The following is a 57671-nucleotide window of genomic DNA, read 5'->3' on the forward strand; positions in this document are numbered from 1 at the left end:
GAGGCATATTTGATAAGAGAAAAGGAGAATTCGCTATGATCAATCTTCAAAATATTACGAAAAATTACAAAACCGCGAATGGCGAATTAACAGCAGTCAAAGATGTCAGCCTTACGATCAATCAAGGTGAAATTTTTGGCATCATCGGCTATAGTGGCGCTGGTAAGAGTACAATGATTCGCTTATTAAACGGTTTAGAAAAGCCTACATCTGGTACGGTGACGGTTAACAATCAAGAATTTTCATCCATAAAGGGGAAGAAGCTCCGGGATGCTAGACAAAAGGTCAGTATGATTTTCCAACATTTCAATTTACTTTGGTCTAGAACGGTTGCAGAAAACATCGCATTCCCGTTAGAAATCGCAGGCGTTCCAAAGGCAAAACGTGAGGCACGTGTGAAAGAATTGATTACACTCGTTGGCTTAGAAGGGCGCGAGAATGCCTATCCATCACAACTATCAGGGGGACAAAAGCAACGTGTAGGTATTGCTCGTGCGCTTGCTAATAATCCAGAGGTATTGCTTTGTGATGAGGCAACATCCGCACTCGATCCGGAGACAACCGATGCTATTCTTGATCTACTTGTCGATATTAACGAACGATTAGGTTTAACGATTGTGTTAATCACACATGAAATGCACGTTATTCGTAAAATTTGTCATCGTGTAGCGGTTATGGAAGCTGGAGAAATTGTAGAGCGTGGTGAGGTCTTACAGGTATTCCAAGCTCCACAAGCTGCTATTACGAAAAAATTCGTTTCACAAATTACAGATACAAAGGAAACACAGGAAACGGTGGCACAAATTAAAGCTAATTACCCTAGTGGACAACTTGTTAAGCTAATCTTTGTAGGAGAAAAAACAGAGCAGCCAGTCATTTCACATCTTGTGAAACAATTTGATGTAGAAGTAAGTATTGTGCATGGGAATATTTCACAAACCAAAAATGGCGCGTACGGTACACTTATTGTGCAAATAGATGGCTCAGAGGCGAATGTTGCTGCTGCACTTAGTTACTTAAATACAGACGAAGTACAAACGGAGGTGATTGCAAATGCTAACTAGTGTCTTTCCAAATGTCGACTGGGACAAAATGTGGCAAGCTACGTATGAAACTTTGTATATGACAACAATCGCTACGGTGATCACATTTATACTTGGATTAGTAATTGGAATCTTATTATTTTTATCAAGTCCGAATCAACTATGGGCCAATAAATTGGTGAACTTTTTAACAGGATCAATCGTTAACATTTTCCGCTCGATTCCATTTATTGTACTGATTATCTTATTAATTCCATTTACCAAATTTTTACTCGGTACAATTCGTGGTGCAAATGCAGCGTTACCAGCCCTAATTATTGGAGCTGCACCATTCTATGCGAGAATGGTATTAATTTCTTTACGCGAGATTGATAAGGGTGTTATTGAGGCGGCTCGTTCAATGGGTGCAAAAACGTCGACAATTATTTGGAAAGTATTAATTCCAGAATCTTTACCCGCGCTTATTTCAGGTATTACTGTAACGGCTGTGGCACTTGTTGGCTATACTGCGATGGCAGGTATTATTGGTGCAGGCGGTCTAGGAAACTTAGCATTCTTAGATGGGTTCCAACGTAATCGCGAGGATGTAACATTAATGGCGACTATATTAATCTTAATAGTAGTGTTTGTTATTCAATGGATTGGCGACTTCATTACAGTCAAAACAGATAAACGCTAAATCTGAGGTTATCTCGGTTTTATACCGTTAACATATTTTATATAAAAAAGGGAGAGTCATAAAATGAAGAAGTTATTAACAGGATTATTTTTATCAGTATTAGTACTAGCTTTAGCTGCTTGTGGTGCTGGTAAAAAAGAAGATACAAACTCAAACGCATCATCTGGTGATAAATCAGACAGTAAAGAAAATGTAACATTAACAATAGGTGCTTCTAATACACCACATGCAGTTATTCTGGAAAAAGCAAAGCCAATTTTAGCAAAAGAAGGTATCGATCTTAAAATTGAAACGTATCAAGACTATGTAACACCAAACCAACATTTAGAATCTGGCGAACTTGATGCAAACTACTTCCAACACGTACCATACTTAGAGCTTAGCATAAAAGAGAATGGTTATGACTTTGTCAATGCTGGTGCTATTCACATTGAACCAATCGGAATTTACTCTAAAAAATATAAATCTCTTGAGGAGCTACCAAAAGGTGCAACAATTTTACTTTCTAGCTCAGTTGCAGATCACGGTCGTATGCTTTCATTGTTAGAAGCTAAGGGCTTAATTAAATTAAAAGATGGTGTTAATAAAACAGCAGCAGAAATTAAAGATATCGTAGACAACCCTAAAAACTTCAAATTCGATGCAAATACCGCGCCTGAAATGCTTGTACAAATGTATGAAAATAATGAAGGTGATGCAGTTCTTATCAATTCAAATTACGCAATCGACAACGGACTAAATCCACTGAAAGATGCAATTTCTCTTGAAGATAAAGAATCTCCTTATGTAAATATTATCGCTGTACGTGCAGGAGATGAAACAAAAAAAGAAATTAAAAAATTAGTAGAAGTATTAAAATCTAAAGAAATCCAAGACTTCATCATTGAAGAATGGAAAGGCTCAGTTGTACCAGTTAAATAATACATCCGCTAAAAGACGTTAAAAGTTATCTAAAAGGGTATGTAAGTGAACAGCTTACATACCCTTTTAAATTTGCAAGTATAAATGCCCCATCGATCTGGGGCTTTCGGTGCAAGCGGATGTTAATTCTCTGCGGTGTCTGTCGATAAAATGACCAGACAGTTTTAAAATGGTTTGAAAGGGTATATAAGCATAACTTATCTGAAAAATATAATTTTTTTAATTAAAGTGGTCTTCTTGTGTTTTATAGCAAAAATATAATATATTTTAAAAGTGATTGTTTTACCAAAAATTTTGTATAGAAATTGATTAGGCATTTTTATTACTATAGTTGTTGGGTTAATAGATCAAAAAAATGCTATAAAATATAAAAGAAGATCAAATATTTCTTATACCAACTGGAGTGAACACCCATGAATAAATTATTCATTGCAGAAGACATCATGCAGGAGCATGAGGTGAAGGGTTATTTTGAAATATTGCGAGAAAGTGTTATTCGCTCACGTTTCACAATGACTGCAGTCTTTTTTAAATTAGCTAATTCCTCACAAGGAACTGATATAGAACGTCATCAAGTGAATCATCAAATTTCTGCTTTTCTAAAATCAAAAATACGAAAAACAGATTTACTTTTCCAATTAGCAGATGGCATGCATTGGGGAGTTTTTTTTCTACAAAGTAGTGAAGTGGAGGTAAAGGCATTTTTAACAAGGATTTTTGCCATTCTGAAGCAAGAAAGGGAATTTCAACAAATACCGTTAAAGGCCTCCATTACTGAAATAAGAAATAATAGTGTTAACTTTGAAGCTTTATTAGAAAAAAATAAGCAAAAACTAGCAGATGATGAACAACCGAGTTGGTCAATTGAACAGGTTACAGATTATAATGTGCAACCAACGGAGCTAGTAAAAGTCAGCATTATTGAACAAAATGCAATCTTTAGAAAAGTGCTAGAAACTACCATCAGTCATTTAGACATTCCACATTTTACTTTAGAAGTGGCTAGCTATGAAGATGGCTATAGTTTTTTAAAGTCCGATAGCTATAAATCTGGCCATATGCATTTAGTTATTATGAACGATATTTTACCACGTAAAAATGGATTAGAAATTTTGCACATTTTACGAGAAATGCCGAATGAGAAAAAGTTCATCATTTATATGATGTCAGAACGAAACTCAGAGGGAGCGTCACTTAATGCTTATGAAGGCGGCGTCGATGAATTTATCGTAAAACCGTTTAATTTGCGTGTGTTAGAAGCAAAAATCAGGAGAACGTTTGCGAGGTTTTGGCTATGATCGGGCTATCGGTTTCGTTTCTTTTAAAAGTCATCGTTGTTTTATTGGTGATTTTATTTTTATTTACAGTATATTTACTATTTCAGCGCCGACGGGAGATCCGTTTTGCAGAAACGCGTGATACATTTTTACAAAATTATTCACTGCCCTGGTACAACTATTTAATCAATGATGAAAATTTCTCTATTGTGCTTGTACCTCGCGGAAAAGCTCAAGTAGCAGCTGTAGAAATAATCTTTTCATCTTACTTAAAAAATATATTGGATGAAAAAGTTGAACAAAAAATAAAAGAGTTTTCAAATCTCTATTTAAAAGAGTTTTATGAAAAGGATTTATCAAGTAGACGATGGAGCATTAGGATGAATGCTCTATATCGAATTGCTGATTTCAAGATAGATGAATTATTAAATGCTTGTCAACAATTTGAGAAATCCAAAATTTCGGAGGAAGAAAATTTTCAGCTGTTAAAAATATACTCTCTCTTCCAACCAGAATTGTTTATCGAAAAAATTAAAGAATTGACTGTTCATTATTCAGAAAGCGAATATAGAAGATTATTTGTATTGTTAGAGGATGACATATTCATTCGCTTATTTGAAGACTTTGATAGCTGGACAAAAAATATTCAATTTGCTGCAATTGATACTGCAGCTGTAAAAAGAAATATGCAATATATTGATCAGTTAAAACAGCTATTAACGCATGAGGTTCCAGAAATACAAATTAGAGCGTTAAAGGGACTTTATGAAATTGGTGTCATTGATGAAATCGATCCTTATGTCCCATTTGTGACATCAGATATGTGGGAAGTAAGATTAATGGTTGCGAAAATCTTTAAACATGTGCCACTAAACTATTCCTATACTTATTTAGAACAGCTTCTTGAAGATGAAAATTGGTGGGTTCGTTCACAGGCAGCGAAAACAATTGCTGAAAATAAAGAAGGAATTGCAAAATTACAGCAATTTATGGAGTCCTCAAATGACCAATATGCAATTGAAATGGCACAGGAATCGGTAGTCAGAAAGCAGGGGAACAAATGAAAGTGTTTTTAGATTTTTGTATGTGGTTCTTTGGTGGAGCTATTCTGTTTTATATGTTATTTGTTATTGTTTCATATTGCACAATGTTTGTAATTGCTATGCTTGTTATGCGAAAACGCTATAAATTAGATCCGTCAGAGTATGATGACGCACATATAGATGCTTTCTACTCAAAACCAGTATCCTTATTAGTCCCTGCTTACAATGAAGAGGTTGGAGTTGTAGATACAGTCTATTCATTGTTAAATTTACGCTATCCGCAAACGGAAATTATCATTATTAACGATGGTTCTACTGACACTACACTGCAAACTGTCATTGAGCATTTCCGGATGAAGCCTGTTGATAAAATTGTTCGTACAAATATCCCTACAAAAGAAGTTAGACAAATCTATGAATCTGAAATTTATCAAAATTGTATTTTAGTAGATAAAGAAAATGGCGGTAAGGCGGATGCCTTAAATGTAGGTATTAATGTTTCTCAGTATCCTTATTTTTGTTCAATTGATGGGGATTCAATCTTAGATGAAAAATCATTACTTCGTGTGATGAAACCAATTATTTTATCTGATGGTGAAGTGATTGCGGCAGGGGGAAATATTCGAATTGCCAATGGAGCAAAAATGCAGCTTGGTTCCGTTACTGAATCACGCCTATCAAATAATTATTTAGTCATTATGCAAGTAATAGAATATGTAAGAGCCTTTTTAATGGGGCGAATCGCTTTAAGTAAATTCAATCTTGTGCTTATCATTTCGGGTGCATTTAGTGTCTTTTCGAAAGAATGGGCTGTGGAAGCAGGCGGTTATTCCACGAATATTATTGGAGAAGACATGGAGCTTGTCGTAAATATTCACCGTTTGATAAGAAAGAAGAAAGAAAAGAAACGTATTGAATTCGTTCCAGATCCTGTGTGTTGGACTGAAGCACCTCAAACATTGGGGGTCTTACGAAATCAACGTAGACGTTGGCACCAAGGGTTATTTGAAAGCCTTTGGAAACACAAAACGATGACGTTTAACCCCAAATATGGCTTGATAGGTTTTATTGCATTTCCTTATTTTTGGCTAGTGGAATGTCTGGGGCCAATTGTTGAGCTAGCTGGTTATATTTATATAGTTGTAGCATTTTTCTTAGGGAAAATTTATTATGAGGTAGCTTTCATGCTGTTACTGCTTTTCGTTATTTATGGTGTTATTTTTTCAATTGCTTCTATATTATTCGAGGCATGGACCTTGAATAATTATCCGAAGAAAAGAGAGCTACTAAGAATGGTTCTTTTATCATTTACGGAAATCTTTTGGTATCGACCACTCACTCTTTTCTGGCGCTGTGAGGGATTAATTCGATTTGTGCTAGGAAAAAGCGATTGGGGCAATATGAAGCGTGCCGGCATCGCTGAAAAGGAGGAGAGTGTATGAAGCGAATATATATAGGGATTATAGTCGTTCTAATTCTATTTATCACACCTGTAGCATGGTGGTATTTAAGCGATGAAAAACCGTTGAACGTTGCCATTCTAGATAAAACAGTTCCGAATGAAACATATCGAGAGCATTTAGGTGTGAACTGGTTTTTAAACCATTATAAATATACGATCGATAATCGTCCGTATGATGTACAAAAGAATTACTACGGTACGATTCCAAATGATAAAACGAAAAAAGTATCAGAAAAAAAGTTTCCGACTGACTATAGTAATTATGATGTTATTTATTTGGCAGATACGTATGGTGTTTATAAGGATGATTTAAATGGAGGAAAGCGTCTAGGTAAACGCTCAGAAAAGATTGTCGGCGGCTTGGAAATGAACGAATGGCAGTCTATAGTAGCACGTTTAGCAAGCAACAAAAAAAGTATGCTAATCGCTGAATACAATACATTTGCATCACCAACTTCAGAGGCTGTTAGAAAAGAGCTACAAGATTATTTAGGGATTTCATGGTCAGGATGGATTGGGCGTTATTTTGATGAACTTGATTATCATAAAAATTCAGAAATTCCACAATGGGTTGTAGATGAACATGGTGATAATTGGCCATATAAAGGCGGTGGCTTTCTTCTATTTAATGAAATTACAGAAAAGCTGATTGTGCTAGAAATGGACAAGCATGTTAAAACAGAAGGCATTCAGGTGCAATTTACTGAAGAAGGGGAAAAGTTCTTTAATACCTCTGCTCGTTCGAAATATGACTATTGGTTTGATATTATCACGCCTAAATATGCGGAGGATGCGCTCGCTAATTATGAATGGGACCTAACAAAAGATGGGGAAAAACTATTAAAGGACAATGATATTCCACAGCAATTCGCTGCGATCGTTTCACAGGATAAACGCTACACGACAAGCTATTATTTTGCGGGAGATTTCAACGATATATCACGTGTTCCGAACCTTTACAAAATAAAGGGATTACCGACCATTTATAAATACGCTGAGAAGTATGCCGATAGCTCATTTTACTGGTCGATTTATATACCAGTTATGCATAAAATCTTTGAAACGTTTGAGCAAAAAGAGGTTAAAGAAACTGTTAATCATGAAAAATTAAATTATAATGCACGGATTAAAGGCGAATCATTTGAAGTTTTACGAGATGGAAAATGGGAGCCATTAGTCTTTAAGGGCGTTAATATCGGTATGGGGAAACCGGGAGCATTCCCTGGCGAGGCCGCTATTACGGAAGAAGAGTACTATCGATGGTTCCGTCAAATTGCTGAGATGAATGCCAATACGATTCGCGTTTACACCTTACATCCACCAGGTTTTTATCGGGCACTTGCTAAATACAATGAGGAAAACCCAGATAAACCGTTGTATGTATTGCATGGTGTGTGGATTAATGAGGAAGGCTTGGCGGAATCACTAGATGCTTACGATGATGCTACCTTAAAGGACTTTCAAGCTGAAATGAAGCGCATGGTAGACGTTATCCATGGTAATACTTATGTCAAGCCTGTAACAGGACATGCCTCAGGATTATATGATGTCGATGTGTCAAAATATATTATTGGCTGGGTGTTAGGCATCGAATGGTATCCACATATGGTTGTCGGTACAAATGAAAAACACGCTAATATAGGCGAATACAATGGGACGTATTTTGAAACGAAAAATGCTGCACCATTTGAGCATTGGTTAGCAGAGCAAATGGATCTAATTACTAAATATGAGAAGGACAAATATAACTGGCTCCGTCCAATGAGTTTCACAAACTGGGTAACAACCGACTTACTAGACCATCCATCTGAGCCTTCTCAGGATGAAGATTTAGTAGGCGTTAATCCAAATGTTATTTATACAAAGGGTGAGATGAAGACACCGGGACAATTTGCTTCCTATCATGTGTATCCATATTACCCTGACTTCTTTAACTTTGATCAAAAATATTTAAATTATAAAGATTTCCGGGGCAATAAAAATAGTTATGCTGGATATTTAAAAGACTTACATGAAGCTCATCATATGCCTGTTCTTATTGCGGAATTTGGAATCCCAGCAGCCCGTGGTATGACACATGAAAATGTTTACGGCTGGAATCAGGGACATATGTCAGAACAGCAGCAGGGTGAAACACTTCAACATTTGTATGAAGATATTATGCATGAGGGCTTGCTAGGAGGTCTTGTCTTTACATGGCAAGACGAGTGGTTTAAGCGAACATGGAATACGATGGATTATGATGATCCAAATCGTCGACCATTTTGGTCCAATGCCCAAACGAATGAACAGCAATTTGGCGTACTAAGCTTTGATCGATTTAAAGTAAAGGTAGATGGCGATACAAAGGAATGGAAAGGTACACAAATGTACAATACCTCACCTTCTGACGCAACAGATTTTGCTGTCGATTATGATGAAAGATATTTGTATTTCAAATTAAAAAGTGATGTTTTAAAAACAGCTTCACCTCGTATTTTACTTGATGTAGTACCAAATCAAGGAAATACTTCGGCAACATCCATAAAAGATATGACGTTTTCAAATGGTGTAGATTTCATGGTGGAATTAAATAAAAATGGGGACTCTCGCGTTGTCATAGATGAATACTATGATTTCTATGATTATTTTTACGGTCATAATTTAAAGATGATTCCTCCTCGAATGGCAGCTATCACAAAAAATAGTGGTAAATTTGCACCGATTAATTATGTATTAAATAAACAGCTATACTTACCAGAGCAAAAGATTACTACCGATTTTAGTTATTATGAAACAGGAAAGCTCCTTCAAGGGAATGCCAATCCAAAAGCAAAAGATTATAATTCATTAGTAGACTATACGTGGACGGATGATAATGTGATTGAGCTACGGATTCCTTGGCTACTGATTCAAGCAAAAGATCCAAGCCAGCGTGAGTTTATGGGCGATTTATATAAAGATGGAGAGACCGCTTCTACGAAAGTCGATAATATTTATCTTGGTGCTGTCTTTGTAGACAAGGATGGTAAGGTAGTGAAATCTTTACCAGAGACAAAAGATCATGTCTTGCCAGCACTCTCGGCTTATTCTTGGGACAAATGGCAAGCGCCTAAGTATGAAGAGCGTTTAAAACAATCATATTATATTTTACAAAAATTATTTAAAGAGTATTAATGGAAGCTTAGGATAGACGAATTTGTCTATTCTAAGTTTTTTTATTACTTGATAGAAAATAAAGAAGAGTTTTGCAATTCCGACTATTAATAGAACTGTATATTCTCTCGATTGTTTATGGTAAATTACTAATAATACATTCGAGAAAGACACTTGTTTTTTTAAGGAGGACAATATCGTGAAGTTTAAATTTGGTTTATTGGCAAAAATTATTGTCGCAATTTTGCTAGCGGTAATACTTGGAAGCTTTATGCCAGAGCCATTTGTGCGTATATTTGCAACATTTAATGGCTTATTCGGTAATTTTTTAAATTTTGTTGTACCACTTATTATTATTGCATTTATTGCTCCGGGCATTGCCCAGCTTGGGAAAGGCTCCGGGAAATTATTAGGCTTGGCAACATTCTTTGCCTACTTCTCCACAATCATTGCAGGAATATTCGCTTTTTTGGTAGCACGAAATGTGTTGCCCAATTTCATATCAAATGGTGCTATGGAAAGCATGAAAAACCCAGAGGAATTTTTAGCACAGGCATTCTTTAAAGTTGAAATGCCTCCATTAATGGGTGTTATGTCAGCATTAATTTTTGCATTTATCGTAGGGATTGGTATGACAGCCATTCAAAGCGATGTTATGAAACGCGGTTTTGAAGAATTTAATGTAATTATTGAAAAGTTAATTTCATTTGTGATTATTCCACTTTTACCATTTCATATTTTCGGGATTTTCTTGAATATGACATATGGAGGACAAGTAGCAAAAATATTATCTGTCTTCGCAATTGTCTTCGCACTTATAATTGTGATGCACTGGGTAATTTTGCTAGTTCAATACACTACTGCGGGAACTTTAAATAAGAAAAATCCACTTATGTTACTTCGAACTATGCTACCTGCGTATTTTACAGCATTAGGCACACAATCTTCAGCTGCAGCTATTCCAGTTACATTGCGACAATCGCAAAAAACGGGTGCTTCAGAAAAAGTAACGAATTTTACAATCCCTCTGTTTGCAACTATTCATTTATCAGGTAGTACGATTACAATCGTAACTTGTTCTTTAGGTGTTATGTTGATGAACGGTATGGATATAAGTTTTGCACAATATATCGGCTTTATATTTATGCTAGGTATTACGATGGTTGCTGCACCAGGTGTCCCAGGAGGAGGAGTTATGGCAGCATTAGGTTTACTGCAAACAATGCTCGGCTTCGATGAAACAATGGTTGCACTAATGATCGCACTCTACTTAGCACAAGATAGCTTTGGTACAGCTACAAATGTAACAGGTGATGGTGCATTAGCCATGATTGTCGATCGTTTCAATAAGAAAGATTAATGAATAAAAGCAGAGTCGTGGATAGAGCAGTCAAAATCGTGGATAGAAGCGTCAAAATGACGGATAGAACTGCCAGAGCGACGGATAGGATTATCAAAACGACGGATAAAATCGTCAGTGACGGATAGAAATATCAAAGTGACGGAAAGAACCGCCAGAGCGATGGATAGGATCATCAAAGTGACGGAAAGAACCGCCAGAGTGACGGATAGGATTATCAAAAACGACGGATAAAATCGTCAGTGACAGATAGAAATATCAAAGCGACGGAAAGAACCGCCAGAACGATGGATAGGTCATCAAAGCGACGGAAAGAACTGCCAGAGTGACGGATAGGATTATCAAAAACGACGGATAAAATCGTCAGTGACGGATAGAAATATCAAAGTGACGGAAAGAACTGCCAGAACGACGGAAAGTATGACTCAAGGCGGAAAGAACTGCCAATCCGACTGATATAACCACCTTAATACAAAAAAATCGCCTGCTACGGCGATTTTTTTTGTTTAGGAGATAGTTAATTTTATTTGCTGAAATTTAATAAAAAATAACATTTATCTAGTTGTTTATCGAAAATGTATAGTTCTAAAGAAGTGGATTGTGTATTTTTTATAACTTATTTGTGTCGAGATGGTTATTTTTTCTCTTTATTATGGAATTGTTTAGAAAAAGTTTAGTTTTATTTAGTATGATATACATATTGAGGAAGTTTATGTTTTCGAATCTTAGGATTTGATGACTAAGAATGGGTGTGATATGAGGGGATTTTATGTACAAAGGTATGAATTGTTAAAGCTTTGAATTACGTTTTCACAATAACTTAGACAAAGGAGTAATTTGTTTATGGGAATAAAGATTGAGACAAAGGGATTAGCTTTATCAGAAAAAATCAAAACAAGAAGTGCCACAATTGGGGTTGTTGGACTAGGATATGTGGGGCTCCCTCTAGCCTTAGAAATCGTCAATAAAGGCTTTGGAGTAATTGGTTTCGATAAAGATAATAAAAAAATTACCAAATTAAAAAGTGGTGATAGTTATATTGCTGATATGTCTAACGCAATCATCGAGAAAGCGGTTAAAGAAGAGAAATTTGAGCCGACAAATGATTTTTCTAAACTCGTAAATGTAGATATCATTATTATTTGTGTACCGACGCCTACAAATGCAGATGGAACACCTAATATCTCGTATATTGTAGATGCAGCTAATGCAATTGAACAAAATATGTCCCCTAATACTTTAATTATTCTTGAAAGTACAACTTACCCTGGAACAACAGAAGAAGTAGTTCAACCGATCTTAGAAAGAGGTAACTTCATTATTGGACAGGATATATTTTTAGCTTATTCTCCTGAACGTGTGGATCCTGGAAATATAAATTTTTCAGTTTCGAATACGCCTAAAGTAGTTGGTGGTATTTCAGCAGCTTGTTTAGAAGTAACCAAGCTTTTTTATGAAACAGTGATCAATACAAATGTGTTTGCTGTAACAGGTCCAAAGATTGCTGAAATGGAAAAGTTATTAGAAAATACGTTTCGACAAATTAATATTGCCCTTGTCAATGAATTAAGTCAGGTTTGCCATAAAATGAATATCGATGTGTGGGAAGTGATTGAAGCGGCTTCGACAAAGCCTTACGGTTTTATGCCATTTACACCTGGCCCTGGGGTAGGTGGTCATTGTATACCAGTAGACCCTAAATATTTATTGTGGGCAAGCCAGCAGCATGGTGTTTCAGCGACATTAATTGAGACGGCAGATAAAATTAATGATTCTATGCCAAGCTTTGTAATTGAAAGATTAGAAAATTATTTAAATGCACATGGAAAAGAGATAGATGATGCAGAAATTGTAGTTATTGGAGTTTCTTATAAGCCGAATATTAATGATTTTCGGGAATCACCAGCATTACATGTTATTGACAAATTAATGGAAAAACGGTGTGGTCTAAAAGTTGTTGATCCATTTATAGAAACATTTACAGTTGGTAATAACATGTTTAACACAGTTTTACTTACAAAAGAGTTAATTCAAAAAGCAGATGCTGTAGTCATTTTAACGAATCATGCAGCTATTGATTATGCATTGATTGATCAACATGCTGCTTTAATTTTTGATACACGCAATACCCATTATTTGTTTAAAAATGAAAAATACCACAAATTATAGGGGGGATTCTGTGATCACGGGGCGGTTAAAATTATGTAGTCTATTAGTCATTTTATTTCTAGCTGGATGTCAATCGTCCGCTCAAACTAATCAGGTTCAACCGGTCGATTCAACAATTGAAATAAAGGAACCGGATGGAACGATGAGTGAAATTTATAGTCACGCGAGCATTCTTAGTCCAAAGGTAGCTTTAACCTTTAATGGACTTGCAGACAATGAAATAATGCAAAAATTATTAAAGGCTTTGGATCAAGCTAACATGAAGGCAACATTTTTTGTAGAAGGTACACGAGTTGCACAAGATCCTGAGTTAGTGAAGGCTATTTTAGCAAAAGGTCATGAAGTAGAAAATGGAACATTGACGTTTCCCGAAATGACTGATTTGAGTTATGAAGAAACATATAAAGAAATTTATTTAGCGAATGAGGTTTTTAAAGATAAATTAGGTTATACACCTAAATACGTTCGCAGTCGTTCCGGTGATTCAACGGACAATATGCGATTAGCAACTAAAACCTTAAATATGAAGGGAGTTGTAGGATCTTCCATTAATCCAAAAGATCGAAATATGCAAAGTGCTGAAGAAATAATGGATTATATTCATCGATTTATCAATAGTGGATCTATCATTCATTTAAATACGTACATTAACCCTGCAATTATTGATGTTATTCCATTATTGTCTCAATTTGGCGAAGAAAAAGGGTACGTTTTCTCTACATTAACGGACGTTTTAGATAAACAATATTTAGTAAAATCCTTAGAGGAAATTGAAGGCTATGATGCTATTAAAGTAAATCCGGATTATGAAAATGTAAAACCGAATTTGTACTATCGTAAAAATACTTCCAAAAAAGAAATTGCTTTAACCTTTGATGATTGGGCGAGTGAGGAGAGACTTAAAGAAATTTTAGATGTTCTTGATAAGTATCATGTTCAATCTACGTTCTTTTTAATTGGCAAAGGTGTGGAAAAGGATCCGCAATTAGCAAAATTAATTGTTGAGAGAGGCCATGAGGTTGCAAGTCACTCCTATAATCATCTTGATGTAACGACAATGACACCTGAAGAGCTCCAAGAGGATGTTGTAATGGCACATCAGGCCCTAACATATGCCTTGCAAGAAGAGCCTTTGTTGTATTTCAGGCCTAATAAAGGTGCTATTAATGAAGAATCAGCGAAAATTATTGCCGCAACAGGTGTCCAATCGATTGCGATGTACGATATAGCATCATTCGATTGGAATTTAGAATATACATCTCGAGATATTTATAATCGTGTGATGACTAGAATTGCTCCAGGAAAAGTGATTGTTATGCACATTTTAGACGGTACAAAAACAGTTGAAGCATTGCCATTAATCATTGAAAAGCTGCAAAAAGATGGGTATAGTTTTGCGAAAATGTCGACTTGGATTGAAGAAGATTCAAATAAGAAAGTGAATTGATAATCATGAATAAGAAAAAAGAGATTTTAACGATACCACGCGCTGATCGACGGATTTTATCGAATATTCCTGACCCAGAAAATGTACGAAGTCTCGTTGACCGACGGGGTGCTTCGTATCAAAAGGAAGAAATCGATCCTACAGATGTCAATGAAATATATCGTTTACAGCTGTTAAGTTTACGCTATGAAACTAATTTTGAAGTACAAATTAAAAGAGCAAAGCACAAGGTTAGTAACAAACATTATGCGGAGGATATTTCGGTTACAGGTATCCTTATATTTTCAAATAATCCTGATAATTTTGTAATAGACGAAATTATTACGATGAAATTTACTATACCTGGTGGTGCGATGCCTGAGGGCTATGAATCTAAGGTAAAGGTAAAAGCGAAAGTTGTTCGTCATTTTACGAAAGAAGTAGATGGTGAAACTAGATGCTATTATGCATGTGAATTTTTACAGCCTCTAAATGACTATATGACTAAAAAACGATGGGGACTATCAATCTTTATGGCAAGTATATTTTTATTAGTAGTTTCTCTAATCGTTATGTTAATGAGGGCTGAAAGTGTTATTTACTTCAGATTCAATAAATTCCTATATCTATATAGTATTATTGCTGCAACATTTCTTTTAAGTCGATATATATTCGGCATTTTCTATAGGAATGTACCTATAAATCCTAAATTTGAACCGGGCGTTTCTATTATTATTCCGGTGTTTAACGAAGAAGAATGGATTCATAGAACAATTTTAAGCTGTATTAATCAGTATTATCCTGTAGACAAATTAGAAGTTATTGTTGTAGATGATTATTCAACAGATAGAACTGAGGAAAAAGCTAATGAAATGATTGAACTTATTCATAGCGAGGGTGAGCGATTTAAAACAAAGAATCGCTTAAGTTTCCATAAGCTACCTCAAAATGGTGGGAAGCGTGAGGCTTTAGTGGCAGGGGTGCATCTTGCTAAACATGATTTAGTTGTTTTCGTAGATTCTGATAGTTTTTTAGAACCTCATGCCATTCGAAATTTAGTACAGCCTTTCCAAGATCCTAAAATGGGTGGTGTGGCTGGAAGAACAGAAGTTGAAAATAAATTTACAAATGCTCTGACAAAATTGCAAACCGTTCGCTATTATATAGCCTTTCGGATCATGAAAGCTGCTGAGTCTTGGTTTGATACAGTCACTTGCTTATCTGGTCCATTAGCATGTTATCGAAAAGAGCTTATTTTAAAGAACGAGACAGCATGGTTAAACCAAAAATTCCTTGGACAACCCGCAACATTTGGGGATGACCGTAGTATGACAAACTATATTTTGAAAACACATCGAACGGGATATCAGGACAATGCTGTATGTTCTACAATTGTTCCATCAGATACAAAAGTCTTTTTATCTCAACAAATGAGATGGAAACGATCATGGCTACGCGAATCGTTACGAGCATTTTTATTTATGTGGAAGAAGGAACCTTTTATGTTTCTTTTCTTCATCATCGGTTTAATCGTACCAATAGCAGCCCCTATTGTTGTTGTTTACAATTTACTTTATGTGCCAATTATGCATGGCGTTTTTCCAACTACGTTTTTAGTGGGCTTGTTATTGATGGCAATGCTAATGAGCTTAGCCCATCTTTTCTTTAGAAAAAGTAAATTGTGGACGTTTGGCTTTATCTTTGTACTTTTCTATGAATTTATTTTGCTGTGGCAAATGCCTGTTGCATGGGTTACATTTTGGAAATCAACTTGGGGAACGAGAGAAACACCTCAAGATGTCATCGCCAAAGAAAAGAAATTAGAAAAACAAAAATTACGAAAATCTCGATTTTCGATTCTAAAAATTAGCAAAATGGGTGAGAAGGAATGAGTGAAAAAAAAGTTGTATTAAATCCGGCTAAAAAGAATCGAAGGAAAATAATACGATCAATTGTTCAAACGATCATCGTTGTATTTTTAGCTGTTATTTTAATACGTGTTGTATTTTTAACTGATAAAAGGGTAGAGGAAACGGTTCCTTTAGTGAATAAAGATGGTTTCATCGCATTATCATATTTTGGTGTGAGCAGGGGTGAATCTCCTAAATATGTATCTAAAGAGAATTTGAGAAAACAACTTGCACTGCTTGAAAGTCAAGGCTATACAACTGTTACTCAGCAGGATATCTTAGATTTTTATCAGAAAAACAAACCATTGCCAGAAAAGGCGTTGTATTTATCATTTGAAGATGGACGTACAGATTCTAGTATATTCGCTCAAAACATCATGGAGGATCTAAATTATAAAGCTACCATGTTTACGTACGCCAATAAAATGGATACACGGGATAACAAATTTTTAAAGCCGAAAGACTTATTGCTCATGGAGAAAAGTGGCTATTGGGAGTTGGGCTCTAATGGATACCGTCTGACATATATTAATATGTATAACGATAAAGGACAGTCGTTAGGTGTAATAGATGAAAATAAAGTGCCAAATAAAACGACTATCGAATATTATAATCATTATTTAATGGACTTTATTCGCAATCAATATATGATTCCAAGTGAAACGCGACAAGAAATGGAGAAGCGTATTCAAAAAGATTACAAGCTAATGCATGATATTTATAAGGAGGAATTAGGAGAAGTTCCTAAGGCCTATGCTATCATGCATGCCAACTCACTTTATAATAATATGGATTCGTTAGTTGAGAGTGCGAATAATAAAGAAATTAAGGATAGATTTAAAATGCATTTCAATTTGGAGCTAGGGGCATATAATGATGCGGATGCTGATCTCTACAATTTAAGTAGATTACAAGTATCCCCCTATTGGTCTACGAATCATGTGATGATGAAAATCCGCCAAGCTAGTAAGCAAAATGTAGAGTTTGAAGTCGGAGATCCTCAACGGGCAAAAGAATGGTCAGTATTGAGCGGTGCAGCAGAGTTTGAAAATAATGCGATTACGCTAACATCAGCACCTTCTAGTGAAGGTCGGGTAATATTGAAGGAAACACTTCCAGAGAAATATAATATAAACTTTGCCTTTAAAGGGAATGTCGTAGGACAACAATCTATTTATTTAAACTATGATGAAAAATATAATAGCTATATTCGGGTGGCATTAATAGATAATGAGATTGTTGTTTCTGAAAAATCACCAGAATCGAGCGTTGTTGAGAAGGAACGATTTCCGTTAAATGAAATAAAGTGGAATAAAGAAGAGTATGCATTCAATAAGGCTACTGTATACGATTATCTGGATACGCAAAAAGGTTCTAGAATTGACGAGGAAGAGTATCCACGAAACTTAACAAAAACGAGAATATTTAACATTTATGTAGAAAATGGTAAAATAAAGATAGATGTAGATAAGGTATTATCCAAGACAATTCAAGTAAATCCTGACATACAAGGATCTAAAATTGGATTTGGTGCGTTGTTCAGCAAAAAAGAAACGTCGCATGAACAGTATGCAGATGATATTTATGATACATTCATCGAGGATATTTTGATTACAGATGTTAACGATCATACGCTTTTTACTAACCAATATACGAATTTCGATAAAGTAAAGCACAAAACAATAACGTTATTTAATAATGTTGTTGATTTCTTTATTGAAACCTTCTAAAACGGGGGGAACTAAATTCAAGTGAAAAAAATTTTTCTGTTTATCTGTATAGCACTACTAGTTATCACAGCTTGTAGTAATAGCCAAGAAGCACCTGTTAAGGCAAAGGAGGGGTTTAAGCTCAAAAACAAGCTTCAATTATCTATTTGGTTACCAGAATGGCAAAATAAAGCTGCCATCGAGGATGTGAAAAATTCACAACAGGGCTTACAAGACATTCACGTTTTTGGTGCTTATTTTAATGAGAATGACCAATTATTATTAACTGAAGATGCGACAGAAACGTTGAAGCAAACACAGCAACAATTTAATGAATCACACCATGTTATTCTCACGTTAATTAACGATTATGTTAAAGATAACGCCCCATTAGTTCAGAAGGATAGTGCGTTATTGCATCGATTGTTTCAAGATAAATCATCAATGCAGCGACATATTGATAATATTATGCAAGTTGTTGAACAATACAATGTGAATGGTATCGAAATTGATTATGAAAAGGTTGCTAAAGAGGATCTCTCTAAGTACGTCCGTTTCATAGAGCAACTTTATGAACAGCTATTAAAAAAGGATGTTTCATTACATGTCGTATTAGAGCCTGGATTCCCATTTAATGTTAAATTACCGAATGGGCCTAAATATACAGTGATGGCTTATAATGTGCACGGATATCATAGTGGTCCAGGTGCAAAGGCAACCTATTCGTTTTTAAATGACTTAGTAAAAAAAATTAGGAAGTCTAATCAAAAATTAGCGATTGCATTTGCAACAGGCGGATTCGAATGGGTAAAACAAGGCAAGACGGTTGCTTTAACGGAGGTAGAAGCTGAGGAATTACTAAACAAAACGCAAGCTGTTAAAAATCGCGATCAAGCAAGTGGTGCGGCTTATTTCACTTTTTTAGATGAACAAAATGTTAAGCATGAAGTTTGGTACGCCGATCAGGAAACACTAAAAAAATGGACAGCGCATGTGCAAAAGAGAAGCTACAATGAGGTTGTTTTATGGCGTGCCGGAGGTCTAGGCTCAAAAACGTTACAATGGATTAATGAACAATCAGGGAAATGAATTGATAGAATTTCCGGAGTGACGGATAGAAAAGCCAAAGCGACGGATAGAACAGCCATAGTAGTGGTAAAACCGCCAATCTGTAGGATAGAATCACTTAAGCCAAAAAAAATCGCCTGCTACGGCGATTTTTTTTATTGGAATTGAGAAAGACGTGAAAAGAAATTGGTCACGAAGTCTAAAAATATTTTTTCAGACGGGGCAATCTCGCGGTTTACAGGTGAAATAATGCCGACTGTTCTTGGAATCGTAGGTGATTGAATCGGTACTTTTACTGTGAAACGGGCAGCTGAATCATACAGTGAGCTTTCTGGTAATAAGCTGACCCCGATGCCTGCAGCGACAAGACCCTTTAGTGCATCTAAGTCTTCACCTTCAGAGATGACGTTTGGCAAGAAGCCAGCTGCTCGACAGGCATCCATAGCTAGTTTATGTAAAATGTATCCATCTGGGAATAACACAAATAAATCGTTACGTAAATCAGCAAGCTGAATACTTTTCCTTTTAGCTAATGGATGTTTTGCTGGTAGTAATGCGGCGATATTTTCAGTAAATAAAATTGTTGAATGGATCGATTCGTCCTTTGGTGGAAGCGGGCCTAAAAAAGCTAAATTTAACTCGCGATTTTTGACTGCATCTATTAAAAAACGATAGGAGCCTTGACGGAGCTGGAATTGCAAATCTGGATATTCACGCTTAAAGGCAGAAATAACAGTTGGTAATACATAGCTAGCCAAACTCGTTGGAAAACCAATTTTTATGGTACCTTTAGCAGGATCTAAATATTCTTCAACTTGCTTTGCGGCAAAATCAATGGCTTTTAAAGCTGTAATTGTGTGCTCCAGAAATGTTTTTCCAACCGGTGTCAATTTAACATTTCGTCCTACACGTTCAAAGAGTGGTGTGCCTAATTCATCTTCTAAATTAGCAATTTGTCGGCTTATGGCTGATTGAGCAACATGAAGATGTTCGGCAGCTTCTGAAATGTGTTCCCGCTCAGCGACTTCCACAAAATAACGTAATTGACGTAACTCCACTAGAATTCACCCCTATTAATCGAAAAATACGATTGATTATACATTAATTATATACTATTTGAGATGAAAAATGATTGTAAATAAACATCTAAACTAGATCTCTATTGTGTAAATGCATTATCTTCTACAATAGACGCCTTCAGGAAGCTCTACTCTGCGCGAAAGCGAAGCGTCAGGCGGCAATGTTTAATCTGTAGCGAAAGCGAAGCGGCAGCTACAAAGCGCCCACCTGGAACGGAAATCAACCGTACGTTATGATGGTAAGTCTTAATTTTACGAACTAGTACTCTAAAGATTTCTTTTCTTTATTTGATTCCATTCTAATAAAAAAGGTTATAGTATTGATAGTGTTCTTTATGCATTTCTGTCACAAAACCGCTACAATTAGCGATTCCTAAGAGGTTTCCACTATGAGCTAGATGAAATCCGTTCTCAATTAGAATTATTTCATTGAAAATAAGGGGAGTCGATTCTCATTGTCAATAATGATTAGTAATAATCTGAAAATGCTTACAAACTCTTTGTTTTTAAGGATTGTTTTAAAGAAAATTGAAAGTGATTGAAATGGTTTGCATAGAGAACGATTTTCAGTTAAGATTAGAATGATGATAATTAAGGAATGGTTCACCATTCACTGAACACACTATGGAGGTATTTTCATGTCAACTTTAGTTATTAAAGATCTTCACGTTGAAATCGACGGGAAAGAGATTTTAAAAGGCGTAAACCTTACAATTAATACAAATGAAATTCACGCAATCATGGGACCGAACGGAACTGGTAAATCAACACTAGCTTCTGCAATCATGGGTCACCCTAAATATGAAGTAACTTCTGGTACAGTTGAACTTGATGGCGAAAATGTACTTGAAATGGAAGTGGACGAGCGTGCTCAAGCTGGTTTATTCCTAGCTATGCAATATCCTTCTGAAATCGCTGGTGTAACAAATGCTGACTTCTTACGTTCAGCTATTAATGCACGCCGTGAAGAGGGCGATGAAATTTCTCTAATGAAATTTATCCGTGAATTAGATAAAAACATGGAATTCCTTGAAATGAACGAAGATATGGCTCAACGCTATTTAAATGAAGGTTTCTCTGGCGGTGAGAAAAAACGTAACGAAATTCTTCAATTAATGATGATTAAACCAACATTCGCAATTTTAGATGAAATTGACTCTGGTCTTGATATCGATGCGCTTAAAGTTGTTTCAAAAGGAATCAATGCAATGCGTGGAGAAGGATTCGGCTGCTTAATGATCACTCACTACCAACGCTTACTTAACTACATTACACCAGACCATGTACACGTAATGATGCAAGGTCGCGTTGTGAAATCAGGTGGCGAAGAATTAGCACAACGTTTAGAAGCTGAAGGCTATGACTGGATTAAAAAAGAATTAGGTATCGAAGAAGAAACTGAAGAACAAGAAGCATAAGAGGGAGGACGAACTAGCATGACAGTGGAACTTAACTTGCCTGTAACAGTACAGGACGTGCGCTCGTTCTCAGAAGCAAAAGGTGAACCGGCTTGGTTTACAGAGCTTCGCGCGGCAGCACTAGACAAAGTAACTGGTTTAGATTTGCCAAAACCAGACAGAACAAATATTACAAAATGGGATTTCATGAATTTCCCAACTCATACTGTTGACAGTGAAGGATTTTCTTCACTTGATGCATTACCTGAAGAAGCAAAAGGTTTAATCGATCTTGAAGCACAAGAAAATCTTTATGTTCAACGCAATAACACGCCAGCTTTCATTAAAACATCACAAGAACTAGCTGATAAAGGTGTTATTTTTACAGATATTTTAACAGCGGTTCGTGAACATGGTGACCTTGTTAAAAAGTACTTTATGACAGAAGCTGTAAAAGTTGATGAGCATAAATTAACAGCTCTTCATGCGGCACTTGTTAATGGTGGTGTGTTCGTATACGTACCTAAAAATGTCATTATTGAACAGCCGCTTCAAGTAGTATTCTTAAACGATAATGCGGAAGCTTCATTATATAACCACGTGTTAGTTGTAGCTGAAGCAAATTCGGCTGTAACGTATGTTGAAACTTATATTTCAACAGTTGAAGAAGCACAAGGTCAAGCAAACATTATTGCGGAAGTAGTAGTTCAAGACAATGCACAAGTTACTTATGGTGCGGTTGATGTGCTTGCGAAAGGATATACTACTTATGTAAATCGTCGTGCACGACTAGCTCGTGATGCGAAAGTAGACTGGGCTCTTGGCTTAATGAATGACTCAGATACTATTTCTGAAAACATTACACATCTAATCGGTGACGGTTCTCATGCTGATACAAAAACAGTGGTTGTTGGTCGCGGTGAACAAAAACTTAACTTTACTACTGAAGTTCGTCACTGGGGTAAGAACTCAAATGGTCATATCTTAAAGCATGGTGTAATGAAAGACGCAGCACAATCAATCTTTAACGGTATTGGCTACATCGAACACGGTGCAACAAAAGCCGATGCACAGCAAGAATCACGTGTATTAATGCTTTCTGAAAAAGCTCGTGGCGATGCTAACCCAATTCTATTGATTGATGAAGATGATGTAACAGCAGGACACGCAGCATCTGTTGGTCGAGTGGATCCACTACAACTTTATTACTTAATGAGTCGTGGTATCTCGAAAGCAGAAGCAGAGCGCCTTGTTATCCATGGATTCCTTGCGCCAGTTGTTACGCAATTACCAATCGAGGGCGTACAAAAGCAACTGACGGAGGTTATTGAAAGGAAAGTTCGCTAATGATGAATAAAGACATTAAAAGCTATTTCCCAATTTTAAATCAGGAAGTAAACGGTCATAAGCTTGTTTACCTTGATAGCGCAGCAACTTCTCAAAAACCTATTCAAGTGATTGAAGCAATGAAACAATATTATGAATTTGATAATTCTAATGTTCACCGTGGTGTGCATACATTAGGTAATCGTGCAACTGACAAATATGAGGGTGCACGTGAAAAGGTTCGTAATTTTATTAATGCTACATCAACACAAGAAATTATTTTTACACGTGGTACTACAACTGCTTTAAATACAGTAGCATTAAGTTATGGTCGTGCTAATGTGGCTGAAGGTGATGAAATTGTCATTACCCACATGGAGCACCATTCTAATATTATTCCTTGGCAACAGCTAGCGAAGGAAAAAAATGCAACGTTGAAATATATTGAGCTTGAAGCAGATGGCACACTTAACCTAGAAAAGGTTCGTGCGACAATTACACCTAAAACAAAAATTGTGTCGGTGTCAATGGCGTCAAACGTCCTTGGAACGATTAACCCAATTAAAGAAATCGCTCAAATCGCACATGCTAACGGTGCTGTAATGGTAGCGGATGGTGCACAAGCAGCACCACATATGAAAATTGATGTACAGGATTTAGATGTAGATTTCTTAGGGTTCTCAGGGCATAAAATGTGCGGACCAACTGGAATAGGTGTACTATATGGTAAAAAAGAACACCTTGAAAAGATGGAGCCAATTGAATTTGGTGGCGAAATGATTGACTTTGTTGGACTTTATGATTCGACGTGGAAGGAATTACCGTGGAAATTTGAAGGTGGAACTCCTATTATTGCAGGTGCAGTAGGTTTAGGAGCTGCTATTGATTTCTTAACTGAAATTGGGCTAGATAACATTGCGGAACATGAGCATAAGCTTGCAGGCTACGCGATGGATCAGCTTGAAACAATTGACGGACTTAAAATTTTCGGCCCACGTGACCCAATGAAGCGTTGTGGTCTTGTAACGTTTAACCTAGACGATGTACATCCACACGATGTAGCGACGGTTCTTGATATGAACGGTATTGCAGTTCGTGCAGGACATCATTGCGCTCAGCCACTAATGAAATGTCTCCAACAAGTAGCGACAGCGCGTGCAAGCTTCTATCTGTATAACACGGAGGAAGATATTGACCGCCTAGTTTCAGGATTACGTTCTGCGAAGGAGTATTTTGGCGATGTCTTTTAATAATTTAGATCAACTATATCGTTCAGTCATTATGGATCATTATAAAAATCCTCGTAATAAAGGATCTATTGAAGATGATGCTGTAACGATCGATATGAACAATCCGACTTGTGGAGACCGTATTCACTTAACGCTAAAAGTGACTGACGGTATTGTAGAGGATGCGAAATTTGACGGCGAGGGCTGTTCGATTTCGATGTCTTCTGCATCTATGATGACACAGCTCATTAAAGGGAAAAAAGTTGAGGAAGCACTAGAGCTTGCTGATATTTTCTCTAAAATGATGATGGGTGAGGATTATAGCGATAAATACGACCTTGAGGATGTTGAAGCACTACAAGGTGTTTCTCAATTCCCTGCACGTATTAAATGTGCTACATTAGCTTGGAAAGCGATGGAAAAAGGTGTAAATCTTTAATAAATTCTAATTTTGAGTGAAAGTCACAATATGTGCTTTCACTCGAAGTAAGATATCTGTGCTTTAAACAAAATAACAATAATACATGAACGGAGGAGAAAAAATGGCTAAAAAAATGCCTGATATTGGCGATTACAAATACGGATTCCATGACAAGGACGTATCAATTTTCCGTTCAAAACGTGGTTTAACTGAAGAAATCGTCCGTGAAATTTCTACTATGAAACAAGAGCCAGAGTGGATGCTTGAATACCGCTTAAAAGCACTTGAAACTTTCTATACAAAACCAATGCCGCAATGGGGTGGCGACCTAGGAGATTTAGATTTTGATGAAATTACGTATTACGTAAAACCATCAGAAGCTACTCAAAAATCTTGGGATGAAGTACCTGATGAAATTAAAGCTACTTTTGATAAATTAGGTATTCCAGAAGCAGAGCAAAAATACCTTGCAGGTGTATCTGCTCAGTACGAATCTGAGGTTGTTTATCACAATATGAAACAAGACCTTGAAGATCTTGGTATTGTGTTCAAAGATACTGATTCAGCTTTACGTGAAAACGAAGATATTTTCAAACAATACTGGGGCAAAGTGATTCCTTACACTGACAACAAATTCGCTGCACTAAACTCAGCTGTTTGGTCAGGTGGATCATTCATCTATGTACCACCAGGTGTAAAAGTGGAAACGCCATTACAAGCTTACTTCCGTATTAACTCTGAAAACATGGGTCAATTCGAACGTACGTTAATTATTGTAGATGAAGGCGCTCATGTACACTACGTTGAAGGTTGTACAGCTCCTGTTTACACAACAAACTCTTTACACTCAGCAGTAGTAGAAATTGTTGTACGTAAAGATGCATACTGCCGTTATACAACGATTCAAAACTGGGCAAACAACGTTTACAACCTAGTAACAAAACGTACAGTTGTTGAAGAAAACGGTACAATGGAATGGATCGACGGTAACATCGGTTCTAAGTTAACAATGAAATACCCAGCTTGTATCCTTAAAGGTGAAGGCGCTCGTGGTATGACATTATCAATCGCATTAGCAGGTAAGGGACAACACCAACACGCAGGTGCGAAAATGATTCATATGGCGCCAAACACATCTTCAACAATCGTTTCTAAATCGATTGCAAAACAAGGTGGTAAGGTAACATATATGGGTCAAGTTCGTTTCGGCCCTAAAGCAAGTGGTGCACGTGCTAACATCGAATGTGATACGTTAATCATGGACAACCAATCTACTTCAGATACAATTCCATACAACGAAATCTTAAATGATAATGTTTCTTTAGAGCATGAAGCGAAAGTTTCAAAAGTATCAGAGGAACAATTATTCTACTTAATGTCTCGTGGTATTTCTGAAGAAGAAGCGACAGAAATGATCGTAATGGGCTTCATCGAGCCATTCACAAAAGAATTACCAATGGAATACGCAGTAGAAATGAACCGTCTGATCAAGTTTGAGATGGAAGGTTCAATCGGTTAATACGCCGATATTCTTTGGTAAATTAGGATTTTAGCGCTAAGGCTAAAACCCATATTGCCCAACATATTAAAATCGAGTGCATTGCGCTCGATTTTTTTTATGTAGATGTTGTTTACATAGCTTAACGACTTATATGACGTGGAATAAAAACTTATGAAGCAGATCATGAATCGACAAACTTTAATTTGAATATTTTATGAACACTTTATCAAAATATATAGTTCTTTTAAGTGAAAAGGTACTTAATTATAAAATGTTTATTATATTTAGAGCTATTTATATATATATTTTGCGACAAAACATAACAATGTAATGTAACTTTTAGCATATTCATACATAGTTTGCTTAATTTTCAATCCGTAGCTATCATACGAGTAGAAATACATTTTTCATGAGAAGGAGACTACTATATGAACTTTACAAAATTAAGTAAACGTAAAAAGGGATTAAGTGCTGCCGTATTAGCGGCTGGAATTATGGGGATTGCAATGGCACCAAATGCATCTGCACATGGGTTTGTAGAAAAACCAGCTAGCCGTGCTGCATTATGTAGCCATAGTTATGGTGCGCTTAATTTGAGTTGTGGAAGGGTTATGTACGAGCCACAGAGCTTAGAGGCTAAAAAAGGATTTCCGCAAGGTGGACCAGTTGATGGTAAAATAGCATCTGCAGGAGGTCAGTTTGATGGCATCCTCGATCAACAATCTGTAAATCGCTGGTTTAAGAATACGATTACAGGGGGATCGAATACCTTTACATGGAAGTACACTGCATCACATTTAACAAGCAAATGGCACTATTATATTACGAAAAAGGGATGGGATCCTAATAAACCATTAACTCGTGCTGATCTTGAGCCAATTGGAACTATTGAACATAATGGTACCGAAGCATCAACTAATTTAACTCATACAATTAACGTACCAACTGATCGTAGTGGCTACCACATTATTTTAGCAGTTTGGGATGTAGCGAATACTGCAAATGCTTTCTATAATGTAATTGATGTTAATTTAGTGAATAATGTGGATGTGGATAAGGAAGCTCCAACTCAGCCAAATGGATTACAGGCTACGAAAGTCACTGCTAACAGTGTCGAGCTAAAATGGAATTCTTCTACAGACAATGTGGGTGTAAAAGAATATCAAGTATTCCGTGATGGTAAAGCAATTGGATCTGTACCGGGAACAACATTCACAGATAAAAATTTAAAAGCGAATACAAAATATACATATACAGTAAAGGCAGTGGACGCAGCTGGAAATGTTTCTAAAGAAAGTGAGTCTATAGCTGTAGAGACAATGAATGCAGTTCCAGACACGGAAGCACCAACGCAACCAACTTCACTTCACACGATGGGCGTAACAGCCTCAAGTGTAGATTTAATGTGGAGTGCATCAGAGGATAATGTAGCAGTTGACCATTATGTTATATATAGAGGGACACAAGCAGGACAAATGACTGTAGTTGGAACATCGAAAACTACATCTTTTAAAGACATGAATCTACAATCAAATACAACATATAACTATGCAGTCACTGCGGTTGATACAGCTGGAAATGAATCTAATAAAAGTTCCGTTTTCACTGTGACTACAAAAGAGCAAGGGTCGTCTTATGAGCAATGGAGCCCAATTAAGGCATACACAAAAGGTGATAAAGTAGAGCATCAAGGTAAAATGTATGAAGCTGTACAAAGCTATCAAGGATATGGAGATCCAAATTGGATATTCGCATTGTCTTTATGGAAAGAAATTAAATAATCTGCATAGACTCTTGAGGAAAAAGCAAGAGTACGGAGCGTTTAGATGGAAGGAGACGAACTTTTGAAGTTCGTCTCTGTTCTTTTTGATCTTCAAGGTAAGTACCTAATGTTGTTTTGGTGGTTCAAAGAGTCGTTATAAAGTTGAGAAAAAAGGGTTGGAAAATTATCAGTTGGAATATTTAATACCATAAACGATTCATACATAGAAATATTGTCTTTTTCCCTACGACTTCTAGTCGCATAGGCTATTTTATTGTTTTCTGAGTTTGTTACGACTAACTGCGATTCATCATTAGAAAACGGTACCCAATTATGCCCAAAAAACGGTAATAAAGCATTTATATGCCCGAATGTATGATTAATTAAGTTAAAGTTTCCTAGAAAATTATCAAAAATTGATTGAGTTAAGTTTTCACCCAACATTTGAGGGGGTGTCAATGCAGGTAATAGTTCAGGATGACTGTAATTTTGAGTTTGCTTATGTGTTATGTCCGGGCTTTTTGAAAAAAAAACAAAAACCATACAGCGTGATTTTGCTCGTCCGCTGCTGCACGTCGAAATCTTTCTTTAATCATTGGATCATTTGCTTTGTCTGCTATATCTAAATAAAAATCAACGGTTTCTTGTTCATCTTTAAAAGCAAACTCTATTCCGGCTCTATAGTTGTCCGGGCATTCCTCGATTATTTGATAAGAAGGATTTCTTCCTGTTAAATTCGTATAAATTTTGCTAAATTCCTCGAGATGGCGTATTTCATCTTTTTGTATCTCAAGTATTCTATTCTTTTCATCTTCAGTAGGTGCCATCTTAGCTAATTTCTCATAACAAACAACAGCACTATATTCACCGTTAATTGCTTTCTGAATATCATTTGCAAGTGGAGCATCATTTAGCATAGGAAAAGTACTATTATGCTGTGGAGCATAATGATAATAGTATTGATTTGGATACATCATTGTCCTCCTTTTATTTCAGCTGATTCGAGACGCAATTATGCCGAGGCATAATTGATCCATCACCTTATCTTATGCTTTGTGTATAGGTAATTGTGAAAAGTCATTTCAGAACAATACAGTACCCCTTTGCCTTTTTCTAAACTCGATATTTAAGCTTAAACTGTTGAGGTTTCTTTTTATTATATAAAATCGTCACCCATTGGCCCTCCTCAAAAAAAGAGCGATTTTTTGTATATGTCCACACTTTGCCTGTGACCGTGATTGGTTTATTTTGTAAAGAGGTAAATTGTACTGTTAACTTCACTCTACGCTGAGATTCTCCTTTTGCATATGTAATCTCATGGCCGACTGTTCGGTGTGAAAAATCACTTTCGATAATTTGTGCGTTCATTTCAATCCATTCAATTTTTTGATATTTCAATGGTAGTAGCCATAGTATGAGAATGATTAGGATGAAGATAACCAAACCAATAAGAATAAACATATGCGTCCCCATTTCTTTATTATTAGAATGTTAGAATATTAAAGCTTCAGGAAGATTACATTAAGGTTTTAAACAAATAGATCAACTTAAGTAAGGCAAGAAGGGATTTTATTAGAGAATGGCCTATATTATAGAAATTATAACGTTATATAGGTAGTATTTGTAGTCTTATTATAATGAAAGGAGGTCAACAAACTGCAGATCACTTTTTGTGATGTCATTTCTTTTTTTTTAATAATTGACTTCTTTCTGTGTTGTAACTATAATGGTTACAGGTAAGGGCGATGAAGATTAAAATTAGCAGTCGTTTTACAATCGCCGTTCCTACATTAATTATTGGTGATGAAATGATCCAAGAATTCGCTAGTAAAGAAGGTAAATTTAGATTGAAACAGTAGCGTGTAAAATGAAGCTACATGTAAAAGTCTATATATAAATTTAATTAAATTCGGAGGAAATACAAATGTCAGTAACAACAAATTTAAAAGAAGCAATTATTAATCGTCGTTCAATCCGTAAGGTGAAAAAGAATGATGCGATTACGAAAGAAAAAATTGAAGAATTATTAAAAATCAGTGTACATGCACCATCTTCGTTTAATATGCAAAGTGGCCGTGTCGTTGTGTTAATGGATCATGAACATGAAAAGTTTTGGGATATTGTGAAAGAAACATTACGTGCGCGTGTACCGGCTGAAAATTTTGCAGCGACTGAAGAGCGTTTACAAGGGTTTAAAGATGGTGTAGGAACCATCTTGTTCTTTGAAAACCAAGCAACAATCAAACAAATGCAAGAAAACGCACCATCTTATAAAGAACAATTCCCATTCTGGTCACATCAAGGAAATGCCATGCTACAATACGCAACATGGATGTCTTTAACGACAGAAGGAATTGGCGCATCTCTTCAGCACTATAATCCAATTATTGACGAGGAAGTTAAAGAAACTTGGAATATCCCTGCAGAATGGAGCTTAGTAGCACAAATGCCATTTGGTGAACCAAATGAACAACCAGGAGAAAAAACTTCTTTACCTTTTGAAGATGTAGTGAAGTTTTATTAATTAAATTAAGTGACGCAAATAAACCCGGTTAAGTGGACGTGATACACTTAGCCGGGTTTTTAACATATTAGTCAAATGAAAACTCGTATCCTACATAGTTAAAAACATTAGTAAATCCTATATTTTCTGCTACAGCTATGGAAGGCTTGTTTGAATCCATACAATCCCAATATGGAATCGATCCTGTTGCCCCGACGCCCCCAGGAAGCTCTGCTCTGCGCGAAAGCGAAGCGACAGCAACAAATGTTTTCTGTAGCGAAAGCGCAGCGACAGCAACAAATGTTTACTGTAGCGAAAGCGCAGCGTCAGCAACAAAGCGCCCAGCTGGAACGGAAATCAACCCCACGTTTTGATAATAATCCTAAATTTTATTATAAAGGTAAATAATAGTAATATGCGAATTTGCCTTGTTTATGAGATATGTTTTTTACGATACGTTCATATTTCGTTAGAAAGTGTGTGCTATGATATTGTACATAGAGGAGGGAGTCACATGATTATAGTTGGATTAACTGGTTGGGGTGATCACCCTTCACTTTATAGTGGAGTGACTGCCTCGAAAGACAAATTATTCGATTATACAGGCCATTTTTTAACGGTTGAAGTTGATACTTCGTTTTATGCAATACCTTCTATAGAGAATGTTCGAAAATGGTGTGAGGACACACCCGAAAATTTTCGTTTTGTTGTGAAGGCCTATCAAGGAATGACTGGGCATTTACGTGGTGATATACCGTTTGACTCGAAGAATGACATGTTTAATGCCTTTATCGAATGTGCAAATGAATTTAAACGCCATGGGAAGCTAGCGATGGTACTAGCGCAATTTCCACCATGGTTTGATTGTCAGACTAAAAATGTACAGTATCTATTGTATATTAGACAGCAGCTTAAAAGCTTTGACGTAGCGATTGAGTTTCGTAATCGAACATGGTATGCGGACAATGTCGTGCAACAAACGATGGATTTTTTACGAGAGCATCAATTCATTCATACAATTTGTGATGAACCGCAGGCTGGTGTTGGTTCTGTACCATTTTATCCTACCGTAACTGCGACGAAGTCACTTATACGTATTCATGGACGTAATATTCATGGTTGGCGCAATACTGGCAATGCCGAAAATTGGCGGAAGGTTCGTTTTTTATATGATTATAATAATGAAGAATTGCAGCAGATCGGGGAGCACATAAAAGAACTCCAGTCAGAAGTACAGGATCTATATGTATTATTTAATAATAATTCAGGACTACATGCCGCGAAAAACGCCAAGGAATTACAAGGAATTTTAGCGATTAGGGATGAAGGGTTAGCGCCTAAACAATTAAACATGTTTGAAGGGGAACTTTAATGGAATTTATTCTTTTAGTTATCATTGCATTATTATCTGGGGTAATTGGCTCGTTGGTTGGGCTTGGCGGCGGAGTTATTTTAGTTCCAGCAACATTATTTGTGGGGCTAAATCTAGGGATGATTCCAGATATCACTCCTCAAAAAGTGGTTGGTTTATCTGTTGTCATGATGATTTTCACGGGGCTTGCCTCTACGTTAAGCTATATGAAATCTAAAACAGTTGATTATAAAAGTGGTTTCATATTTTTTATAGGGAGTATTCCTGGAACAATGCTGGGCGCATGGGTAAATAAGGGGCTCGATTTACCATCATTTAATTTGTATTTTGGTATTTTACTCATTATTTTAGCGACGATATTACTTGTGCGTGATCGATTGAAACCTGTAGAATGGTTTGTAAAAAATGGTATGCAACAGGAATTTGAAGACAAAGAAGGAAATACTTTTGTATATGGGTATCCAATTTGGTTTGCCATTACATTAACATTTGCGATTGGCTTTGCCTCTGGATTATTTGGTATCGGTGGGGGTTCGATGATCGTGCCTGCTATGATTATTTTATTTTTATTCCCACCACACGTTGCCGTAGCAACATCGATGTTCATGGTATTTTTATCGTCTCTTGTTAATTCAGCGAGTCATATTTATTTAGGACATGTACCATGGCTTTATACGATTCCTGTTATTCCAGGCGCATATATTGGAGCAAAGCTTGGGGCAGCATTAAATAAAAGAATTAAATCAGATACGCTTGTAGTAGCACTTCGAGTTATTTTATTATTATTAGGAATTCGCTCTATTATTGAGGGATTATTGTAATATTGAGGATACGCATCAAAACGTGTGGTTGATTTCCAACTGGGGGCGCCGAGCCTCCTTATATACAAGATATACTCAAATGTCATCCATAATTTTTGGTGATGACTTTATACTGACGAAGGTCTGATAGAAAAGGAAGCTATTTTAAAGAAGAGGTGGCTTAATTGCTGGAAAAAATTCATATTTTTCACACGAATGATTTGCACAGTCATTTTAAGTATTGGCCACGAATGGTAAGCTATGTGAAAGAAACGCGTACTAAGCTTACAATTATGGGGGAAACAAGCTATTTATTTGATGTTGGTGATCATTTGGATCGTTCAGATATTTATACAGAAGCAACGGTCGGTAAGGGCAATGTGAGGTTATTGAATGAAGCAGGCTACGACGTAGTGACAATTGGTAATAATGAAGGTATTACATTGTCCCATGAAGAGCTGTACCATTTGTATGATGAAGCAACTTTTGACGTAGTAGTTGCCAATGTCAATGCTTCACATGAAATAAATCCTGCGTGGATGAAGCCATATGTTATACTAACAACTGATTATGGCACAAAGATTGCAGTGATCGCAGCGACTGCTATGTTTGAAGTATATTATAAGGAATTAAACTGGGAGATAGATGAAGCACGAAGCACACTCATTCGCTTAGCACATCAGCTTCGTGAAGAAGTAGATATTATAGTTTGTTTGTCTCATTTAGGGATAACAGAGGACGAGCTTTTAGCTGAGGAATGCCCTGAAATAGATGTTATATTCGGCTCCCATACACATCATGTTCTCCCTAATGGAAAGCTCATTAATGGCGTTTTGTTGACAGGTGGAGGGAAATTTGGGCAATATACTGGCCATCTTATGTTAGAATATGATACAAAATCTAGAGGAATTGTTGAAAAAAAGGATACTTTAATTCATAATAAAGATTTGCCTACGATTAAAAATGAAAATGAAATCGTTGAATCATTAGAAAAAGAAGGCAATCGATTACTTGATATTCCAGTATTTACAACAGAAAAATCGTACAATAAGGAATGGTTCCATTATTCACAGTTATCCGATTTATTCGCGCGTGCCATTTTAGAGAAAAGTGGAGCGGATTGTGCGTTGTTTAATGCGGGTATTTTTTTAGATGGTTTACCAAAGGGAACAGTGACTGCATTAGATTTACATCGAATTTTCCCACATCCTATCAATTTATGTACGATTGAATTGACAGTTGCTGAAATGAAAGAAATTTTTCTGCAATCTAAAAACGAAGAATGGCCGTATATTGAGCTAAAAGGATTAGGGTTTAGAGGCGTTATTTTTGGGAAGATGTTAACTTATGGCTTTTCAATGAATGAAGATCGCCAATTACTTATCAATGGGAAGCTTGCAGATAATGATCTAAGCTATAAATTAGTAACCCTTGATTTGTTTACATTCGGTTATTTTTATCCAAGTTTTAAATATGCTAAGAAAAAATATATTCTACCAGAATTTTTGCGAAACATTATGATAGATTATGGGCAAAAATTTCTTTAAGTAATAGTCGTTAAAACGCTTTTAGAATGGATTGGGGAAAAGGTCATGCGGTTAATTTCAATCGATGTATTAAAAGAAGGAATGGTATTAGCAAGAACCATTTGGAATGAAGCGGGACACCCTCTTTTAAAGAAAGATGTTGTCATTAATGAACGGATCATTCAGAGACTTCAACAATTAAATATGCATTATTTATATATTGACGATAAAATTTCTGAGGGAATTGAGGTACAGGAAACAGTTCCAACCGTTATTCGAAATAAAGCAATTTCAACCATTAAAGCTTCTTTCCAATCAATCAATGGTTTAAATCCATTAAATGCCTCTTATGTGCTTGACCAACAATCAAAAGCAATTGTTACAATTGTCGATGAGTTACTATTGGCGGTAAGAGGTAATGATGAAATTCTAACAATATTAACAGATGCGTATTTATTTGATGAATATTTATATCAACATTCTTTTCAAGTTACGTTATATTCGATAGCGATTGCTAAAGAGCTTGGCTATTCAGCGGAGGATTTACGTTTAATTGGAATTGGTGCTTTGTTACATGATATAGGTAAGATTATGGTGCCGAAAGAAATTTTGACAAAACCTGGCCGCCTTACGTGTGAGGAATTTGAAACTATGAAGCAGCATACTCGATATGGGTTTGATTTGTTACGTAATTTACATTCTATATCATTGATTGTTGCACATTGTGCCTTCCAACATCATGAACGGATTGATGGGAGTGGCTATCCCCGAGGCTTAGTTGATTTTGAAATCCATCCATTTGCCAAAATTATTGGGGTAGCAGACGTTTTTGATGCAGTGACTACAAGTCGTGTATATCGTGAAAAAATGCTACCTTCTCAGGGCCTGGCAATTCTAGAAGCAGGCGCTGGAACTATATACGATGCACGTATTGTGCAAGCGTTGAAAAAATCAGTTGTCCATTATCCTAACGGTGTTATTTTGAAATTATCGGATGGACGTCGAGGTATTGTATCAAGACAAAATACATTGAATGCTGCATTACCGTGGATTCGTATTTTTGAAGAGCAAAATCAACTATTGACAGCTACATACGAAATTAATTTAGTGGACTACCCAACCGTATTCATTGAAAGCGTTGAATCGGATTATGTTGGACCATCGAAAATCGAATAAAAATCTTCTCCTGTTCATATTTTATGGAACAGGAGGAGATTTTTTTGTTTTTCCCTCGAAAAAGGATGAAATTACGATCATATAGTAATTATGGTAACTATAGAAAAAAGGGCAGTCGGTTGAATAAATTAACCCTAGTAGTTGTGTTTATGATTATCGGTGTTTTTTTATTTATTTATTATTTAAATGAGAAGCTTATGCCGACATACTTAGATTATGCAGAAATACAAACGGCTAAGATTGCATCTTCCGTTGTGAGTAAAGCGATTGATTCGCGTACATCAAGTGTTATGGATGTTAATGATATTCTTGTAGAAGTATCTCCTGGCAATCATGATGATTTGAAAATTAATACAGAAACGATTAATCGAGTTCGAACAGAAACGGTCAATCAAGTAAAATTGTATTTAGAGCAAGCAGAGCAAGGGGAACTGTCGCATTTACCAAATCTTGATAATGTTGATTATGACTATAACAAGATTAATGAAGGGAATGGGGTAGTTTTTTATATGCCGTTGAGTCAGGCAGCTAATATCCCTTTAATTGGGAACTTAGGACCTAAAATTCCGATACGCTTTCATGTCATTGGGAATGTGCATAGTGAAGTTACTTCCTCAATAAAAGAATATGGTATTAATAGCGTATACATGGAGATAGGGGTTCATATAGAGGTAAATGTGCAAATTATTGTCCCTTTTGCTAGTAAAACTACAACAGTTACTCAGGATATTCCGGTGGCGATAGGCTTTGTAAGGGGGAAAGTTCCAGACGTTTATTCAAATGGTAGTAAAGAGGTACCTTCAATTCAAGTACCTATCTCTCCTAAAAAGTAGAAATGTTTGCCTTCTTTCAGCGAATGTTCTTTATCCTGAAAGCGACAGATACACGTTTCCAAACACCCACTGAAATATAGGAACTCAGTCTAAGAACGCCACGTCCTGTGGCAACGACTGAGTGACCAACATCACGTTGGCTCAAAGCCTCCGACCGATTCTGGACGCAATTTTGCCGAGGCAAAATTAATTATGATAGTTGTTGGAGTTCATTTATTATGTTACATTGACAACAGTGAAGATAGTAATATTAAAACAGCACATATTTGATAGGGGCGATATCCGTATGACATCTTGTAAACCTACAAGCAAGGAAAAAGAAGAATATTTAAGAAAACCAGATTGGTTAAAAATTAAATTAAACACAAATGATGAATATAAAGGGCTAAAGAAGCTCATGCGTGAAAAAAATCTGCATACAGTATGTGAGGAAGCACGCTGTCCTAATATTCATGAATGTTGGGGTGAACGACGTACAGCAACAATGATGATCCTTGGATCTGTTTGTACGCGTGCTTGCCGTTTCTGTGCTGTTAAAACAGGCTTACCAAATGAATTAGACCTAGCTGAGCCAGAACGAGTAGCAGATTCTGTAGCAATTATGAATTTGAAGCACGTTGTTATTACAATGGTAGCGCGTGATGATTTAAAGGATGGCGGGGCACAAGTATTAGCTGAAACAGTGCGTGCGATTCGTCGTAAAAGTCCGTTTACATCGATTGAAGTTTTACCGTCCGATTTAGGTGGTTTGCAAGAGAATCTTCAAATTTTAATGGATGCGAAACCAGATATTTTAAATCATAATATTGAAACAGTGCGCCGCTTAACGCCAAGAGTTCGAGCTCGTGCAAAGTATGAGCGTTCATTAGAATTTCTTCGTTTGGCAAAAGAAATGCAGCCAGACATCCCTACGAAGTCATCTTTAATGATTGGTTTAGGTGAAACAGAAGAAGAAATTATAGAAGTAATGGACGATTTACGAGCTAACGACGTAGATATTATGACAATTGGTCAATATTTACAGCCGACGAAAAAGCATTTGCCTGTTAAAAAGTATTATTCTCCAATAGAGTTTGGTAAATTGCGCAAAATCGCAATGGAAAAAGGATTTAAACATTGTGAAGCAGGCCCACTTGTACGTAGTAGTTATCATGCTGATGAACAAGTTAACGAAGCAACAAAAGAACGTCAACTACAAGCAGAACAGTAAGAACGAATGTTGAAATAGAAGGCGGTGCCACTTTGATCAATATTGAAGGATATGAATACGAGCTTATTGAAGATTATAAAGAAGCTTTTCAAGAGGAAGTATTCCAGGAACGATACTCAGATATTTTAGCCAGATATGATTATATTGTCGGCGATTGGGGCTATAGTCAATTACGCTTAAAAGGTTTTTTTGACGATAAAAATCAGAAAGCCTCTTTCGATACGAAGATTAGTACACTACAAGATTACTTATATGAGTATTGTAATTTTGGCTGTGCATATTTCGTCTTGCGAAAATCCGGTAAATCTACTCAACAGCCAGAAGCTGTAGTAAGTGAAGATAATGAAGTGACAAAGCTTGTTGAGAATGAACAAATAGCAGAATAAACATTAAAAACCTGGTGCGATTTGCATCAGGTTTTTACTTTGTAGTGATAGGTTTTTTAAATTTGGTAATAATAAAAGTGTAGCTCTTTAACATAGCGTGAGGTTGATTTCCGTTCCGGCTGGGCGCTTTCCTGGGGGCGTCCGATGAGCCGCTTCACTCGCGTTGCTCGCTCCAGGGTCTCATCTGTGACGCTGATCCCCAAGGAGTCGCCCAGCCTCCACTCCAATCAACTATTTACATGGTATACGTTTTATAACATTCCCAACTTTCGGTGATGAATCAAAAAGGATGGATTTTAAAATTAATTCTAGTTTTATATTAAAGGTGTGTGTTGTTAGATGAAAAAAGCTGTATTTTTGGATCGTGATGGGGTCATCAATGAAGTGTTAACGAATCGCGTTAAATTTGTCAACAAACCTAAAGACCTCTATTTCCTGCCGCATGTTTCGAAAGCTATAAAAAAATTGAATAAATACTTCGACTATATATTTGTAGTAACCAATCAAGGTGGCGTTGGATTGGGGTTTATGAAAGAAACGCAGCTACAAAAAATACATGAGCATATGGTAAAAGAATTGAAGAAGGAAGGGGCCATTATTCGCGAAGTCGTATATTGTCCCCATAAACCAAAGTCGGGCTGTGCCTGCCGTAAGCCCAATAGTAAACTTATCGTTGACCTCGGTGAAAAATATAATATAGACTTGGCAAACTCCTACATGGTGGGAGATACGGATACAGATATTATCGCAGGTAAACGAGCAGGAACTAAAGGAGTATTTTTAGGCGCAAAAGATCCGCTGGCAGATGCAGTTTTTCCAGATTTAATTAGTGCTGCTGATTGGATTATTAAAGATGCCACAGCATAACGCTAGTACTGTTGAAGAAAAGAAAAAGCGTATAAATCATGTGAAAAAGGATAATTTATTTATTGGAGGTGATTAATTTGACTAAAGAAAATAAAAAGTCATTAGATCGAGAAGAATATGGATTTGGCTTTGATATTAGTGTTGATGACTTAGCCGTAATTGGGCAAAATCAACAAGCCAAAAAACAAAACGACAATGAAAACAAAGACAAGCCTCACAATAAAGATACTCCTTCTAAATTGAATAATGAAAAGTAGGGGCACAATACATTGCTTTTCGATTTAGATTTAAGATACTTACAAAAAAATTTCGCTAATCTTCTGTTGCATAGTACGCAAAGTAGAACACTGTGTCCGAAGAAAAGCGGAATTTTTTTGTATTAAATTCTTAATTGCTATATTGCAGGCACAAAAAGGGTGTTAATTCAATAATTCACGTAAATATTCTCGTAGCTCGACGGTATCTTCCTCTGTACGATTGTATACGTGTTCAAGATAGCCAGGTTCTTCTACATCATCTGGACCAATTATTGCAAAGCGTCCAAATTGAATATCCATGACAAGCACTTTTCCAAAGAAACGACCCGATTGCAAAATGGCTAAATCATAACGTAACTTATTCCCTGCAAAACTTACAAAGCGTGTTTTCGTATCTTCTACATCATCATATAAAAAAAAACGTTCCATCTTTTAATCTCCTTCCAATCCTATAGATATGGTACTATAGAAGAGAAATGACTATCAACTTTTAAAGATTTGAATGGGGGCTTTCCTTGTGTATTTTGTAGATCGTAATAAAATCACAAAAAATTTACAATACTTAGATGGACTATTAGCAATTTTAGAGTCAGAAGATAGCTGGCTAGAAAACGATATGAAGAAATTAGCACTTGAGCGAATTGGTCACAATGTGATGGAGTCAATGATGGATGTAGGAAATTTAATGATTGACGGCTTCATTATGCGTGATCCAGGAAGCTATGAGGATATTATTGATATTTTAATCGATGAAAAAGTCGTATCTACTGAAATGGAAGCGCCGTTGAAAGCAGTTGTTGGCTTACGTAAAATGCTTGTTCGTGAATTCACAGATGTAGATGTTCAGGAAGTTGTTCATGTGTTAACAACAACGTTACCAGCATTAAAACAATTCTCACCAGCTGTGAATAGTTATTTAACAAATGAACTCGGCCCTGTTTCAGCATTTTTACCAGAGGATCATCAATGAAGACCTACAAGGCCTATTGCTTTGATTTAGATGGAACCGTGTACCGTGGAAAGGATGGCATTCCTTCTGCCATTACTTTTATTCATCGGTTACAACAAGCAGGGATTGAGCCATTTTACGTAACAAACAATTCTTCTAAGACAAGAGAGCAGCTGCAAGAAGCTTTAAACGCTATCGGAGTGATTGCACCGTTAGAGCATATTTACTCTAGTGCATTAGTTACAGCAAAATATGTAGCCGTGAATTTCCCAGGCAAAAAAGTAGCCATGTTAGGTTCTGATGGTATTCGTAAAGCATTATTTAATGAAGGCATTGAACCTATCGTGGATGAGCCAGAGGTATTTGTTATGGGGATTGATCGAAATCTAGATTATATGGCACTTGCGAAGGCGACGCTTGCCGTGCAAAATGGTGCGACATTTATAGCAACGAATCAAGATATTAAATTCCCGACAGAACATGGATTTCTCCCGGGTAATGGGTCATTTGCCCGACTAGTAGGTGAGGTTGCAGACGTTGAGCCAATTTATATCGGTAAACCATCACCTGCAATGCTTGAAGTCATTGCGAAAGAGCATGGCTTTACGAAAGATGAAATGGTGATGATTGGCGATAATTATGACACAGATATTATGTGTGGGATTCATTTTGGCTGTGACACAATCCATGTAAACACAGGTGTTACACCAACAAAGGCTGTGCTCCAGAAAGAGCAGCAACCTACCTATGTTGTAGAAGCTTTAATGGCCGAGGCATAATTGATTCGTTCAAATATATAGCTCAAACATAAAAAAAGGATGCTTATGTCGATTTTTTTGGCATAACATCCTTTTTATATGTTCAAATTTAGTAGTAAGTGTTTCATCATTATATGAATGAGGTATTACACCCTCATTACCATAACGGATTTTCTTCGATAAATTGATAAATTGCTTTCGTCAACTCTTCAGGAGAATCAGCCTCAACTAGTTCACCATTGACGATTGCATAAAATGATTCTGAACATTTTGTACAGTAACTAAGGCAGCCATATTCCAAAACGTCTATGTTCGGATCACGCTCAAGTGTTTCATAAGTTTTTTGAGAGCCATTTGCCAAATTACTTATACAAAATTCAACCATTGGATTCATATAAGTCACCTCACCAAAGTAATGCTACCCGCTTTTAAAACATTCGTCAATCATTTGAATTGACCCTTGAGAAAGCAAATACTCAAAGGTTTTCAACTGATGTTTGAACGCTGGCTGAAAAGTGACTTAAACCTATATTCATCTCACTACCTTTATGATTGGAAGACATCTATATCTGTCGCTTGTACTGAATGAAAGAAGTAAAATAATCTTTGCAAAAGTGAAGAAAAGGAAACGGTATTTAAGGAAAATTCGCACAATAGCGACGGTTTATAGAAGTCCAAATGATTCAAAAATCGTTTGAAAAAAGCGAGATATCATTCATTTTGTGAAATCTTTCACAAAATTGCATTCTGATATTGTGAAACTTCTCACAATCGGTTATACTCATTTGTGGATACTTTGTGAACAATTAATATAAGAGATATAAAAGGAGACTATTATGGGTAAATTAGTACTTTTAGGTGGCGGCTACGGCAATATGCGTCTTATGCTTCGATTATTACCAAACGTTCCATTAGACACTGAAATCGTGTTAGTAGACAGAGCCCCTTTCCATAGTTTGAAAACAGAATTTTACGCATTGGCAGCAGGGACTGCAACAGATAAAGAAATTCGTGTATGCTTCCCAGAACATGAACGTTTATCAGCTGTATATGGAGAAGTTGTTGAAATTAATCGTACGGAAAAAGTAGTCATTTTAGAAGATGGACAACGTATTGAATATGATGATTTAGTCATTGGTCTTGGCTGTGAGGATAAATATCATGGGGTACCAGGTGCCGCTGAATACACATATAGCATTCAGACAATGGCGAAATCACGTTCAACATTCCAAGCACTTTGTGGTTTACCAGCTGGCTCTACAGTCGGAATTGTAGGAGCTGGCTTAAGTGGTATTGAGCTTGCAAGTGAATTACGTGAAAGCCGATCAGATTTAAAAATAAAGCTATTCGACCGTGGTCCACGTATTCTAAAGGACTTCCCAGAAAAGCTAAGTAAATATGTAAAAGACTGGTTTGTAAAACATAACGTTGAAGTCATTGCCAATTCAAATATTACAAAAATTGAACAAGGTAAAATTTATAATCACGAAGAAGAAATTGTACTTGATACTGTTGTATGGACTGCTGGTGTACAGCCTGTCAAAATCGTTCGTGATTTAGAAGTTGAGAAAGATAAACAAGGGCGTCCTCTTGTAACACAATATTTCAATCTTCTTGATGATGAGCATGTATACGTTGTAGGTGACTGTGCTGCTTCAGAATTACCACCAACAGCGCAATTAGCTGAGGAACAAGCAGAACAAATCGTCAAAGTCCTTCGCATGCGTTGGAAAGGCGAAAACTTACCTGAGAAAATGCCTGATATTAAATTAAAAGGTTTCATGGGAGCTCTTGGTAAAAAACAAGGCTTCGTTTATTTAGCAGATACAACAGTAACAGGACGTATCGCACGCTTAATGAAATCAGGATTATTATGGTACTACAAACGTCAAAATGATTAATTAGTGGAAAATGTTTGAAAAGGGATTGTTTCGAAATGTAATTTTGAAACAATCCCTTTTATTTCTTTTAAACGGTTTCGTCAGGTATGAAACCTAAATTTTCAAGAGCAGTAAATATAGGCTTTAATTGTACATAGCCTTCGCCCACCACTTCATCATTTAAAAGGACAAGTGGATAAAAAAATTCATCCTCTTGAATGCGTGTAGCATAATCCTGATCGCGCTCATTCTCAATTGGTCCTTCAATATCGATATAGCGAATATCATATCCTTGGTTTGGATATTTTCGATCGATGGCTGCTTGAAGCCATTCATATGTATCCTTTGAAGAAGGCGCGTTGACACAACTTGCGCAGATTACCGCTGTTCCGTAAATTTCAATCTTTGGTTTCGTTTGTCCCATTTCATTTCCACTCCCCGTGATTCTATATTGGATTTTTTCTGTTGCTAACATTATAATCATTATAAGGAAAGGAGTCGAGACAAATGGCAGAAGCAACAATTAACGAACAAGTTCAAGAGGTATTAGATAAATTACGCCCATTCTTACTACGTGACGGTGGAGACTGTGAATTAGTAGATGTAGAAGATGGCATTGTAAAATTACGTTTATTAGGTGCATGTGGTAGTTGCCCAAGTTCAACAATTACACTTAAAGCTGGTATCGAGCGCGCATTATTAGAAGAAGTACCAGGTATTATTGAAGTAGAGCAAGTATTCTAAGACGACTAAAAAAGTTCTAGCCGATACATTCAGGCTAGAACTTTTTTTCTTAACTATGGCGAGCTTGTTCTTTTTCTTTTCGAATAATAGCCCATTGTTCCTTGGCCATATCAATGACCTTTGCTTCTCCGCCAATACTTTGCTTTTCAATGACCTTTGAAAAGAAGCGTGTAGCATTTTCCAAATCACCGATTCTTCTTGATAGCTCTGCAATCATATACATAATTCGTACGTCTGACATTTGCGTTGAGCTGTAATCCTCAGTTGAATAAGATTCCATATAGTAGTCTCGGGCCATTGTCATAAAACGTTTCTCTTGGCCTTCGTTTTTTAGCGAACGATATAGCCATGCAAGACGTAATGTAAGCCCAGCGATAGCAACAAATTTTTCTTTTTTAATCGTACCGCAAAGGAACGCTAATTTATAAGCTTGTATCGCTTGGAATACAGTACGTTCTCCCTTAAAATCATGATGTACCCATTTTTCTGTAATTTGCGTACGAATTTCATCTTGAGTGCCAGGGGCGAAATACTTTGAAAAGTCTTCTGTAAATGAAAATCCGCAATGCTCACAAACAAATACATTATAATAAAGGGCATTGACACCATCCGCATAGATAGGATGAAAATCTGTTTCTGTGTGATCTACTTTAATGAATTTAGAGCGTACTTTTAATGTTGGAAATTCTTTTTTGCAATGAAGACATTGAATTTTTTTCTCGTAATAAGGTGAAATCTCCATAATTTATACCTCTTTCATCGACTGATTATAACTATTATACCAATATAAATTTTATAAACGTGGATAAAAAATACCAAAAATGTGAAAAAATTAGAACTTTTTACTGCAATTCTGGTTAGAGGGTTGATTTCCGTTCCGGTTGAGTGCTTTTTCGCTGACGCTTCGCTTTCACGCAGAGCAAAGCTTCCTGGGAAGTGATCGGGTAAGTCCCAGAAGTGATCGGGTAAGTCCCAGAAGTGATCGGGTAAGTCCCAGAAGTGATCGGGTAGGCCCAGAAGTGATCGGGTAAGTCTAAGAAGTGATCGGGTAGGCCCAAGAAGTGATCGGGTAAGTCCCAGAAGTGATCGGGTAAGTCCCGGAAGTGATCGGGTAAGTCCCGGAAGTGATCAGGTAGGCCCCAAAAGTGATCGGGTAAGCCCAAGGAGTCGCCCAGCAGCAGCTCCATAGAAATTGAACCAAAATCCTGTTGGAGCTGAATATTTGTCATACAATAGTCAAAATTGATATGATATTAAATAAGAAGGAAGGTGATTGGGATGACAAGTAAGCAAGTAATTGAAGTTACTGAAGCGGCTGTCTTTCATATTAATGAAATGATGGAGCACAATGAAGAGCGAGGTTCGTTTTTACGTGTAGTTGTTAATGGTGGCGGATGCAGTGGCCTATCATACGGTATGCATTTTGATAAAGAGAAGACAGAAGATGATTTTGAAGATGTACAGCATGGTTTAACAATTCTTGTTTCCCGTGAAGATGCGCCGATTTTAATGGGGACAAAAATTGACTATAAGCAATCGCTAATGGGCGGAGGCTTCACAATCGACAATCCAAATGCTATCGCATCATGTGGCTGTGGCACGTCTTTCAAAACGGCGAAACGTGAAGGCACACCTGAGATTTGTGATTAAACATAAATTTTCTAAATGCTGAATGAGGGTTGTAACTAACACTTGAAATTAATAAATGTGTAAGCGCAAGACCAAAGTGATGCTTTTAGAAATGTAACTACAAAGCCTTTTTGATTTTTATGTTGTGAAAACATAACAAATTGAGGAGGCTTTTTTGTTGGACTTAAAAAGAAGAAATGTACAGCTGTTGGCACTTATAAGTAGATAGTCAAATGTACTTTCATCAGTTAAACCATATTGCAATAACTATGAAGATTCCCAATTTCTATAGGATGCACCCTTGAAAGTAAGGGTGGAATATGCTAATTTGTAAGAAAAAGGGTAAACTGAATAAGCTACTTAAATGTGGTGCATTCGCCATTATGTTAGGCGTTGCTGGTTCAGCCTATGCAGGGGGAACATCTACGGCGTACATACCTGTAGGTAGTTCAAGTGCAACTGGAAGTGACGTAACAGCTTCTGGGTCGAGTGGTACTTTGACAGTAACATCATCAGGACCAACGTTTTATGTACAGGGCTATGCTAAAAATGGTAGTTCCATTGTTGCTAGTTTAATCGCAAATCCAGGGACAGAAAAAACAACAACTTTTACAGCAAAAAGCGGAACTAAGTATTATGCACAGGCAAATACGCAAGCAAACACAAAACAAATCTCAGGTGCTGCTAGGGTTACAGTCAATTAAATCAAAGAGTCTGGGATAAAAGTATTTTAGCTAACGTAAAACCCGAACAAATTTGCAAGACACTCATACGGTGTTTTGCTATTGTTCGGGTTTTCTAATATAGTTTTCGCGAAGAGCTAATTAGTTATGTTTCAGCCTCTTCTATTATATGAAGAAAGGACAGATGTGATGAGCCGTTTGATGAATTTAGTCATGTTTTATAGTAAGCGACTAGTAACCAGTAAATTTTATATGGGTACTCTGCTTGTCTATATGCTCCTGCTAGTCGTTCAATATATTGGTTTATATAAACGATCAAATATGATAGATAATGGAAATGTGTTGAGTATTTTTTTTACAGCACAACAGATGCTTTTTTTAGTTTATGCAGTTTATTTTTATCGCCTATTTGCAGAGGAGCGTGCCTTTAGCATTGAACGGTATTTTGTAGATGCATATCGTATTTTATGTCAGAAAATAGCGGCCATGGCATTTGTACATATGATTATTCAAGGTATCTTTTTTCTTATACAAACACTGTTTGTTTGGTGCTTTTATAAAGCCGTTTCAGTCCCATGGTCGAGCTTTTATCTAGAGTCTGGTCTATTTATACTTCTCTATTGTTGGCTACCGACCTTCATTAGTTTAGCGATTGGTGTGGTGGTCGCTAGTATGGTAGGTAAGCATAAAATAAGCTTTGCCATTTTACTAATGATTTGGCTGTTATTAGGTCCTATGAATACAGAAATTTTCTCGGATTATATTCGGCAAATTCAGTCTGATGACTGGCGCAGTTTTTTGTACCTTTCTACAATGAGTATCTATCAGGTTTATCAATCGTATATTGGCTATAGTTATTCATTAGGAACGGTATGGAAAGGGATTAGTTGGATATTTCTATCCATCTTATTGCTTTTAATTAGTTTACTGCGCTATAGCACTATACGCAAACAACGTATAGCTACTGCGGTGGCTTTTTTTCTAGTGGGTGTGCTAGCTATAGGGAGTATTTATCAGATGACGCTTGAGGATTCAAGGGCTTTTAACTATGCGGATGAACAGGCTGAAAGTGCCTATTACCAGAATTATACTGGATCACTAGCCGATTTACGCTATCATATCGCTCAGTATACGATTAAAATCGAAGATACAGAAAATCAGCTATCAACAACGATTGCATTGGAGCAGGTGCAAACAACAACACCGACCTTTCAATTACATCATGCCTTTCCAATTCAACGTATTGTAGATGAGCACGGGCAGGAACAGACTTTTCAGAGACAAGGCGATATGGTGAGCGTCAACATCAAACCGACAACAACCGCCTTAACCTTTGACTATACATTAACGAGTCAATATTTTGCCAAAGTACACCGAAATCGCTGGCTATTACCTGCTACAGTAGGCTGGTATCCAAAAAGAAGTGACGAACCGATTATGCAGTATGTCGATTTTCTAGGCTACAGTAGAGCTATTCTTAATCCAATTCAAAAGCCTGCGGTGAAGTTTCAAGTGCATAGCAGCCAAGAGCTACTCCTAAATATTCCTAAAATTAAGCCAATGCTCTATGAAGGAGTTGTGGATGGCTTAGCGATGATTAAAGCACCCTTCCAGCAACAAAAAATCAAGCGTTATCAAGTCGTTTATCCACTGGATTGGACGGATACAACCACACAGTTTGAAGTGATGATTGCACGCATGGAGCAGGTGAATCAAGACCTGAAGAAGCTGATTCCCTCCAGCAGATCTTTGCCAGACATACTTGTATTTCAATCAGGTGGGGGTACTGTACAATGGCATGATCATTTTTTATTATACCCAACAGATTCTCTCTATGCGATTGATTCGATAGATAGTACAGCCTATTTACTACCTAGTAAGCTGGCATTTGCCCATACGAATCAGCAATTGGGTAATCCTGCTATGGCGGAAGAATGGCAAGAGTTAACAAGTATTATCTTATCAATGCGTCATAAAATCGCCCAAGCTGGATTTGAATTAATCCAACCAAAATCAGTCAACTATTATGAGTTATCGGCTACAGATCAACAATCTGCTGATTTTGTCTATAGTCAGGTGTTGCAAGCAGATGAGGAACTACAAAATCGGCTATTAAGTACATGGTTTGCTAAAATCGAGCAGGTTCAGAATAACTGGCAGAAAATTGAACAACTTGTACGGGAGGTTCTTCAAAATGAAGTTAGAAATTGAACATCTAACAAAAACGATTAAGAAGCGCAATATATTAAATGATATTTCATTAATGGTTGAAGGCGTTTATGGCTTAATTGGTCCAAATGGGGCAGGGAAGACGACCTTAATGAAAATATTAGCAGGATTGCAAACATTGACTGCTGGTTCGATTAGTATTGACGATAAACCCTATGTTCATCGTAATGCCAGCTACATTGCCCCGAATACATTTATCGGTTATTTACCACAGGATTTTATGATTTATCCTGAAAATTCAGTATATGAAGCCCTCAATCATATCGCGGTTTTACAAGGCATTTCTAAAAAAAGCGAGCGACAACAGCAAATTGAAGAAGCGTTAGCTATCGTGAATTTAAGTGGGCAGCATCATAAAAAGATGAATGAGCTATCAGGAGGGATGCGAAGAAGAGTTGGTATTGCTCAATTATTAATGAGGAAGCCATCTATTTTATTGTTTGATGAGCCGACTGCGGGGCTTGATATTGAAGAACGGATTCGCTTTCGTAACTTACTACTAGAGCTAGGGAAACAGCATACGGTTGTTATTTCTTCACATATCGTTGAGGATATTGAATTTCTTTGTACAAAAATTGGCATCTTAACACAAGGGCAGCTACGTTTTGAGGGAACACCTGAGGAATTAAAACAGCAAGCGGATGGGTATGTATATAGCATGAATGTTCAAGCGGAGGAGTTAAGCGAACTATTAATGACACAGGATATTACACAAATTAATGAGGAAGAACAGCATTTAAAAGTACGCATCTTTTCAACGGAAGCTCTGGATCAGCCTCGGGTAATTCCTCGTTTAATGGAAGGCTATTTAGCAGTTGTACGAGGTGTAGGCGATGGAAAATAGTAAGCTATTGTTTGCATTTGATAGAAAAAGTATGAAAGGTGCGTTTTATGTACCGTTTATTATGTGGGCGGTAGCCTTACTAGGGATTCTGTTCTATGCGTCCATCGAAGAAGATTATTATACGCATTTTATCATTGTACAAGGAATCTTTCTGCCATTTTGCTCTTGGCATTTAGTTTATCGGTATAGCGAGTTATTGGAGCATGGCGCAGAGGATACGTTGTTTCCTTATTATCGCAAATGGTTTCTCTATGATATTGCTCGTTACGTAATTCTCTATAGTCTATTGATGATGAGCTTGTTACTCCTTATTTTTATTAAAGGAGGAGTGGCTATTTTTGATTATATTACGGTAGCGCATTTACCTATATTACTATTGTTTTATATGTTCGCTGGACTTGCACTGCTTTTTGTGATGAAGAGTGTCGAAGTGACTTTAGCTATTATCTTTATTTATACAGTGATTGAGGTAGTCACGTTGGGGAAATCTGGTATGCCTTGGCCGCATATTATTATCTTTTTGCCTCCTCTACCAGAAGATCCAGAAATGACGAAGAAGTTTACATTTTTATTTCTCATAACAATCAGTATGGTAATGTATGTAGCGAAAAAAGTCCGAATGTTTTAACTTCTAAAAGGTGGGAGGGGTTCGAACACGAAATATGATACTAAAAAGGATGAAATGAGGAGCATAATACCCGGTGCTTCTGCATAATTGCTCCTCCAGATTTACTATTGATGGTGCATTGCTACGAAAAAATTTATTATTGTTCTGGCTATCACATTTTCAAAATTGCACCATTGATTTAAATATCATCTTTATATTTTTTTACAATCGAGATAGTTAATCGAATAGCATAATAAACGCCATAAATCATAGCTAATAATATAAAAAGCATTATTATTTGAACGATCCAATCTCCCATTATTTGTCCCACCTTAATATTAAATTCTTGAATTACCGCGCTTTTCTTTAATGCCTTCAGTACGGGGTGAATATGTATTGTAAAGAGAAAGAGTGCGGAGCATTGATAGCCCTAATAATTGATAAAGAGAAACTAATTTTTCTTACTATGCTTCAATTCCTCGCGTAACTTCTTAATTTCTTCAGTCTGTTCAAGAATATTATTGTTTACTCTTCTAATTGAATCATAAACCGCAAAAATGCCTGCAAATATGGTTAATAAAATTGGCTAAGCAATATACGAATCATATTTTGTATTATAATAACAGAAATGGGTGTTATTTAATAGCGGAGGAGCTGATCAAACATTTGCAAATTTACCGTAACGTCAGGTGCTGTTATTTTAAATCAGCAAAATCAATTACTTTTAAAAAAAGATCCTAATAGAGGATGGGAATTACCAGGTGGCTGTGTAGAAAAAAATGAAACATTTATAGAAACAGTTATTAGGGAAGTTAAAGAGGAAACTGGAATTGAAATCGAAATTCTAAAATTTTGCGGTGTTTCGCAAGAAATAAAACATAGTGTTTGTACTATGTGGTGGTTAGGAACTTCTATTGGCGGTGAATTACAAACGAGTTGTGAAAGTTTAGAGGTTGGTTTTTTTGACGTAGAAGAGGCTTTAGTATTAATAGAAAATGAAGATTTTAAAAACGAATTATTACATTGCTTAAACAACGAGGCAGAACCTTTTTATATTTCTTTTTAAATAAGAAACAGGCCACGATTATTTTCTAATCGTGGCTTTATTAATATCACAATTAGTGAAGTTGTGTTAAAACATATTCATAAATTTCATCGGATGATTTATTAAGAGCTACGGAAAACTCTGAAAAGATAGTATCCTGTAAAGATTGTAATAATTTCTCTTCCTGGTTAGGGAATTTTTTTTCAAGTGTCTTATATTCGCGCTTTTTTCGTAGCAATGTGTTTAAAAGATTTGCTTGTTTTTGGCGATTGCCAGATTTAATGATGTCTAAATGAAATCTCATTCGATGTGTATTTTGTTCAATCCATTCCACACCAGGGGATGTGAATGAATGTAAAATACTGAGGGCTTCTTCTTTTTTAATAATATCTCTAAGCTGTTTTTTGGAATTGTCAATAGGGGTACGAATAATTAGTTGTGGTTCATTTAGTGGCTGTAAAACGTAATAAGATTTAGTAATGTCGTTAAAGGTTTGTTCACAAATATCTTCAATAGAACAAAGTCCATGTGATGAGTATATGACTACATCGCCAACGTTGTACATGTATTTCCCCTCCAACAAACTGTATTGTCAACTAAGTTGACTAAATTAATTGTAAGCTATTATATGGTTTTTGTCAACTAAGTTGACGATTGGTGCTGTTTTTTGTATATTAATAACGAAAAATAGGAAATGAAGGTGAACTAGTTGAAGGACGAATTGCAGAATCGAGATGTCATTGATTTGTTGAGCGAACGTCACGAACTACTTCGAAAACTTGCGGAAGAGAAGTGGAATAAGCATAACGATATTAATATTTCAAATTCAGAATGGTATATTTTGAAGAGGGTTTATAAAAAACAATTGACGATTTCAGAAGTTGCTAAAAATGTTAATTTTTCAAGACAAGCAACCCATAAAATAATAAAGAGTTTGGAAGTTAAAGGGTTGGTGACAGTTACGAGTGTCGAACATAGTAAAAAACATAAAGCTATTCGTATGACAGAATTTGGTGACAGTTGCTTTGAAAAAAATCAATATTGTAAAGCAGAAATAGAAAAACAATTGGTTAATACAATTGGTGAAGATCAGGTTAACAGATTAAAAAATATATTAAACCTAAATTGGGATATCGAGCAGTAAATGTTTGGTGCACATGAAATTCAACGCTTATAAAAAGTAGGATACTAATTTAATCTGGTAGGCTACATAGAAAATTTCAAAAGCCACTTTCGTTACTAATCGAAAGTGGCTTTTAATGTTACTTTACCTTCTCGCGTTCTATAAATGTAGCACCATTTAGATAGGCTGCATTGTAAATCCTACTTCTTTCCTCTGAACCGAATTGTCCGTTTTCTCTAATAACAAACTTTTCGTTATTGTTTGTTTGGAAGTAATAAGTGCCCACTGTACCTATTTCATATTCATAAATGACTTCCTTAATATCCTGCCATTCATAGGTAGTTTGATGATGAAATTCTTTGAAAACAATTTGTGTTTTCTGTATAGCAGTATAATTTAAAAGAGAAAAATAGCCTAAAACAAGGCTGCTCACGATAACTATAATCGTCATCAAATAGGTGTATTTATTTCTTTTAAATCCAAGCATGATCGACGTTAAAATAATTAGCATAATTGCTATAAAAAGCATAGTAAAGTTGTTTGTTGGAATAATCAGCACGATATTATCTTTACTAAAATAAAATGTTTGGGAAATGGTTATAGGCAGCATGAAAACAATGATAGGGGATAGTAAAAGCAATACAATTGCAAAAATAAAAAGCTTTGCATTAGGTGATAATTGGCTTAACATAAATATCCTCCTTTGAATAGAGTGAATATTCTGTTTTGTTATCAGTGTAACATATTATTTTATAACTGAGCTTATGGAGTAACCATAAAATTCTGAATTAATACTTCTATATATGGAAAAGTGACCGTTATAATAGTGATATAGAGGTGAGGATGATGAAAAAAGATAGAGGGAAAGTTTGGTTAGGTGTTGCAGGTGTAACTGTCAATGAGCTAGGACAATGGCTAGTTGTTAAAAAGGCATATAGCGGATTAAAGGGAAGATGGTCATTGCCAGCTGGTTTTGTCAATGCTGGTGAAACAGTAGATGAAGCGGTTGTTCGCGAATTGAAAGAAGAAACGGGTATTGATTGCTATGTATCAGGTTTAATTGGTTTTCGAACGGGTGTGATCCGCAGTGATATTAGTGATAATATGGCGATCTTTTATTGTCGGATGAAGGATGAACAGCAAGAGATTTGTATTCAGGAAAAAGAATTATTAGAAGCGAAATGGATGTATCCAAAGGAGCTCGCTCAGGATGAAATGACATCAGTGATGTTAAAAGAAATGGCATCGAACCAATTTGAAAAGCACCAATTAGAGGGGATTGAAGGTATTAATCCAGGAGATGTGTTTGGCTATTCATCTTATAAATTATTCTTTAAAAAATAAAGTAATAGAGGCGGGGACCTATGATGGAGCTATTTTTGTTTATGTTAGAGCGAGTAGGGCTAATCATTGTGTTTGCCTTTTTAATGTCTAGATGGCGATTCTTTCGGGGAATGCTATTTCAGGATCAAGGGGTTAAGGAAAAAGCTTGGCTTATTATTATTTTTAGCGCTTTAAGTATAGTGAGTAGCTATACAGGGATAAAAATCGAAAGTGGAACGATATATCCTTTAAATCAAATGATACATAGCACGATTAATGCAGAGGAAGCCATTGCGAATACGAGGCTAATTGGCGTAGCAATTGCCGGGATTTTTGGTGGGCCGCTTGTTGGAGTTAGCGTGGGGATTATTGCGGGGATTCACCGTATTACCCTTGGCGGTTTTACAGCGGTTGCCTGTGGTATTTCGACAATACTAGCAGGATTTATCACAGGTGGTTTAAGTAAGCAATTAAAAATACGTCAAACCTTTTCCTATAAAAAAGCTGTACTCATCGGGATTTGTGCTGAGACTTTACAAATGATTGTGATTTTAATAATGGCAAAACCATTTGAACAAGCTTTGCAATTAGTTTCTTTAATAGCGCTACCGATGATTTTTATGAATGCTTTTGGGATTTTAATATTTTTCATTATTATTAAAACTTTTATCGATGAGGAAGAGCGTACAAAAGCATTACAAACACACCAAGCTTTTTCTATTGCCCAACAAACTATTGAACATTTTCGTAAAGGGTTAAATGAGGAATCCTGCCGAACGATTGCCGAGATTATTAAAAGAGAGATTGAGGTTGATGCAGTCGCGATTACGGATACAAATGGGATTTTAGCACATGTTGGAGTAGGCGAGGATCATCATGTCATTCATCAAGAAATAATGACGGCTTTAACGAAGCGGGTTTTAGTAGAAGGACGCATTATTACTGCGACGTCCGCAAAAGAAATCAGTTGTCCACATGAAGATTGTCCGTTAAGTGCTGCGATTGTCTTACCCTTAAAAGTACAGCATAAAACGGTGGGTACTTTAAAGCTGTATTTTAGCAATGTTTCTTCATTAACAGGGGCAAAAAGAGAGCTTGCAGAGGGCCTCAGTCGACTATTTTCCTCGCAGCTAGAATATGCTGAAATTGAGCAGCAAAGAAAGCTCTTAAAGGATGCCGAAATTAAAGCACTACAAGCACAGGTGCATCCGCATTTCTTTTTTAATAGTCTGAATACTATTTCGAGTTTGATCCGAACGGATGCTGATGAGGCTAGAGCATTATTGATCAAGCTTAGTACGTTTTTCAGGAGTAATTTGCAGGGAGCTCGCCAAATGCTCATTCCGTTAAAAAATGAAATTGACCATGTGGAGGCTTATTTGTCAATTGAACAAACAAGGTTTCCGAACCGCTATGATGTGCAATTTCACTTGGATGAAGCACTTTTTGACGTACAGATTCCCCCATTTACCTTACAGCCACTCGTCGAAAATGCTATTTATCATGCCTTTAAACATCGTAAGGAAGGCAAAATTGATGTTAGGGTGCAACGACTTAATAATAAGCTATTGCTGTCAACAGAGGATAATGGCTGTGGGATGAGAAAAGAGCAGGTTAAACAGCTTGGCAAAACGATCATGCAATCGGAGCAAGGAACAGGGACAGCTTTATGGAATATTTATCAGCGTATTCATGAAATTTACGGAGCTGAAGCAGATTTTCACATTTCAAGTACGTTGGATGTTGGTACGAAAATTATGATTCAGCTACCATTAAAAGCTACGAGATGGGAGTAGAGAAATGTTAAATGTCTATATAGTAGATGATGAACCGTTAGCAAGAGCTGAATTGCGATATTTATTGGAGCAAACAAAGTTAGTCCAGATCATTGGAGAATCAGAGGATCTAAAGGATATACAGCAGGATCCACAGTTTGAGCAGGTTGATTGTGTGTTTTTAGATATTCAGCTAGGGGTAAACAATGGTCTCGAATTAGCAAAACAGTTGCAACAAAGCATTCTTAAACCTGAAATAATTTTTGCTACGGCTTATGATGAGTATGCGTTACAAGCGTTCGAGGTGAACGCCTTTGATTATATTCTGAAACCATTTGAGCCAGAGCGTGTACAAAGCGCGGTTGAAAAGCTAGTGGCCAAAAGAAGAGCAACGCAGGCTAAAACGATGGAAACATTAAAACATTTGCAGTTGGACAAGCTTGATAAATTAACAGTTTATGTGAATGATCGAATTTTACTTATTAAAATGCAGGAAATTTTATATTGTACATCAGAAGAGAGTAAGACGATTGTTGTCACGGAGAAAGGAAGGTATTTTGTTTCAGAATCGTTAGCCGTATTGGAGAAAAAGCTTACGTTAAAAGGTTTTGTGCGCGTCCATCGGGCATTTATCGTCAATTTAGAACATATTGTAGAGCTGGAGCCTTGGAGTAGCTCTAAATACAATTTAATTTTGCAGAATCGACATTCGATACCTGTCAGCAGGCTTTATATGAAGGATGTACGTAAAATCTTTCAGCTATCAAAATAACTGCATTTCAACAGTAGAAAACACCCTTTCAACTTAAAATTCTGACATTTTGGTGAATTTTACGAATAATCGTTCAATTCATTTGCTATGATGTGGAAAAGGAAAAAGGAGTGATAAAATGAATGCTATTACTATTGTAATAGGTTCCATTTGTATACTGATGATTAGCTATCGTTTGTATGGCATATTTTTCACAAAGAAGGTACTTAAGATAAAAGATGATACGCCCACCCCAGCACACGCTATGGAGGATGGTAAAGACTATGTTCCGACGAATAAATGGGTGACATTTGGTCATCACTTTGCAGCGATTGCAGCGGCTGGACCGTTAGTTGGACCTATTTTAGCTGCACAATTTGGATATTTGCCGGGGCTCCTGTGGCTGTTAATTGGTGCAGTAATCGGTGGTGCAGTACATGATGCAGTAGTGTTATTCGCTTCTATGCGCCATGGCGGAAAGTCATTATCAGAGGTAATGAAGAAGGAATTAGGACCTGTTGCAGGATTCTGTACAGGCCTTGCCATGCTTTTCATTATAACAATTACAATGGCTGGGTTATCGATGGTTGTCCTTGGTGCGTTGGAACGAAATCCATGGGGAACTTTTGCGGTAGGGATTACGATTCCGATAGCGATGCTTGTCGGTATTGCTTATCGTAAAACAGGAAATCTACTTGTTACGTCTACAGTTGGCTTTATTTTGTTGATGATCGGTGTATTTATTGGACCGATGATTCAAGGAACAGCATTTGGTGATTTTTTAACGTTTGACCGTGATACTTTAGCTATTATTCTACCTATTTATGCATTCTTTGCGGCGGCATTACCTGTATGGCTCTTATTAGCGCCGCGTGATTATTTAAGTAGTTTCATGAAAATTGGCGTATTTATTGCGTTAATCATCGGGGTCTTTTTCGTGAACCCAGTCATTCAATTCCCACCAATTACAGAGTTTATTCATGGTGGTGGTCCAGTCATTGCTGGTCCAGTATGGCCATTCGTGTCCATCACAATTGCCTGTGGGGCTATTTCTGGCTTCCATGCTTTCGTAGGCTCTGGGACAACGCCGAAAATGATTGATCGTTGGGAAGATATTCGAATCGTTGGTTTTGGTGCGATGCTCGTAGAATCTTTAGTAGGTGTAATGGCTTTAATTGCAGCAACAGCCCTTCATCCTGCAGATTATTTTGCGATTAATTCAGCCCCGGCTGTCTTTGCTACATTAGGAATGGAGCCGGTTCATTTACAGGCATTAGCTGAAAGTATTGGGATGGATTTAGAAGGACGTACAGGTGGAGCTGTAACGTTAGCAGTTGGGATGACTGATATTTTCACAGGGATTCCTTGGTTTGCTGAATTGTCTTCTTACTTCTATCAATTCGTTATCATGTTTGAAGCGGTCTTTATTTTAACGGCTATTGATGCTGGTACACGTGTAGCACGCTACTTAATTCAAGATTTTGGCGGTAATGTCTACAAGCCGCTTAAGCGTACAAATTGGTTTCCAGGTACAATCTTTGCGAGTGCACTTGCATGCTTCATGTGGGGTTACTTATTGTATTCAGGTGATATCAGTTCGATTTGGGTCTTATTTGGCGTTTCGAATCAGTTAATGGCGACAATCGGTTTAGTTTGTGGCGTAACAATAGTATTAAAAGTTGCAGATAAACGAATCTACGCCTTAACATGCTTTATTCCATTAGCTTATTTATATATCACGGTAAATGTAGCAGGCTTTTGGATGATTAAAAATGTTTATTGGAATACAGCGGCAGCCGGTTACAATATGTTAAATGGTATATTGTCTGTCATTATGTTAGTTTTAGGCTTAATAATTGTCGTAGCGGCCTTTAAAAAGTGGGCAGAGCTTTGGAAGTCGCCAAGGTTTTTATTATCACAAACAGCTTCATCATGAAAAGCAAGAAACTATTGAAAATTAGTTGATTACTAGTTTTCAATAGTTTTTTCATTTCCAAAAATATTGTTAATGACCATAGCGTATGGTTGATTTCCGTTCCGACTGGGCGCTTTGTAGCTGACGCTTCGCTTTCGCTACAGAAAAAACATTTGCCGCTGACGCTTCGCTTTCGCGCAGAGCAGAGCTTCCTGGGGGCGTCCGATGAGCCACCTTTGTGGCTGCCGCTACGTTAGCACTACGCTTTCGCACAGAAAACATCCGCTGCGCTCCAGGGTCTCGGGCCAACACGATGTTGGTCACGAAGGCGTTATCACAGGATGTGATGATTTTAGCCTTCGTTCCTCTATCGCTGATCCCCAAGGAGTCGCCCAGTCTCCACTCCAATCAACTTATAGCATAGCAAACGTTAGTTACCCCAAAATTTTGGCGATATTTTTGCCGTTTCGCTTTTGTTTAAATAATACACCTTGCCATGAAGGGCGTCTATCTATAATGGTATATACTTAATGATTGTCCTAATTATGACGAACAAGCGAAATCAAGGA

55 protein-coding genes and 1 pseudogene are annotated in these 57671 nt (G+C 36.6%); 45 read left to right on the forward strand and 11 right to left on the reverse strand.

Annotation, left to right across the window (positions count from 1 at the left end):
• The first annotated feature begins 35 nt into the window (after positions 1 to 35).
• The 13 genes from MOK21_RS16335 (at position 36) to MOK21_RS16395 (ending at position 19223) form a co-directional block, all read left to right on the forward strand.
• On the forward strand, positions 36 to 1064 hold the full coding sequence (locus MOK21_RS16335) for a methionine ABC transporter ATP-binding protein (RefSeq protein WP_249075052.1): 1029 nt from the start codon (positions 36 to 38) through the stop codon (positions 1062 to 1064).
• Entirely contained in the window at positions 1054 to 1722 is a 669-nt protein-coding gene (locus tag MOK21_RS16340; RefSeq protein ID WP_249075053.1) for a methionine ABC transporter permease, read from the forward strand. The genes MOK21_RS16335 and MOK21_RS16340 overlap by 11 nt, the downstream gene beginning before the upstream one ends.
• A gap of 63 nt (positions 1723 to 1785) precedes the next feature.
• The gene (locus tag MOK21_RS16345) at positions 1786 to 2643 is read left to right on the forward strand and encodes a MetQ/NlpA family ABC transporter substrate-binding protein (protein WP_249075054.1); all 858 of its coding nucleotides are present in this window, start codon (positions 1786 to 1788) and stop codon (positions 2641 to 2643) included.
• 413 nt (positions 2644 to 3056) lie between these two features.
• Positions 3057 to 3941, forward strand: coding sequence for a response regulator (locus tag MOK21_RS16350; RefSeq protein ID WP_249075055.1), 885 nt, complete (start codon positions 3057 to 3059; stop codon positions 3939 to 3941).
• Positions 3938 to 4984 carry a HEAT repeat domain-containing protein gene (locus tag MOK21_RS16355; protein ID WP_249075056.1) on the forward strand — a complete coding sequence of 349 codons (1047 nt, stop codon included), beginning with the start codon at positions 3938 to 3940 and terminating at the stop codon, positions 4982 to 4984. Before MOK21_RS16350 ends, MOK21_RS16355 begins: the two co-directional genes overlap by 4 nt.
• The gene (locus MOK21_RS16360; protein WP_249075057.1) at positions 4981 to 6405 is read left to right on the forward strand and encodes a glycosyltransferase family 2 protein; all 1425 of its coding nucleotides are present in this window, start codon (positions 4981 to 4983) and stop codon (positions 6403 to 6405) included. The genes MOK21_RS16355 and MOK21_RS16360 overlap by 4 nt, the downstream gene beginning before the upstream one ends.
• On the forward strand, positions 6402 to 9581 hold the full coding sequence (locus MOK21_RS16365; protein WP_249075058.1) for a hypothetical protein: 3180 nt from the start codon (positions 6402 to 6404) through the stop codon (positions 9579 to 9581). The genes MOK21_RS16360 and MOK21_RS16365 overlap by 4 nt, the downstream gene beginning before the upstream one ends.
• 178 nt (positions 9582 to 9759) lie before the next feature.
• Positions 9760 to 10920, forward strand: coding sequence for a dicarboxylate/amino acid:cation symporter (locus MOK21_RS16370; protein ID WP_249075059.1), 1161 nt, complete (start codon positions 9760 to 9762; stop codon positions 10918 to 10920).
• 843 nt (positions 10921 to 11763) lie between these two features.
• The gene (locus tag MOK21_RS16375; RefSeq protein WP_249075060.1) at positions 11764 to 13089 is read left to right on the forward strand and encodes a nucleotide sugar dehydrogenase; all 1326 of its coding nucleotides are present in this window, start codon (positions 11764 to 11766) and stop codon (positions 13087 to 13089) included.
• Between the two features lie 10 nt (positions 13090 to 13099).
• Positions 13100 to 14536: a polysaccharide deacetylase family protein gene (locus MOK21_RS16380; protein ID WP_249075061.1), complete on the forward strand. Its 1437-nt coding sequence runs from the start codon at positions 13100 to 13102 to the stop codon at positions 14534 to 14536.
• 5 nt (positions 14537 to 14541) lie between these two features.
• Positions 14542 to 16407, forward strand: a complete 1866-nt coding sequence (locus MOK21_RS16385) for a glycosyltransferase family 2 protein (protein ID WP_249075062.1) — start codon at positions 14542 to 14544, stop codon at positions 16405 to 16407.
• Positions 16404 to 18155: a polysaccharide deacetylase family protein gene (locus MOK21_RS16390; protein ID WP_249075063.1), complete on the forward strand. Its 1752-nt coding sequence runs from the start codon at positions 16404 to 16406 to the stop codon at positions 18153 to 18155. The genes MOK21_RS16385 and MOK21_RS16390 overlap by 4 nt, the downstream gene beginning before the upstream one ends.
• A 21-nt stretch (positions 18156 to 18176) precedes the next feature.
• Positions 18177 to 19223 (forward strand): glycosyl hydrolase family 18 protein, encoded by a 1047-nt coding sequence (locus MOK21_RS16395; protein WP_249075064.1) that lies wholly within the window; start codon positions 18177 to 18179, stop codon positions 19221 to 19223.
• 134 nt (positions 19224 to 19357) lie between these two features.
• Here the strand turns inward: MOK21_RS16395 and gltC are convergent, their stop codons facing one another.
• The gene (gene gltC, locus MOK21_RS16400) at positions 19358 to 20260 is read right to left on the reverse strand and encodes a glutamate biosynthesis transcriptional regulator GltC (RefSeq protein ID WP_249075065.1); all 903 of its coding nucleotides are present in this window, start codon (positions 20258 to 20260) and stop codon (positions 19358 to 19360) included.
• A gap of 659 nt (positions 20261 to 20919) precedes the next feature.
• Here gltC and sufC point away from each other — a divergent pair.
• The 6 genes from sufC to MOK21_RS16430 all read left to right on the forward strand — a co-directional run bounded on the left by sufC (position 20920) and on the right by MOK21_RS16430 (position 27936).
• Positions 20920 to 21699 (forward strand): Fe-S cluster assembly ATPase SufC, encoded by a 780-nt coding sequence (sufC, locus tag MOK21_RS16405; RefSeq protein WP_068985348.1) that lies wholly within the window; start codon positions 20920 to 20922, stop codon positions 21697 to 21699.
• Positions 21700 to 21717: 18 nt separating this feature from the next.
• Positions 21718 to 23025: a Fe-S cluster assembly protein SufD gene (sufD, locus tag MOK21_RS16410; protein WP_249075066.1), complete on the forward strand. Its 1308-nt coding sequence runs from the start codon at positions 21718 to 21720 to the stop codon at positions 23023 to 23025.
• Positions 23025 to 24254, forward strand: a complete 1230-nt coding sequence (locus tag MOK21_RS16415) for a cysteine desulfurase (protein ID WP_249075067.1) — start codon at positions 23025 to 23027, stop codon at positions 24252 to 24254. Before sufD ends, MOK21_RS16415 begins: the two co-directional genes overlap by 1 nt.
• A complete protein-coding gene (gene sufU, locus MOK21_RS16420) occupies positions 24244 to 24672 on the forward strand; it encodes a Fe-S cluster assembly sulfur transfer protein SufU (RefSeq protein ID WP_249075068.1) in 429 nt (142 codons plus the stop codon). Before MOK21_RS16415 ends, sufU begins: the two co-directional genes overlap by 11 nt.
• A 103-nt stretch (positions 24673 to 24775) precedes the next feature.
• Positions 24776 to 26173: a Fe-S cluster assembly protein SufB gene (gene sufB, locus MOK21_RS16425; RefSeq protein ID WP_068985344.1), complete on the forward strand. Its 1398-nt coding sequence runs from the start codon at positions 24776 to 24778 to the stop codon at positions 26171 to 26173.
• Positions 26174 to 26583: 410 nt separating this feature from the next.
• The gene (locus tag MOK21_RS16430) at positions 26584 to 27936 is read left to right on the forward strand and encodes a lytic polysaccharide monooxygenase (RefSeq protein WP_249075069.1); all 1353 of its coding nucleotides are present in this window, start codon (positions 26584 to 26586) and stop codon (positions 27934 to 27936) included.
• Between the two features lie 487 nt (positions 27937 to 28423).
• Here MOK21_RS16430 and MOK21_RS16435 read toward each other — a convergent pair whose 3' ends face one another.
• On the reverse strand, positions 28424 to 28891 hold the full coding sequence (locus MOK21_RS16435; RefSeq protein ID WP_249075070.1) for a ferritin-like domain-containing protein: 468 nt from the start codon (positions 28889 to 28891) through the stop codon (positions 28424 to 28426).
• 139 nt (positions 28892 to 29030) lie between these two features.
• Positions 29031 to 29378 carry a DUF3592 domain-containing protein gene (locus MOK21_RS16440; RefSeq protein ID WP_249075071.1) on the reverse strand — a complete coding sequence of 116 codons (348 nt, stop codon included), beginning with the start codon at positions 29376 to 29378 and terminating at the stop codon, positions 29031 to 29033.
• Positions 29379 to 29841: 463 nt separating this feature from the next.
• Between MOK21_RS16440 and MOK21_RS16445 the strand changes: the two genes are divergently transcribed.
• The gene (locus tag MOK21_RS16445) at positions 29842 to 30441 is read left to right on the forward strand and encodes a nitroreductase family protein (RefSeq protein WP_249075072.1); all 600 of its coding nucleotides are present in this window, start codon (positions 29842 to 29844) and stop codon (positions 30439 to 30441) included.
• A 67-nt stretch (positions 30442 to 30508) separates the two neighbouring features.
• Here the strand turns inward: MOK21_RS16445 and MOK21_RS16450 are convergent.
• A pseudogene (locus MOK21_RS16450) lies at positions 30509 to 30619 on the reverse strand (GNAT family N-acetyltransferase); the annotation flags it as partial.
• On the opposite strand from MOK21_RS16450, the gene MOK21_RS16455 reads away from it, so the two are divergent.
• The 10 genes from MOK21_RS16455 to MOK21_RS16500 all read left to right on the forward strand — a co-directional run bounded on the left by MOK21_RS16455 (position 30592) and on the right by MOK21_RS16500 (position 38847).
• Positions 30592 to 30828, forward strand: a complete 237-nt coding sequence (locus tag MOK21_RS16455) for a hypothetical protein (protein ID WP_249075073.1) — start codon at positions 30592 to 30594, stop codon at positions 30826 to 30828. The pseudogene MOK21_RS16450 and the gene MOK21_RS16455 sit on opposite strands and share 28 nt — an antisense overlap.
• 106 nt (positions 30829 to 30934) lie before the next feature.
• Positions 30935 to 31792, forward strand: coding sequence for a DUF72 domain-containing protein (locus tag MOK21_RS16460; RefSeq protein WP_249075074.1), 858 nt, complete (start codon positions 30935 to 30937; stop codon positions 31790 to 31792).
• On the forward strand, positions 31792 to 32613 hold the full coding sequence (locus MOK21_RS16465; protein WP_249075075.1) for a sulfite exporter TauE/SafE family protein: 822 nt from the start codon (positions 31792 to 31794) through the stop codon (positions 32611 to 32613). Before MOK21_RS16460 ends, MOK21_RS16465 begins: the two co-directional genes overlap by 1 nt.
• Positions 32614 to 32777: 164 nt before the next feature.
• Complete coding sequence (locus MOK21_RS16470) at positions 32778 to 34139, forward strand: bifunctional metallophosphatase/5'-nucleotidase (RefSeq protein ID WP_249075076.1); 1362 nt, start codon at positions 32778 to 32780, stop codon at positions 34137 to 34139.
• 45 nt (positions 34140 to 34184) lie between these two features.
• The gene (locus tag MOK21_RS16475; protein ID WP_249075077.1) at positions 34185 to 35294 is read left to right on the forward strand and encodes an HD-GYP domain-containing protein; all 1110 of its coding nucleotides are present in this window, start codon (positions 34185 to 34187) and stop codon (positions 35292 to 35294) included.
• A gap of 23 nt (positions 35295 to 35317) precedes the next feature.
• Entirely contained in the window at positions 35318 to 36127 is an 810-nt protein-coding gene (yunB, locus tag MOK21_RS16480; RefSeq protein ID WP_374110204.1) for a sporulation protein YunB, read from the forward strand.
• 286 nt (positions 36128 to 36413) lie between these two features.
• Positions 36414 to 37337 carry a lipoyl synthase gene (lipA, locus tag MOK21_RS16485; protein ID WP_249075079.1) on the forward strand — a complete coding sequence of 308 codons (924 nt, stop codon included), beginning with the start codon at positions 36414 to 36416 and terminating at the stop codon, positions 37335 to 37337.
• 32 nt (positions 37338 to 37369) lie between these two features.
• A complete protein-coding gene (locus tag MOK21_RS16490; RefSeq protein ID WP_249075080.1) occupies positions 37370 to 37723 on the forward strand; it encodes a YutD family protein in 354 nt (117 codons plus the stop codon).
• 339 nt (positions 37724 to 38062) lie between these two features.
• Positions 38063 to 38590, forward strand: coding sequence for a D-glycero-alpha-D-manno-heptose-1,7-bisphosphate 7-phosphatase (locus tag MOK21_RS16495; RefSeq protein ID WP_249075081.1), 528 nt, complete (start codon positions 38063 to 38065; stop codon positions 38588 to 38590).
• A 62-nt stretch (positions 38591 to 38652) separates the two neighbouring features.
• Positions 38653 to 38847, forward strand: coding sequence for a hypothetical protein (locus tag MOK21_RS16500; RefSeq protein ID WP_308221940.1), 195 nt, complete (start codon positions 38653 to 38655; stop codon positions 38845 to 38847).
• 162 nt (positions 38848 to 39009) lie between these two features.
• Here the strand turns inward: MOK21_RS16500 and MOK21_RS16505 are convergent, their stop codons facing one another.
• Positions 39010 to 39276 carry a DUF3055 domain-containing protein gene (locus MOK21_RS16505; protein ID WP_068985326.1) on the reverse strand — a complete coding sequence of 89 codons (267 nt, stop codon included), beginning with the start codon at positions 39274 to 39276 and terminating at the stop codon, positions 39010 to 39012.
• 88 nt (positions 39277 to 39364) lie between these two features.
• On the opposite strand from MOK21_RS16505, the gene MOK21_RS16510 reads away from it, so the two are divergent.
• Together MOK21_RS16510 and MOK21_RS16515 are read left to right on the forward strand one after the other, a co-directional pair.
• Positions 39365 to 39817, forward strand: a complete 453-nt coding sequence (locus MOK21_RS16510; protein WP_249075082.1) for a DUF86 domain-containing protein — start codon at positions 39365 to 39367, stop codon at positions 39815 to 39817.
• Complete coding sequence (locus tag MOK21_RS16515; protein ID WP_249075083.1) at positions 39814 to 40575, forward strand: TIGR01457 family HAD-type hydrolase; 762 nt, start codon at positions 39814 to 39816, stop codon at positions 40573 to 40575. The genes MOK21_RS16510 and MOK21_RS16515 overlap by 4 nt, the downstream gene beginning before the upstream one ends.
• Positions 40576 to 40711: 136 nt before the next feature.
• Here the strand turns inward: MOK21_RS16515 and MOK21_RS16520 are convergent, their stop codons facing one another.
• Positions 40712 to 40948, reverse strand: a complete 237-nt coding sequence (locus MOK21_RS16520) for a YuzB family protein (protein ID WP_249075084.1) — start codon at positions 40946 to 40948, stop codon at positions 40712 to 40714.
• Positions 40949 to 41390: 442 nt separating this feature from the next.
• Between MOK21_RS16520 and MOK21_RS16525 the strand changes: the two genes are divergently transcribed.
• Entirely contained in the window at positions 41391 to 42455 is a 1065-nt protein-coding gene (locus MOK21_RS16525) for an NAD(P)/FAD-dependent oxidoreductase (protein ID WP_249075085.1), read from the forward strand.
• Positions 42456 to 42522: 67 nt separating this feature from the next.
• Here MOK21_RS16525 and MOK21_RS16530 read toward each other — a convergent pair whose 3' ends face one another.
• Positions 42523 to 42858 carry a YuzD family protein gene (locus MOK21_RS16530; RefSeq protein ID WP_249075086.1) on the reverse strand — a complete coding sequence of 112 codons (336 nt, stop codon included), beginning with the start codon at positions 42856 to 42858 and terminating at the stop codon, positions 42523 to 42525.
• An 83-nt stretch (positions 42859 to 42941) separates the two neighbouring features.
• Here MOK21_RS16530 and MOK21_RS16535 point away from each other — a divergent pair, with 83 nt between their 5' ends.
• On the forward strand, positions 42942 to 43178 hold the full coding sequence (locus tag MOK21_RS16535) for a NifU family protein (RefSeq protein WP_249075087.1): 237 nt from the start codon (positions 42942 to 42944) through the stop codon (positions 43176 to 43178).
• A 49-nt stretch (positions 43179 to 43227) separates the two neighbouring features.
• Here the strand turns inward: MOK21_RS16535 and MOK21_RS16540 are convergent, their stop codons facing one another.
• Positions 43228 to 43920: a DUF2225 domain-containing protein gene (locus tag MOK21_RS16540; protein WP_249075088.1), complete on the reverse strand. Its 693-nt coding sequence runs from the start codon at positions 43918 to 43920 to the stop codon at positions 43228 to 43230.
• Positions 43921 to 44456: 536 nt separating this feature from the next.
• Here MOK21_RS16540 and MOK21_RS16545 point away from each other — a divergent pair.
• The 6 genes from MOK21_RS16545 (at position 44457) to MOK21_RS16570 (ending at position 50236) form a co-directional block, all read left to right on the forward strand.
• Positions 44457 to 44828, forward strand: a complete 372-nt coding sequence (locus MOK21_RS16545; protein WP_249075089.1) for a HesB/IscA family protein — start codon at positions 44457 to 44459, stop codon at positions 44826 to 44828.
• A 299-nt stretch (positions 44829 to 45127) separates the two neighbouring features.
• Complete coding sequence (locus MOK21_RS16550) at positions 45128 to 45511, forward strand: hypothetical protein (RefSeq protein ID WP_249075090.1); 384 nt, start codon at positions 45128 to 45130, stop codon at positions 45509 to 45511.
• A gap of 126 nt (positions 45512 to 45637) precedes the next feature.
• Positions 45638 to 47701 carry a hypothetical protein gene (locus tag MOK21_RS16555; protein WP_249075091.1) on the forward strand — a complete coding sequence of 688 codons (2064 nt, stop codon included), beginning with the start codon at positions 45638 to 45640 and terminating at the stop codon, positions 47699 to 47701.
• Positions 47685 to 48563 carry an ATP-binding cassette domain-containing protein gene (locus MOK21_RS16560; protein ID WP_249075092.1) on the forward strand — a complete coding sequence of 293 codons (879 nt, stop codon included), beginning with the start codon at positions 47685 to 47687 and terminating at the stop codon, positions 48561 to 48563. Before MOK21_RS16555 ends, MOK21_RS16560 begins: the two co-directional genes overlap by 17 nt.
• Positions 48553 to 49191 carry a hypothetical protein gene (locus MOK21_RS16565; RefSeq protein ID WP_249075093.1) on the forward strand — a complete coding sequence of 213 codons (639 nt, stop codon included), beginning with the start codon at positions 48553 to 48555 and terminating at the stop codon, positions 49189 to 49191. Before MOK21_RS16560 ends, MOK21_RS16565 begins: the two co-directional genes overlap by 11 nt.
• Positions 49192 to 49834: 643 nt before the next feature.
• The gene (locus tag MOK21_RS16570; protein WP_249075131.1) at positions 49835 to 50236 is read left to right on the forward strand and encodes an NUDIX hydrolase; all 402 of its coding nucleotides are present in this window, start codon (positions 49835 to 49837) and stop codon (positions 50234 to 50236) included.
• A 52-nt stretch (positions 50237 to 50288) separates the two neighbouring features.
• Here MOK21_RS16570 and MOK21_RS16575 read toward each other — a convergent pair whose 3' ends face one another.
• Positions 50289 to 50780, reverse strand: coding sequence for a CarD family transcriptional regulator (locus MOK21_RS16575; protein WP_249075094.1), 492 nt, complete (start codon positions 50778 to 50780; stop codon positions 50289 to 50291).
• 144 nt (positions 50781 to 50924) lie between these two features.
• Between MOK21_RS16575 and MOK21_RS16580 the strand changes: the two genes are divergently transcribed.
• On the forward strand, positions 50925 to 51359 hold the full coding sequence (locus MOK21_RS16580; RefSeq protein ID WP_249075095.1) for a MarR family winged helix-turn-helix transcriptional regulator: 435 nt from the start codon (positions 50925 to 50927) through the stop codon (positions 51357 to 51359).
• Positions 51360 to 51477: 118 nt separating this feature from the next.
• Here MOK21_RS16580 and MOK21_RS16585 read toward each other — a convergent pair whose 3' ends face one another.
• Complete coding sequence (locus tag MOK21_RS16585) at positions 51478 to 52029, reverse strand: hypothetical protein (RefSeq protein WP_249075096.1); 552 nt, start codon at positions 52027 to 52029, stop codon at positions 51478 to 51480.
• Positions 52030 to 52184: 155 nt separating this feature from the next.
• Between MOK21_RS16585 and MOK21_RS16590 the strand changes: the two genes are divergently transcribed.
• The 4 genes from MOK21_RS16590 (at position 52185) to cstA (ending at position 57123) form a co-directional block, all read left to right on the forward strand.
• Positions 52185 to 52682, forward strand: a complete 498-nt coding sequence (locus MOK21_RS16590) for an NUDIX hydrolase (RefSeq protein WP_249075097.1) — start codon at positions 52185 to 52187, stop codon at positions 52680 to 52682.
• 23 nt (positions 52683 to 52705) lie between these two features.
• A complete protein-coding gene (locus tag MOK21_RS16595) occupies positions 52706 to 54457 on the forward strand; it encodes a sensor histidine kinase (RefSeq protein WP_249075132.1) in 1752 nt (583 codons plus the stop codon).
• A 4-nt stretch (positions 54458 to 54461) separates the two neighbouring features.
• Positions 54462 to 55208 carry a LytR/AlgR family response regulator transcription factor gene (locus tag MOK21_RS16600; RefSeq protein ID WP_249075098.1) on the forward strand — a complete coding sequence of 249 codons (747 nt, stop codon included), beginning with the start codon at positions 54462 to 54464 and terminating at the stop codon, positions 55206 to 55208.
• Between the two features lie 118 nt (positions 55209 to 55326).
• Positions 55327 to 57123, forward strand: coding sequence for a carbon starvation protein CstA (gene cstA, locus MOK21_RS16605; RefSeq protein ID WP_249075099.1), 1797 nt, complete (start codon positions 55327 to 55329; stop codon positions 57121 to 57123).
• A 69-nt stretch (positions 57124 to 57192) separates the two neighbouring features.
• On the opposite strand, the gene MOK21_RS16610 is transcribed toward cstA, so the two are convergent.
• Positions 57193 to 57384: a hypothetical protein gene (locus MOK21_RS16610; RefSeq protein ID WP_249075100.1), complete on the reverse strand. Its 192-nt coding sequence runs from the start codon at positions 57382 to 57384 to the stop codon at positions 57193 to 57195.
• Between the last annotated feature and the right edge of the window lie 287 nt (positions 57385 to 57671).

This window comes from Lysinibacillus sp. BPa_S21 (assembly GCF_023337795.1).
In the GTDB taxonomy this organism is placed as follows: Bacteria; Bacillota; Bacilli; order Bacillales_A; family Planococcaceae; genus Lysinibacillus.

Coding starts and splice junctions, on each gene's coding strand:
- MOK21_RS16335 (WP_249075052.1), top strand. CDS start 36: ATGATCAATCTTCAAAATATTACGAAAAATTACAAAACCGCGAATGGC.
- MOK21_RS16340 (WP_249075053.1), top strand. CDS start 1,054: ATGCTAACTAGTGTCTTTCCAAATGTCGACTGGGACAAAATGTGGCAA.
- MOK21_RS16345 (WP_249075054.1), top strand. CDS start 1,786: ATGAAGAAGTTATTAACAGGATTATTTTTATCAGTATTAGTACTAGCT.
- MOK21_RS16350 (WP_249075055.1), top strand. CDS start 3,057: ATGAATAAATTATTCATTGCAGAAGACATCATGCAGGAGCATGAGGTG.
- MOK21_RS16355 (WP_249075056.1), top strand. CDS start 3,938: ATGATCGGGCTATCGGTTTCGTTTCTTTTAAAAGTCATCGTTGTTTTA.
- MOK21_RS16360 (WP_249075057.1), top strand. CDS start 4,981: ATGAAAGTGTTTTTAGATTTTTGTATGTGGTTCTTTGGTGGAGCTATT.
- MOK21_RS16365 (WP_249075058.1), top strand. CDS start 6,402: ATGAAGCGAATATATATAGGGATTATAGTCGTTCTAATTCTATTTATC.
- MOK21_RS16375 (WP_249075060.1), top strand. CDS start 11,764: ATGGGAATAAAGATTGAGACAAAGGGATTAGCTTTATCAGAAAAAATC.
- MOK21_RS16385 (WP_249075062.1), top strand. CDS start 14,542: ATGAATAAGAAAAAAGAGATTTTAACGATACCACGCGCTGATCGACGG.
- MOK21_RS16390 (WP_249075063.1), top strand. CDS start 16,404: ATGAGTGAAAAAAAAGTTGTATTAAATCCGGCTAAAAAGAATCGAAGG.
- sufC (WP_068985348.1), top strand. CDS start 20,920: ATGTCAACTTTAGTTATTAAAGATCTTCACGTTGAAATCGACGGGAAA.
- sufD (WP_249075066.1), top strand. CDS start 21,718: ATGACAGTGGAACTTAACTTGCCTGTAACAGTACAGGACGTGCGCTCG.
- MOK21_RS16415 (WP_249075067.1), top strand. CDS start 23,025: ATGATGAATAAAGACATTAAAAGCTATTTCCCAATTTTAAATCAGGAA.
- sufU (WP_249075068.1), top strand. CDS start 24,244: ATGTCTTTTAATAATTTAGATCAACTATATCGTTCAGTCATTATGGAT.
- sufB (WP_068985344.1), top strand. CDS start 24,776: ATGGCTAAAAAAATGCCTGATATTGGCGATTACAAATACGGATTCCAT.
- MOK21_RS16430 (WP_249075069.1), top strand. CDS start 26,584: ATGAACTTTACAAAATTAAGTAAACGTAAAAAGGGATTAAGTGCTGCC.
- MOK21_RS16435 (WP_249075070.1), bottom strand. CDS start 28,891: ATGTATCCAAATCAATACTATTATCATTATGCTCCACAGCATAATAGT.
- MOK21_RS16440 (WP_249075071.1), bottom strand. CDS start 29,378: ATGTTTATTCTTATTGGTTTGGTTATCTTCATCCTAATCATTCTCATA.
- MOK21_RS16445 (WP_249075072.1), top strand. CDS start 29,842: ATGTCAGTAACAACAAATTTAAAAGAAGCAATTATTAATCGTCGTTCA.
- MOK21_RS16460 (WP_249075074.1), top strand. CDS start 30,935: ATGATTATAGTTGGATTAACTGGTTGGGGTGATCACCCTTCACTTTAT.
- MOK21_RS16465 (WP_249075075.1), top strand. CDS start 31,792: ATGGAATTTATTCTTTTAGTTATCATTGCATTATTATCTGGGGTAATT.
- MOK21_RS16475 (WP_249075077.1), top strand. CDS start 34,185: ATGCGGTTAATTTCAATCGATGTATTAAAAGAAGGAATGGTATTAGCA.
- yunB (WP_374110204.1), top strand. CDS start 35,318: ATGGAACAGGAGGAGATTTTTTTGTTTTTCCCTCGAAAAAGGATGAAA.
- lipA (WP_249075079.1), top strand. CDS start 36,414: ATGACATCTTGTAAACCTACAAGCAAGGAAAAAGAAGAATATTTAAGA.
- MOK21_RS16495 (WP_249075081.1), top strand. CDS start 38,063: ATGAAAAAAGCTGTATTTTTGGATCGTGATGGGGTCATCAATGAAGTG.
- MOK21_RS16505 (WP_068985326.1), bottom strand. CDS start 39,276: ATGGAACGTTTTTTTTTATATGATGATGTAGAAGATACGAAAACACGC.
- MOK21_RS16515 (WP_249075083.1), top strand. CDS start 39,814: ATGAAGACCTACAAGGCCTATTGCTTTGATTTAGATGGAACCGTGTAC.
- MOK21_RS16520 (WP_249075084.1), bottom strand. CDS start 40,948: ATGAATCCAATGGTTGAATTTTGTATAAGTAATTTGGCAAATGGCTCT.
- MOK21_RS16525 (WP_249075085.1), top strand. CDS start 41,391: ATGGGTAAATTAGTACTTTTAGGTGGCGGCTACGGCAATATGCGTCTT.
- MOK21_RS16530 (WP_249075086.1), bottom strand. CDS start 42,858: ATGGGACAAACGAAACCAAAGATTGAAATTTACGGAACAGCGGTAATC.
- MOK21_RS16535 (WP_249075087.1), top strand. CDS start 42,942: ATGGCAGAAGCAACAATTAACGAACAAGTTCAAGAGGTATTAGATAAA.
- MOK21_RS16540 (WP_249075088.1), bottom strand. CDS start 43,920: ATGGAGATTTCACCTTATTACGAGAAAAAAATTCAATGTCTTCATTGC.
- MOK21_RS16545 (WP_249075089.1), top strand. CDS start 44,457: ATGACAAGTAAGCAAGTAATTGAAGTTACTGAAGCGGCTGTCTTTCAT.
- MOK21_RS16550 (WP_249075090.1), top strand. CDS start 45,128: ATGCTAATTTGTAAGAAAAAGGGTAAACTGAATAAGCTACTTAAATGT.
- MOK21_RS16555 (WP_249075091.1), top strand. CDS start 45,638: ATGTTTCAGCCTCTTCTATTATATGAAGAAAGGACAGATGTGATGAGC.
- MOK21_RS16560 (WP_249075092.1), top strand. CDS start 47,685: ATGAAGTTAGAAATTGAACATCTAACAAAAACGATTAAGAAGCGCAAT.
- MOK21_RS16565 (WP_249075093.1), top strand. CDS start 48,553: ATGGAAAATAGTAAGCTATTGTTTGCATTTGATAGAAAAAGTATGAAA.
- MOK21_RS16575 (WP_249075094.1), bottom strand. CDS start 50,780: ATGTACAACGTTGGCGATGTAGTCATATACTCATCACATGGACTTTGT.
- MOK21_RS16585 (WP_249075096.1), bottom strand. CDS start 52,029: ATGTTAAGCCAATTATCACCTAATGCAAAGCTTTTTATTTTTGCAATT.
- MOK21_RS16590 (WP_249075097.1), top strand. CDS start 52,185: ATGAAAAAAGATAGAGGGAAAGTTTGGTTAGGTGTTGCAGGTGTAACT.
- MOK21_RS16595 (WP_249075132.1), top strand. CDS start 52,706: ATGGAGCTATTTTTGTTTATGTTAGAGCGAGTAGGGCTAATCATTGTG.
- MOK21_RS16600 (WP_249075098.1), top strand. CDS start 54,462: ATGTTAAATGTCTATATAGTAGATGATGAACCGTTAGCAAGAGCTGAA.
- cstA (WP_249075099.1), top strand. CDS start 55,327: ATGAATGCTATTACTATTGTAATAGGTTCCATTTGTATACTGATGATT.
- MOK21_RS16610 (WP_249075100.1), bottom strand. CDS start 57,384: ATGTTTTCTGTGCGAAAGCGTAGTGCTAACGTAGCGGCAGCCACAAAG.